Raw genomic sequence first — 57,671 nt, 5'->3', positions numbered from 1 at the left:
AGCCCCATATAGTCCTGGTTGTGGATGTGTAATAATCTTTACAGGCATCTCACTCATCATATTTTCAAACCGGCCTTTGGCGACAAAGCGCTCAGCAAAACCGGAATGCGGCAAAATGTCGGCCAAACGCTGGCCCAGACCACCAGCCACGACCACGCCCTTAGCGCCATGTGCCAAAGCCAAATCTCCGGCAACAGAGCCAAGGCTTAAACAGAAACGTTCGAGAGCTGCAGAAGCCATAGTATCAGTTCCCGCCATTGCCGTCGTCCAAAGCGCACGATTATCTTTCAATACGAGCGGACGGTTTTGCAATTCACCAATCACTTCGTAAAGATTGCTCAACCCAGGGCCGGACACAATACGCTCAACAGACACACGACGGAAACGTGAGCGCAGCGCACTTAAAATACGGTCTTCTACGCCGTCAAGCGGAGCAAAATCAACATGCCCGCCTTCTGTCTCCATAACGGCATATTGACCATTCCGGCGTAAGAGACTTGCAACACCCAAGCCCGTGCCCGGGCCAATGATGCTAATGACCCCTTCAGAAGGCAAATCAATCTCTGGTCCACAAAGGTGACGCATATAATCTGGACCAACCTGCGCCACAGCATGGCCCACAGCACCAAAATCATTCACCAACGCGAAATCATCCAAGCCCAGTCGCGCTTTCAACTGAGAGGGCTGGATGATCCAAGGATTATTGGTCATTTTCAAGATGTCGCCAGAAATCGGGCATGCTACAGCAATTCCTGCCTCGCGTGGCACAGGCCGATCAATCTCCCGCTCAAAAGCCTCCCACGCTAAAGCAAGGGAGGCATGCTCAGCGCATTTTAGAGTAACGTCTTTGCCCAGCTCAACAACATGCCCCTCATCAATAGTGGCAATTGCAAAACGAGCATGTGTCCCACCGATGTCAAGAGCGACGATCTCTTTCATGACAGTTTCTCCTTTGTCATTAGGTGTCTTACTTCGCGTTAACTCCCAGACACCTCACTGCACATTATACCTTATGATGAGGAAGGGTGTTGCATAATTTCGAGCCCACGTAAAATGCGATGAGCAAGCGGACGTGGTAAAATAATTTCTAACAAACGTGTAAGCTGAAAGACCCATGGGAAAACGAGAACCGCTTTTCCTGAGATGATGGCGCGCGCAATTTTACGGGCCGCTTTGTCAACGGGCACCAGAAATGCCTGATCACCTTCAAGACGTTGGCTCATCGGCGTATCAATAAAGCCAGGGGCAATCAGGGTTACCAAGACACCATAAGGGGACATCGCAGCATGCAATGCTGTTGCAAACCGGCCAATCCCTGCCTTAGAGCCACTGTAAACTGTTGCAAGTGGGAGATCATGGAAAGATGCAACCGATCCGAGCATGGCTATTCTGCCACGACGTCTTTTCGCCATCCGATTAGCCGCTTCTGTTGCAAGTGCCACAGGTGTTGCAAAATTAACCTGTGACATGGCTAAAGCAACATCGGCAGATTCAGCAAGAGCACCCTCTGGGCGGATATCAGCCATCCCAGCAGATAAAATTAAAATATCGACGGGCAGCGCATCATCAGCCTCTTTAAAAGCCTCTAATGCAGCCTGAGGATTGCTAATATCCAAGCTAAGGATGGAAGCCTCTCCCCCTTTTGCTCTTACAACTTCTGCTGTTTTTTCAAGGCGCTTAGGGTTACGTCCCCAGAGGGATAGATGCACACCAGGACGTGCGAAATAATCAGCCAAAGCAGCACCAATGCCACTAGAGGCCCCCGTTATAAGAATGTGTCTTGTTGCTGACGTAGCAGCATGGTCATGATTGGACATATATAACTCTCTTTCTCGTTCACCCTCTAGTCTGAATGATCCTGTACGCGTATAGCCTTACTCATGCAATGTGAAGCATCTAATGTCCTTATGACCGATATTGATATTCGTCCTGTTAGTACCCGGCAGGAACTGAACCAATTCATTACCTTGCCTAGCAAGCTTTACCAAGGGATGGAGGGGTTTGTTGAGCCATTTAACATGGAACAGACCCATCTGTTGCACCCGCGTCACTCTGCGGTGTTTCGGCATGCCGATATCCAATATTTTATGGCTTGGCGTCATGGTACCCCTATTGGTAGAATCGCGGCTATCTTGGATCACCGTGCTATAGAGCACTGGAATGAACGAATCGGTGGGTTCGGCGCTTTAGATGCACTGCCAGAACAAGCAATCGTGACAGCCCTCCTTAATGCCGCCGAAAAATGGCTTGCTCAACATAAGGTAACCAGTATCCGCGGGCCTGTAACCCTCAGCGGCAATGCCGAAACGGGGACATTGGTTGAAGGTCAGCGATCAGACCCAATGATCGCCATGCCATGGCACCCACCAGAACTTGATGCCCTCATCCGTTACGCAGGCTACGAAAAAGCGACCGACCTCCTCAGTTATCGTCTCGAAATCAACGCTGATACAGAAAAAAAATTCAAAGTTCCAAGCAATCTCAGACCTGAAAAAGGACGGCTTAACGGCTTCACAACGCGTTCATTATCAAAGAGAGAAATTCTTTCTCAGGGTGAGATCTTACGTAAGCTCTATAATGATGCATGGTCACATAAATATAATTTTGTGCCCATGGAAGATTACGAAATGACGGCAATGATCGCGCAGATCAAACCGTTACTAAGACCAGAAAATTACGTTCAGATTGACCAAAATGGCACCCCCGTCGCCATGGCTATGGTGCTTCCCAATTTGTATGATATCACCAAAGACATCGGCGGATCACCATCAGTTATAGGATGGTTGCGGTTTGGGTATCGCCTTTTATTCCATCGCTTTGAATCAGCACGCGTCATTCTTTTAGGGGTCAGCAGCCGAGTTCGTGGCACACTTATGGGGTCCCTACTGCCATCCCTCGCCATTGTAGAGCTTTTGAACCGTCGTCATACCCTCCCCTATAAATGGGTCGAGCTCGGGTGGATTTTAGAAGACGATACGAACATGCGGAATCTTGCGGAATCTCTCGTCCCCAGCCCGTACAAAACGCACCGCCTCTACGAGAAAACTATCAACCAAGACAAAAAAGACGAGACGCGTACCGCCTCTTCCTAAAAATGCTGCCATCCGGTGCGTGATAAGCGCATCGGATGATGTGCCGCATCCAAAAGTGTGACACCCTTACCCTCTGTAACCTCACCAATCTGTGTGATGGGAACATGGTGATCACGGCATCGTTGAAGAAGCTCATCACTCTTATCTGGCGGGCATGTAAGCAATAGCTCATAATCATCCCCTCCTATAAGGGCGACCTCATGCCATTTTTCACCCTGCTGACGTACCGCCTCGGAAAACGGAATACGGTTTACATAAAGTGTGATGGCAACTTTTGATTCCTCTGCGATATGGCCGGCATCTTGTATCAGACCATCAGAGATATCGAGTGCGGCGGTCGCTATCCCATATAGAGGAAGGCCGACCCGAGGTGTGGGCACACGGTAGGCTTGCACAAGCTCGCCTGTAGGGTCGAGTAACTGGCCTTTACGAGCTTGCAAACCCAAAGCGGCACGTCCCAAAGAGCCCGTTACCCACACCTGGTCCCCTGGTTTACTCTTATCACGCCGAAGCACCTGTCCTCTTTTTTGGAAACCAAAAATCGTTAGACTTAAAACCAATGGGCCAGGGCTACCGGTTGTATCTCCCCCCAACAATGAAAACTGATAGTAATCTTGATCGTGAGCGAGGCCCTGGGAAAAATCTCCAAACCAAGCGTCATTATAGCGACTACCAGATGGGACACTTACATTCAGCATATAGCCCGCTGGAAGCGCCCCCATCGCCGCGAGGTCAGAAAGATTACATCTCAAAAGTTTTTGAGCAATTGTATGGGCTGGATCATCCGGTAGAAAATGGAGATTCTCCACCATCGTGTCACTTGAAATGGCCAGATCATATCCTTCTGGCGCGGAGAGCACAGCTCCATCATTGCGAAGCTGGAAAGCTCCCTTCCCAGCAAGTGGACGAAAATGCTGCGCAATGAAGTCGAACTCTCCCATAGCGCTCTTCCTACTCTACATCCCGATTATTCTGAGCGAATTTATCCAAGATCCCATTCACCATCTTCGGCTCATCACCGCTAAAGAAACCATGTGCGACATCAAGATACTCATTAATCGCCACCTGCACGGGGACTTTGGCAATCATCTCACTTAAAGCGGCACGCAATAAGGCCCGTAATACCGGGTCAAGGCGCTCCATAGGCCAATTTTCGGGCAATAGATGAGACAATGTGTGGTCAATCTCATTTTGCTGCTGAACCGTCGCTGTTACAATCGTTGCAAAGAGGCTCAAATCAGCATCAGGGATATGACCATCTTCAAATTGAGCTTGTGGGGCAATACGGCGGAAATCAATAAATTCCTTTATAACAGCCTCAGCACTCTCTCCATTTTGCTCACATTGATAGAGAGCTTGCACAGCCGCCACACGGGCAATGGTCCGACTGCGCTTACGAGGAGGAACTGAAGGGCTGGAAGGCGTTGACGTCATGGGGTCTCCTGAGAAGTTCCATCTATCGGAACAGAACGATGATTCATGTCAGCCAAAATCTCCGAAAAAGCATCAATCTCCCGGAAATCGCGATACACACTGGCAAAACGGACGTAAGCTACCCCGTCTATTTCACGCAGTGCATCCATAGCGAGCTCTCCGATCGAGCGAGAAGAAATTTCTTGCTCTCCTGACGCCTCAAGCTGCCTGACAAGGCCATTTAATAAGCGCTCTTGCCTTACTTCATCAATGGGACGCTTGCGCAAGGCGATCCGTATAGAGCGCGCCAATTTATCGCGGTCAAAGGGAATACGCCGCCCGTCGGCCTTAATAACGGTTAACTCACGAAGTTGCACACGTTCAATCGTTGTAAAACGCTGTGTACACCCATTGCATGCGCGACGACGACGAATAGCCGTACCATCTTCACTTGGGCGGCTATCCTTCACTTGAGTCTCTTGGTGTCCACAAAAAGGGCAATGCATGGTCGATCCTGAAAACATCCCGTCTATAAGCCGCAGCTTGACCCGGCGGCCAGGGAAGTCTATCGAAAATGTGGCTAAGGAGAAACAGAAAGCTCTCTGTCCAAAAGTTTTATTTCACACTGAGATGAAACTTATTTTCGCATCTATGGAGGTGTTGTGATTCGTCCGATCCGCTCCCTTGCTGTTTTGGCAGGTGTTTTTTGTTCCCTCACGCTTCTAAGCCCCCTCTATTCCCTAGGGGCATCAGCGCAAGATGCGTCATCTTCCACATCTTCTTCCATAGCTGACATTGTCAAACACGACATTACGATCACAGGGGGCGTTTTGCGTCCCTATATGCGTCCACAAAATAGTGCAGCCGGCTATTTCACGATTCGGAATAACAGCGCGACGGATGTCCTCCTCCAAGGCGTTACATCGCCGGTGTGCCAAGCGGTTTCTTCCAACCATAATGGACAGGATCTCGTACAAATATCAGGAGCGGGTAACGATATTTTTCAACATTTCGCGATCCCCCATCAATCAACGCTCGTTTTCCCAGAGGATGGCTATCACCTCCTGTGCCGTGGCATAACCAAGATGCCTGCTCCAGGAGATAATGTTCCCTTCATATTCCACTTTATGGATGGTGGCACGGTAACGGCAACATTTAAAGCCCAGGATATTACGGCTCATAACAGCTCGTTACAGTAGGTTTTAAACCTTAGTAAGAGTATAGATAATTTATTGGAGCCTCTTAAGGACAGCTAAAACAGCCTCTCCATAACGCTCCAATTTACTCCGGCCTACGCCTTTCACTTCTGCCAACCCATCCATCGTGCTGGGGATATAACGAGCAATATCCCGCAAAACAGCGTCGTGAAAAATGACGTAAGGTGGAATTTCCTGCTCACGCGCTTCCATCAAACGCCATTCTTTAAGAGAAATGAACCGATCCTTTTCCTCTTCTGAGAGAAGAAGCTCTTCATGCTCCCCTGCTCTATTGAGGGCTGATTGCGTTTTTAAAGACGCATCTTCCATGAGTGGAACAGGGACATCTCCCCTCAGCAGCGGACGCACCGTCTCGCGATTAAGCCCCAACCCGCCATGCTCGCCCGTTAAAAGAATAACACCGCGCGCAATAAGTTGGCGAATGACCATACGCCACCAATTCTCGCTACGATCACGCCCAATACCGAACACGGAGAGATGATTCAACGCATGCCGTTCTACCGTTTCAGTCACACGCCCTCTTAGCACAGAGGTCAACACCACAGCCCCAAAACGCTCTCCTGTTTTATAGACTGTGGAAAGCACCTTTTGAGCTGCTTCTTTCCCATCAAATGTTGCCGGCGGATGCACGCAATTGTCACAATGCCCACATGGAGACGGAAACTCTTCACCAAAACATGATAAAATAGCCTGCGTACGACAGCCTGTTGTTTCTGTTATGGCGATCATACTCTCAAGCCGCCCTTGCATTGTACGCTTTTCCATAGCTGGCGCTTGAGATTGTTCAAGCCAATAACGCGCCTTTGCAATCGCTTCACCACCATAAAGCATCACTGTATGGGATGTTTCTCCATCGCGCCCTGCCCGCCCTATTTGTTGGTAATAGGCTTCTGGAGACGCAGGCATATCAAGATGGATAACAGTGCGTACATCGGGACGGTCAATCCCCATCCCAAAAGCAATTGTTGCCACGATAACGAGAGGTTCACCTGAGCGGAAACGAAGCAATGTTGCGCGTTTTTCTGTTGGCGATAGACCCGCATGGTAAGCGAGCGCCGTAAAATTTTTTTCTCGCAACATCATCGCTACGCGTTCTGTCCGGCGGCGGCTTCCACAATAAACAATAGCCGCACCTTGGCCTGCATGCCGCGTCAAAGCATCCACAAGTTGACGCGTTTCTGCAATTTTAGGCTGTGCCTGCAAAAACAAATTAGAGCGATGAAAACTTGCGATAAAAACATGGGCTTGCGGCATGTGCAAAGCCGCTAAAATATCGTCTCGCGTCCGTGTATCTGCAGTTGCTGTGAGAGCAATGCGTGGCACAGACGGAAAATAGTCCCTCAGCGTGGCAAGTTCTCGGTATTCTGGGCGAAATTCATGCCCCCAAGCCGACACACAATGTGCTTCATCAATCGCAATAAGAGAAAGAGTACGTCGTTTTAAAAAATCAAGCAGCGATGGCGTTAAAAGACGCTCAGGCGAAATATAAAGCAGATCTATTTGGCCGCTTCGCAGCTGTCCCCACAATGTTTCCCGTGTTATTGGCTCCAACTCAGAATGAAGGGCCGCAGCACGAACTCCTAGCTGTTGAAGCCCCGCAACTTGGTCATCCATCAAAGCGATAAGGGGGGAAACCACAAGCCCCATACCTGGGCGGCACAACGCCGGCACCTGATAACACAAGCTTTTCCCACCACCTGTCGGCATCAGAACAAGAGCATCTTGCCCCTGCATAACCGCTGAAACAGCGTCCTCTTGAAGACCGCGAAATTGATTAAATCCAAAGATTTTTCGCAATACATCAAGAGGGTCTGCCCCTCCTACGAATTCTGAAGATATGGCACCATCCATAGAAAATTATTTAGAAGGCTGCTCCCACACCTGAAGCAAAACACGCCGAAATGTTAAGAAAGACGTTTCCTTACCATCAAGCGGATAGGTTTTCTTAAGAATTTTTGTGGAATCTACACCATCCCTCTTCAAGGCTTCTACAACACTATCTGCCCGTCTGCTTGCCAGATTTTTCAACACGTCAGGGTCATTCCCATATCCAGCAGAACTCGAGACCGTAATTTGCGTGGCATTCTTGTTCTTCGCTTCCTGCGTGGCCGTGCTGATCATTTGTTCAGCAACACTATTGATCTGCGTGGAATCACGATCAAAAAGAATTGTATAATCTGTATGCGGCGGCGGCACATGACGAGCTGCACACCCCCCTAATGCACTCGAAAGAATAATACTTCCCATTAAAACCGGAGAATAACGACGCAATATCATAGATAATTTAGACATACAAAACGCCCCTCTTCCATGCATTTCCGTCATTATTACCCAACTTCGTACTGCTTTAATAGATCGATTTCCCTTAAAGCTTGAATACGTATAATAATACACTGCTATTCACGTGTATTCTCGCCTCGTGGCAGAAAGAACTTGCCACTAAAATGCGCAACTCCTTTCTTGAGGATGAAACCACTCCTCCATCCTCAAGAAACTCTCTTCCTTAAAAAGATCAGTTAGAACGTTTCTTCTATTCTGATTTTAAGTGTTATTATGGTTTCTCGATCCGGATGATAACACGCCGTAACGCGACACGCGCATCATCAAACTGACCAAGTGTGTAGGATGATTTACGAATTGTTTTGACATCAACGCCATCTTTTTCAAGCGTCTCAACCACAGCAACTGCACGCGCATCAGCAAGCTGCTTCAAGACCGCTGGGTCTCCCTCATGCCCTGCAGATGCTGCAACGTAAATATGTTTAACATGTTGAGCCCGTGCATCCTGCACAGCCTCCTTCACGATAGCTTCAGCTGTGCTATTCAAGCTAACAGAATCCCTATCAAAGAAGACGACATAGTTATCACGTGGCGTATGAGATACACATCCTCCCAAAGTGCTGGCGAGAACAGCACTCCCTAATAAGGCCGGAGCATAACGGCGCAACGCCAGCGATAACTTAAACATAAAGGGCACCCTTTCTTTCATAGATCTCTGCCTTTTTAACCTGTTCTCAATAATTTAACAGATCAATTTTTCTCAAAAACCTTAAGCTAAATCGGTTGAGCGACAATCTTCTTTTTTTCAAGACGCCATATATGATCCGGACGCTCAACACCTGTTAAGCGATGTGTAATCAACAAAACAGACCGGCGGCGGTCAATTCTATTAATCGTTTCAAGGAAAGCCTTCTCCGTTTCTAAATCCAAACCAGCGGCCGGTTCATCCAAGATCAACACAGGCGCTGATGACAGCAGCACGCGCGCTAAAGCAATACGCCGTCCTTGCCCACCGGAAAGATGAGAGCCATTTTCACCAATCCAATGATCTAAACCATCTGGAAGAGACCTTACAAAATCAGCAATCTGAGCCTTCTCTAATGCGTCCCATAGCGCATCATCAGCAATACCTTCTCGCCCGAGCAACAGATTATGGCGAATAGTATCATCAAACAGATGACTATTTTGAGACAACCACGCAACTTTGTTCCGCAGCGTCTCATCACGCACGTCCTCTATATTGATCCCATCGAGGGTAATATATCCACTTCGCGGCGACACAACCCGTAAGAGCAACGCCGCCAAGCTTGATTTACCCGAACCAGACGGACCAAGAAGAATAGCCTTCTCTCCCGATTTTAGGAAAAAAGACGCATCCTCTAGGATAAGCCCCTTACCGGGCCATCCAAATGAGAGTTGATGACATTGAATATCAAAATATTCCGGAAGTGTATTAATATACCCTCCTGGCAAGGGACGCTCCGTCACAACAGACGCCACACGTTCTGCAGCATGACATGCCTGCCCCGCGAGCAATCCTGCCCGTGGGAGGTCATTAATCATATCCAAAGCAGATGTGACGACGAAAAAGATCGTTACACCAGCAATGATGTCTGGCTTATGATAAAAAATACCAACACAAGCACATAAAACAGCGATGCCACCAAGCCGTGACAATAAAAGTGCACTCGCATGCAGCGCTGCCATCCGGCGTCCTTGCTGTTTTTGCAAGAGATATAACGTTTCTTGATCATCCTCTAACGCCTGGCACATACGCTCTTCAGCGCCAAAAATACGCATTTCTCTCAAGCCTGTTGCCATATCCAGCGCTTTAATTTGTAATCTTGCTTGTGCCTGCTGCAAATCCGGCCCCAAACGATATGTGCTTCTAGCCGTTAGATAAGGCAGCAAGAACGCAATCAACGCAAAAAGCAGAGCGATTGTCAGCGTTAAGGCCCCGCCCACGCCAGCATGAAGGCAAATAATCACCAATATCGGCAAACTAATAAAAGCAGCCGCCAAAGGGATGAGGATACGGAGGTAGAGATTATCTAAACTTTGAATATCTGATACAAGACGCGATAGAAGGTCCCCTGACCGGCGAAAACCTAGCCCCGCAGCAGCTCCCTCTGAGAGGCGACGATAAAACCAAACCCGCAGATCGGTTAAGGCTTTAAAGGTCGCATCATGCGCGACTAATCGCTCTAAATAACGCAGAACAATGCGGGCCACACCCGCGATACGTAAAAGACCAAATCCTAACGCGACACCAATAATCGCGCTGCTGAGACGTCCCCCCGTTTGACCCATCAATAGAAAGAGTGAACACACGGAAAGCTCTGCCAAAAGTAAACCAAAAAGCAGATATCCAAAGCGTGAACGCCAAACAAGGCTTAGCTTCACTAATGCTTTCATTGTTTCGGCTCCTGCGACACAATATGTCCAGCATCAAGAGTCATATGATACGTCGTTTCTAACGTTTTAAATTGGGAAGAATGCGTCGCAATAAGTGCCGTACGCCCCTGCAAAAGAAGCTTCAAAGCCTCCAAAATATCCTGCTCCGTCTCCGGGTCCAGATGCGCTGTAGGCTCGTCCATAACAAGAAGAGGACTATTCTTTAAAAAAGCACGGGCTATAGCAATTCTCTGCGCCTGTCCCCCCGAAAGGCCAAATCCACCTTCCCCAATAACCGTATTCAAACCATCTGGAAGATCAGCAAGATATTGAGACACACGCGATGCTTCCAAAGCGTGCTGAATCTCCTCTTCACGTGCGTTAGGATGCGCGAAAAGGATATTCTCACGCAATGTCCCTGCAAATAATACCGGGCGCTGACCAATCCAGCTTATATGGCGTGTGATGGCCTCAGCACTCATTGTATTCATGGCGACGCCACCCAGAAAAATCTGCCCTTTCTGCGGCTGGATAAAACCTAACAGCAACTCAATAAGGGTTGATTTCCCTGCTCCGGACACGCCCTCTAACAGAGCCGTCTGACCTGGCTCTAGAGCGAAATTAATATCCAATAATGTTGGTGGCCTGTCCTCTGACCAACGATAACTGACATCTTTGACAACCAGGGAAATACCACGCCCATCATAAAGCACCGCATGAGCACCCTCTTCCTTCTCCGCAGGATCATGTCCATGCGAAGAGGAAGGCTGAGGTAAAGTGTGCACTGCTTCCGCCGTCTCATTCACGTGAGATTTATCTTGGTAAGACGCCGAAAGAGCGCGGAATGTTGCAAAAGCCTCAGGCACCATAAAAACCGCGAATAATGCCGCTGAGGCATGATCCACTGAATGGTCATGCATTAAAGCATGACTTTGGCTAACCACAATCCATACCAAAGCAACGATCATCACGATATCTGTCGTCGCCGAAGCCATGAAAGCAACCCGCAACACTTTCATAGTCCGATGCCGGAACTCTTCTGCCGCTGTGCGCAAATCTTGCGCATCCCTTTCTGCATTACCAGAAAGAACAATAGTCGCAATCCCGCGAATACGATCTAAAAACCGTGTTTGGAGGCGGCTCATCGCCAGAAACTGGCGCCGAGAAGCCACAGCAGTCGCAATCCCAAAAATCGCCTGCAAGAAAGGAAGTGCTAAGCAGCATAGTCCTAAAACAAGACCTGCATGCCAATTTTGCCACGCAACAATCGCCACAATACTCCATTGTGCGACAACCCATAACATGGAGGCTGGCAACCAACGCGCAAAATAACCATCCAACATCTCTACGCGATCGACCAAGAGTGTCGCTAGTTTCGCACTATGATTCTGCCGTAGAAGCACAGGGCCGGCCACCATGATACGTTCTAAGATATGATGTCTTAACCGCCGGCGTGCACTCTGCCCTGCAGAAAGAGCCATCAATTCTTGTAGATAACTCAAAAGAACACGCACAACGCAGCATATAATGAAGATGACTAGAAGCATCTGAACGTCAGAGACATGCTGCATAAGAAGCTGAGCAAAAATATGGGCCAAACTCCACGCTTGAACCACACCCATCATAACATTTACAAAACCCAGAAGAGCAATGCTCATCGTTATGGATCGACTGGTACGATTCTGCTGTCGGACCCAGCTTTTTATGATCTTTTTGTCAGCCTTCATAACATCTCATAATAAGGGTGTATCTCAGCGAGTAAACAGAACTTTTCCGCTATTGGTGCCTTTAATGTCCTCATACTCACGACACGGCAACAGAACAATGTAAAATATAAACCAGTTTTTACAGCTCGCTCATGTCCGAACTATGACCCATAGGCCGATAAGTTACGTATTTACTCTTGCATTTCCCTACACATTTGCGCCACATGCTGACCATGGCTGCACCAATTTTAAACCTTCAAACGATTACCTATACTCTGGGTGGACGCCCACTTCTTGATGGGGCTGACCTTTCTCTTCTCCCAGGCGAACGGCTCTGTTTGGTCGGGCGCAATGGAAGCGGGAAATCAACACTTCTTCGCATTGCAGCTGGGGCCTTACAGCCCGATAGTGGCATCCGTTTTGTTCAGCCTGGCATAAAAGTCCATTACCTTCCTCAAGAGCCCGATCTCTCACAATGGGACACGACATTTGACTATGTCGCCTCCGTCCTTGATGAAACCGTCCATTACCGAGCACGTTCCATGCTGGCAGAGCTCGGTCTCACAGGCGATGAATCCTGCAAAAGCCTGTCGGGCGGTGAAGCACGTCGCTGTGCCCTCGCTCAGGCACTCGCTGCCGAGCCTGACTTAATCCTGTTAGATGAGCCCACAAACCATCTCGATCTCCCTTGTATTTCATGGCTCGAACGTGAACTCCAAGCCTCTCAGGCAGCTATGATCATCATCAGCCATGATCGTCGCTTTTTAGAAACGCTCTGCCGTGCCGTTATCTGGCTTGAACAAGGAAAAACACAGCGTTTAGACGCCAATTTTTCTCATTTCGAAACATGGCGTGATGAGCAGCTTGAGCTTGCTGAACGCGAAGCCCACAAGCTCAGCCGCCAAATTGCACGTGAAGAAGATTGGATGCGCTATGGCGTGACAGCACGCCGTAAGCGTAATGTACGCCGTGTCGCAGAGCTTGCTGCCCTCCGGACCGAACGACGTGATATTGCCTCACGTCAACGCGGCACCTTAAAAATGGCGGCCAGTGAAGCAGAAAACACGAGTAAAATTGTTATTGCAGCGGAAGACCTCTCTTGGTCCTTCCCGGACCGTCGCCTGATTGAAGACTTGACCCTTAAAATTACCAAAGGGGACCGGCTTGGCATTTGCGGTGCCAATGGGGCTGGAAAAACCACCTTATTGCGCCTTCTAACAGGACAGCTTACGCCGCAAAAAGGCGAGGTCCGTCTGAGCCCTTCCCTCAAAATGGTAACACTTGACCAGCAACGCACAGCACTCGAAGGCGACCGCACTGTGGTCGATGTTCTGACAGATGGTCACGGAGAGATGGTTCAAGTAGGGCATGAACGCCGGCATGTTATCGGGTATATGAAAGACTTCCTCTTCCGCCCTGAACAAGCCAAAACCCCTGTGAGCCATCTTTCAGGTGGAGAACGCGGGCGCTTAGCTCTCGCCCGCGCTTTGGCGCGCCCTTCGAACCTTCTCGTCTTGGACGAACCCACAAACGATCTTGATCTCGAAACACTTGATCTGCTCCAGGACATGCTCGCTGATTATACGGGGACAGTTATCCTCGTCAGCCATGATCGTGATTTTCTTGATCGCCTCACCAGCTCTATTCTTGTTTCTGAAGATAATGGGCAATGGATTGACTATGCTGGGGGCTATTCAGATATGCTTGCCCAGCGACGCGGCAAAGCGCCCCAAGAGCGCCGTGCCGTAAGCCGCAATGCAGATGCCCCTTCTGAGAAAAATTCTGCCCCATCTCCATCGGTTGAAAAGCCGAAAGAAAAGCTAAGCTATGCAGAACGTCAGGAGCTTAACAAACTCCCTGAGCTTATGGAAAAATTAGAAAAAGATGCTGACGTCTGCCGCAAAGCACTCAGCGACCCGGGATTATATGCTCGAGATCCGAAGCGCTTCGAAAAAATCACCGCTATCCTCGAAGAGGTCGATAAAAAAATTGCCAAAAGTGAAGAACGCTGGCTCGAACTAGAAGCCAAAAGAGAAGAACTCGAAGCCTAACATTTGAAGGTATTACCCTTAAGCTAAGAGCAATACCTTCATCTCACTGACAGTCTCACAGCATTACATTGTAACGAAGAAAATACCTGTTAGGGAATCAAATTTCGCAAGTTTTTCCAATGACCCTTCACGAGCAAGATCATGTTGGTACAAATTTCCGTTAATGTCAGATAAATAAACTCTTCCCTCATCATGATCGATGGATAAGGCAATCGCTTCTTTGAGCCCTCTTGCCAATATTTTATGATCGTGAAGACCATCCTCTGAGATCATTGCAGAGTTTAAGCTATTCCCCCCATGAGCATCATCCCCACGATCTGTCCAATAAAGACGATCCCCCGAAGGGTCTAATTCCAAATCAATGGGCTCCGGAAGGTGGTCTTTTAACACGACAATATCATCGCGGGTTTTAGCGGTCTTTCCCTGAGGCATCGCAAGGTTTGCCCGCATAATGCATCCCTTACCGCCTTTTGGCGGGCCTTTTTGTGTCCAGTATAAAAAGCCCCTTTTGGTATCAAGGGCTATCCCCACGCAATGGCGCGTATAATCGTGGCTTTCTAGAGGAAATAAGCCTCTCTGCACCAAGACTGTAACATTGCCACCATCATAATCTGAACGGAAAACCCTCATCCCTTCCCGATCACACCAATAAAGATGCTTCGAAGCGGGATCCGCAACAAGCTGCTTCCCCGTTACAAATAACCCGCCTCCAACAATTTCTCTACGATTTTCGCCCGTTAGTGAGCTGACTTCGATACTCCCATCACTTTGAAAAAACTCCTGAGACCCTTCATTCATCACAACACCCATATTGGACCAATAAAGATCTCTATTATCGAGATCGATATAAATCCCATCAGGATGACCTATCATATGATCAATGATGATTTTAGAAGTGCGTGTCTTTAAATCGAACTCTATGATACGTCCCACAGGAAAAGGCTGCAGCATATAAAGCTTCTTCGTCGCCATAACCGAACTCCATAGGTCGTCTCATATCATTTAATGAACTGAGTTAAATTGAACGAAGAATACGCGCCTTAGCCGCCTCAAACTCAGCTTCACTCAACAGACCATCCTGTTTCATACGCACAAGTTTCTCGAGCTTTTCAAATGGTTCAAGCGATGCATCACTACAAACAGACATAGAGGAGTCAGTGCCACGTCCAGACGGAAACGGTGGGGGTCTATTCCCTCCATAATTTCCTCCATTCAACGGTTCCTGACGCGGCCACACAGACCACGCTAAAAGGCCAAGCCAAACAAGCCCCGTCCACCCGCAAAAAATATTAACAATAGTAATCACGCCTTTATATTCATGCTTACGAATAACAGCGATGATGGTTGGCAGAAAATAAATAGGAATCCCCAAAAATCCACCAACAATCATCAGGACGATCAACCCCATTGTGGCTTTGGCATCCTGGTCTGACAGGCCCCTACCTATGTTGCCATCATCATCGTCATCATCTGATACAATGAGATCATGAAGAGATGCGGGTTTCGTCTGGGAAATAGTAACATCTTGTTGCAATGAACCATTAGGGCTCCCATCAGCCGAAAGGCTCACACCATCATGAGAGATGAGCTTCGCTTGAGCCGCCGGCATCCCACTAAGGGAAAGCAAGAATACTCCCAAGATCCCCCACAACCCTCGACATTTTAAATGGCGCCAGTACGTATTCATTTCTGAAATCCCTTTTATCGCTAACAGTTCCGCCAGGCTGATATTCTAGTGTGCCTAAGCAGACATAGTCTGTCTATTACTTGACCTACTATACAAGTTGAAAAACCGTTATGAGAATTTTCCCAGACCGTTTTTTCAACACATCAAGATGGCATAACTCCCTTAATAGAGGATAGGAAATTTTTTCAGAAAATTTTACTTTCCCCAACCTGAGAGGACAAAAATAACCATGACACATTATCGCGGTATTATTGCAAGCTTATCCCTTTTAGCTGGCTCTGTGCTCATCATGCCTAGCGCGTGGGGCCATGATACTCTACCGCCTCAACACACACTAAAACGTGATCTGACACAAGAAGAACACAATAGAAGGTTGGTCCTCTCATTCTATGACCGTTTCTTTAATAAGCATGACCTCAAAGCAGCAAGCATCGTCGCTGACACCTACAAGCAACACAACCCCGATGTCCCTAATGGGAAAAAACATTTCATCGCCTTTTTTACGGATTTCTTCCAAAAAAATCCGCAAGCCCATACAGATATTATCCGCAGTGCTACAGAAGATGACCTTGTTTATTTGCACGTCCACTCAAAAGACAAACCAACCGATTTAGGGCAAGCCATTGTCGATATTTTCCGTGTCAAAAACGGTCAAATCGTCGAGCATTGGGATGTTATCCAAGATGTCCCCGCTCACTCTCAAAATGATAATACGATGTTTTAACAACTAGTATCTTCTCTAATCCCACAAAGAACAACTCTCCCCTCCTTCAAGGATCGAGTTGTTCCCGTGTTCTTACGCTTTGGAAAAAACAACATCCGCACTTAAGCGTGATTTTGGCCGTGTTGCGTTGGAATCTCCCTCAGCATGATAACCAAGCGAGACGATGACCATAGGGGTTAGTCCCTGTTTTTCCAGATCAAATTCTTTTGCAGCAATAGCGGCATCGAATCCCTCGATCGGAGTGGCATCAACATTTAAAAGCCCAGCTGACAGCAGCAGGAAGCCTTGGGCAATATAAAGCTGGCGTTGGTTCCATTCTGCTACATCACCCGCCTGAACATGTTGCCCGACATAATGCTTCACTGTTTCCTTACGCACATTAAAGGCGTTGTCATCATTGAAACGACCGTCTTCTTTTTCCTTTGCTAAAAGCGCATCCACATAGGCATCAGATAAGTGAGTACGAGCGCAAAGAAGCACAACGTGAGATGCCTCAGTGATTTTCTTTTTATTATACGCAAAAGGTCCTGGATCGGGCGTTGCCTTCGCGATGCGTTGTCTCCCCGCATCGTCATCTGCCACAATAAAATGCCAGGGCTGGGCATTAATGGAAGACGGGCTTAGACGCAGCGCCTCTAAGAGCTGATGAATGGTCTCATCAGGAATACGGCGCGACGCATCATACGCTTTTGCGGTGTAGCGTTTCTGTAGAGTGTGGAGCAGAGACATGAATCTCATTCCTTCTTTCTAAAAGGCATTGTTCTATATATATCGAACAATAGACAAAATGCAATCCTTACCTTTCAGAACATCGCCAAACATAGAGTATTTAGCTCACCCTCTGCATAAATGTTTTTACATACATTGATACGATTTCAAAACTTTACAGCCCTTATAAAATCCCTAAGAATGATATTCCTAAAAAGGAATAAACATGAAAAACCTACCCCCAAAACATATCCTAGCGGCTCTTCTTGTTGTTTTGATCTGGGGGGTTAATTTTGTTGTTATCAAAATTGGTCTTCATGGCATTTCACCCCTACTCCTCTGTTTTTTAAGATTCTTTCTTGCTGGGTTCCCTGCCATCCTTTTTGTCAAACGCCCAGCCGTTCCTTTTTTAGGCCTTGCTGCGTATGGGCTTTTTAATTTTGTAGGTCAGTTTATTTTCCTATTCACAGGAATGTATTTGGGGGTCTCAGCAGGACTCGCCTCCGTTATCCTACAAGTCCAGGTTTTTATCACCTTGGGGCTGGCCGTATTTTTCCTCCACGAAAAACCCACTTTTTCTCGCCTCATCGGTGCACTCGTCTCATTATCAGGGATTGGTTTTCTTGCCCTTCATGTAGGGGGCGATATTACCTTGCGTGGGCTATTCTTTGTTCTTCTTGCCGCTTTCTCCTGGGCTTGTGGGAACATTGTTACCAAACGCTTTCACAATGTCGATGTTTTCGGGCTTGTCGTATGGGGAAGCGCTATTGCCTCCGTTCCCCTCTTTATTCTGTGCTTCTTTGTTGATGGTTGGGCCAGCATCACCAATACAGTGGTTCACCTTGACCGCTATTCACTCTTCGCATTGGCCTATCTCGTCTATCCCACAACCCTTCTAGGATATGCCCTATGGAATAATTTGCTAAAACATTACAACGCTGCTCAGGTCGTCCCTTTTACATTACTCGTCCCTATCTTTGGTCTCGCCTCCTCCGTCATCTTCCTCCACGAACCCATCGAGGGGTGGAAAATTATCGCGTCTTCCCTGGTATTTCTGGGGTTATTAATCAATCTCTTTGCGCCACGGCTTATAGCCGCATGGCGCAATAAAAAACGACCTGATTATCGGATCAAACCCGATTGCTCCATCAAACGCTGAGACGCGCGGATACTCTCCGTCACATTCAATGCTGCTTCCAACGCACGCAATCCCGCCCGTGCATCCACCAGCACGGCTTCTTTTCTTAAACATGAAGCGACGAAAGCCGTATGCTCTGCCGATAAATGATCAATCTCAGACCATGTTACCGCTTCCCGGCGGTATCCTCCTGTCCCAGGCAATGGGAAACCACGTTTCTTATTAATATAAGTCAGCTCACACTTCATAAAATTCGCTGACAAATACCCATCCTGGGAGAAAACACGCATACGGCGCTCGGTTTTCAATGAGATGCGGCTGGCTGTAATAGCCGCCACACATCCATTTTCAAACCGCACTCTGGCATTGGCGATATCCTCATGCTCGCTTGATACCGCAGCACCTAACGCATCAATACTGTGGATGGGACTATCAACGATGGACAGAACCAAATCCAAATCATGAATCATGAGGTCCAATACAACGGAAACATCTGTACCACGTGGTTTAAAGGGCGCTATCCGTGTGGCCTCAATATACAGCGGCGATTGGATCCTTTCCGTAATCGCCTTATGCTCAGCAGAATAACGCAGCAAATGCCCTACTTGCAGCACGGCTTGGTGTTCTTCTGCCAAAAGAGCCATTTCTCGCCCTTCTGAGATCGTTGAGGCAATCGGCTTCTCAACGAGAACATGCCGCCCAGCCTTTAAGGCCTGACACCCTAGAGCATAATGAGCTTCAGCAGGAGCAGCGATGATCACTGCATCCACATCAGGGAGCAGGGCTTCATAATGCTCATAGGGACGGCACCCTGTCTCACGCGCCACCTGCTCAGCTCTCTTAAAATCAGGATCATACACGCCCACAAGCCGCTCTTCAGCATGCTTGGCTGCTTTGAGGGCATGTAAGCGGCCAAAATGCCCTACCCCCACAACGCCTACATTAAGATGCATATGATCCTTCATAAGAATGAGCTTATCACCCCTTTTCAGAAGAGCAAACCTACGCCAACACCTCTGACCAATCACATAATCATTTCGTAGTGGTTGCATCTGCGCGCAGGAAGAGGCATGTTCCCACTCCTATTCGTGAAGATCGTTTGGTCTAACCTCTTCTTACTCCATGCTGCTTTGAGGTTACTCAGCCCCCTATGATGTATTACAGCCGCCTCAGAATGCTGGGTGTTGTGGGCATCTTGCTGATCAGTGCTCTGCTCTGTCTGCCCAATTTCATCAAGTCGCCTTCTCCCTCTCTCCCTTGGCACCAGGTGCATCTCGGGTTGGATCTACGGGGTGGGTCTTATCTTCTTCTCCAGCTTGATACGAAATCACTTCAACATGATCGTCTTCAAGCGCTGGAAGCAGAAACACGCCGTGATCTGTTAAACGCCCATTTGGGCTTTTTGGACATGACGCGTGATGATGACAACGCCTCTCTCAGCTTCCAGCCTCGTGCTGAAAGTGAGCACCTCGCTGACCGCCACGTTCTCGACAACATTGCCTCTGCCACCCCGGGCGAGCTTACTGTTACAGAACAAGATGGCCGTCTTATCCTAACCCTTCAGCATGACGCCATGAAGGCGCGCGCGCGCGAGGCCGTCTCACGCTCTATTGAGATCGTCCGCCGCCGTATTGATAGCACAGGCGCACTTGACCCGACGATCGCCCGTGAAGGTGATGACCGCATCATTCTTGAGCTTCCTGGCATTAGTGATCCAGAGCGTATTAAAAATCTGCTCGGCACCACAGCACGGATGACCTTCCATCTTGTCGGGCCAAACCCAACGCAGCAGACCCCCGGCACAACCTTACTTCCCATGCAGGATGGAAAAACAAGCCTAGCCGTTCAGGATCAGGTCGAAGTGGATGGGGCAAATCTTTCTGACGCCGCCGCGACACGTTCTGAAGGGCGTTGGGCTGTTAGCTTGAAGTTTGACAGCAAAGGCGCTGAGGATTTCGCCCGCATTACCACAGCCAATGTCGGTAAGCTGTTCGCGATTGTTCTAGATAATCGCATCCTCACCGCACCGGTTATTAATTCTCCCATTACCGCTGGTTCTGGTGAAATTACGGGGAATTTCACCGCTCGCTCTGCATCTGACCTGGCTTTGCTACTCCGTGCAGGTGCCCTTCCAGCGCCCCTTGCTGTTATTGAGCAGCGCAGCATCGGCCCAAGTCTTGGGGCTGCCTCTATTCGCGCAGGAATGATCAGCTTGGCTGTCGGTTTCGTGCTGGTCGTAGTCTTCATGTTCCTCTTCTATGCCCGCTTCGGCTGGTATGCTGATATTGCTCTGTTTGCGAACCTTGTTCTCATTCTCGCTATACTTTCCCTCTTTGGGGCAACACTGACCCTGCCAGGAATGGCTGGTATTTTGCTCACTCTAGGAATGGCCGTTGATGCGAACATCCTCATTAATGAGCGTATCCGTGAAGAAGTAAAACGTGGACGCAAACCCCTCCAAGCTCTCCAGAGCGGCTTTGAACGTGCCACAGGGACGATTATTGACAGTAACGCAACCGCCTTCCTGGCCCATGTGATGCTCTTTGTGTTTGGTACAGGGGCTGTCAGGAACTTTGCCCTGACGATTACCATCGGTATCGTCACAACGCTCTTTACGACCCTGATCTTCTCACGTCTGTTGATTGTGCGTTGGTATGCCCATACCCGCCCTAAAGAACTTCCGGTCTGAACGCTATGCTCTCTCGTCCTTTACTTCGTTTTGTACGTGATGACCGGCAGATCCGCTTTATGCGCGGTCGCTATGCTGGTCTCATCGTCTCTGCTGTTCTCTCCATCGCGTCAGTCTTATTATTTTTCACGCCCGGACTTAATCTCGGGTTGGACTTTCGCGGTGGTATCATTGTAGAGACCCACTCTCCTTCACCTGAGGACCCCGCCCATATGCGAGCCCTCCTCGAGAAGGCACAGATTGACACAGCCTCTGTTCAATCTTTCGGGTCTCCCAATGATATCCGCATCGCGATTAACCTCCCACATGGTCCGAATGCTGAACATCAAACCCAACAGCTTGTTGATCATGTCAAACAAGCCATCACAGCGTCAGAACCTGGCACACAAATTCAACGCGCTGATGCCGTTGGAGGCTCTGTCTCATCAGAGCTCTTTCGTGATGGTATCCTTGCACTCGTGTGCAGCTTGGGGATGATCCTCGTTTATATCTGGTTCCGTTTTGAACGTGAATTTGCCCTTAGTGCGGTGATCACATTGGTTCTGGATTTAACCAAGACCATTGGCTTCCTTGTTATCACGCGCTTTGAGTTCGATCTTGTGATGGTCGCCGCTCTGCTAACGATCCTGGGCTACTCTACGAATGATAAAGTAGTGGTATATGATCGTGTCAGAGAGAATCTGAAGAAATACCGCACCATGCCACTCCAAGAGCTTCTCGATCTTTCCATCAATGAGACACTCAACCGAACTCTTGGCACATCCATGACTGTTTTCCTGGCCGCCCTTCCCCTCGCCCTCTTTGGTGGAAGTACTCTTACAGGCTTTGCAACGGTTATGTTGTTCGGAATTGTAGTTGGCACATCGTCGTCAATCTTTATCGCCGCCCCATTGCTTTTGCTGATGGGAAAGAAAAGATTACGTCGCGCCAACTAAAAAAAGCCCTGCATCTATGATCGATGCAGGGCTTTTTTCATTCGTGTCTATTTATTGCGGGATAGCCGCTAAAAGATCTTCTAAAGCACGATCCGTCTGAGCATCGTTGCGCATTCCGGGTGACTTTAAGCCTTTTGCCAAAAGAACGCGGGCTTTCTCATCAACCCCCATCAATGCCACTCCCTTTCGTTCAGGAAGTTTTCCCAACATTGCCGCCCCTCGGGCCATCCCATTGAGAATGAGATAGGTATAGACGCGTGCATTAGGGGAAATCTCGACAGAATATGACGGCGTGCTGCCTGCTGTTGTACAACCAATAGCCATGACAGCTAATAAGAGAGCCCCGCCTCTTTTGAACCACGCCATCATTTTGATGACCGTGCCGCAAGAATGTCACGGATTTCAGACAAAAGAACTTCTTCACGACTCGGAGGTGGTGGAGGTGCTGCTTCTTCTGCTTTCTTCTCACTACGATACAACTTCGACGCAATACGCAGGACCCAAAAGATGAAGAGCGAAATGATCAAAAACTGAATGACAGCGTTAAGGAACACGCCAACATTAATCGTAACAGACCCCGCCTTTTGAGCTTCCTCCAACGTCGCCTTAACAGGACCTTTCAGCGTGATGAAGATATTGGAGAAATCAACCCCACCGGTGAGCAACCCGATGATGGGGGTGATGATGTCCTTAACCGCGCTATTGACGATGGCACTAAAGGCAGCCCCAACGACAACAGCGATCGCAAGACCGACGACATTTCCTCGCGAGATAAACTTGCGAAAATCAGCAACCCATTCTGGGGTTTTGAGAGCTTTCATTATGAGTATTACCCTGCACTATGATGGAAAGACGCGCTCAGTAAGACACAATTCATACCAGCTCATAATACACTAAAATACAATCTAGTGACTACTGCACGCTACGAAGTGTGCCTAATCGCTACGCCGTTTCAGAAAATAAATCGTGATAAACGAGACACGCCTTTATCAGAGGACATTCCTATATGCCAACAAAAAACTCTGTTCGGCACTCGATTTAAACACAAGATCCTTCCTTTATAAGTAATAAAGTATGGAAAAATCATTAATACCTAGACACTCTGTCTGCCCTCACCCCAGAGATAATGCAAAATAACCGCGTATTTATCCTTTTATAGCGCCAAAAAATTCGTTATAGGGCAACGGCCTGCTCCGGTCGGTATCGGAGCTTCTTCTACAAAGGTTCAGGAAAAACGTTATGAAACCCGGCATCCATCCAGATTATCACGAGATCACTGTCATCATGGCCGACGGCTCTGAATATAAGACGAAGTCCTGCTATGGTGAGCCAGGCTCAACCATCCGGCTTGATATTGACCCAAAAACACATCCCGCTTGGACTGGTGTACAACGTATTCTCGATACTGGGGGCCAGGTCGCTAAATTTAACAAGCGCTTTTCTGGAATTGGTAACATCAAGAAGTAATATACCTCTTCATTGATTATGACCATTTAACGAATGGGCCCTCTTATCGCTCTTGAAAGCAGTAAGAGGGCTTCCCATTTGATGGGTGTGGGCACCACAACGCCTTGATGGGTTGTGGCTGTGCCGCACTAGCAGCTCGTTTTCGCCAATTGGGGAGGCGTGCTGTCATCCTGCCGTATCTTAAGGAGGATCATCACATGGAGTACGATTTTACCCCCCTTTTCCGTAGCGCAATAGGATTTGATCGCGTCGCTCGCCTGGCCGGAAGTAATGCCAGCGCTCAAGGGACAGCAAGCTATCCCCCTTATAATATTGAGAAGACGAGCGATACAGAATACGCGCTGACCATGGCACTCGCGGGCTTTAGCCCTGATGATGTCAGCTTAACGCAAGATGGAATGACACTTATTGTTCGCGGACGTGTTCGCAACAATGACCAACCGCGCAAATGGTTGCATCGCGGCATTGCGACGCGTGCCTTTGAACGCCGCTTTATGCTGGCAGACCATATTGAAATCCATAGTGCTCGCTTAGAAAATGGGTTACTCCATATTTCTATGCAATGCTTATCTCCAACCTCAGCGGCCCCGCGCCCTATCCCCATTCACATCGGACCCAATAGCGCTTCTTCAAGAAATGTCGTGCCCCAACCGGTTGGATAAGAATATGGGGAAGGCGTGAGCGTGCGTGTGTCTGTCATTCTTACATTCACACGTCATCACTGGATGTAATTCTGGAAATGAATTCGTTCACATTGGTTTAGTCTCTTGACCACCTCCTCAGTCTAGCGCATCTTGCCCAACAACCGCCGTGCATTATGCAGGTGCCACCCTGGCCATTTGTGACAGGGAGGTCGTTCTTTCAGAGTAGCCCTTGGTGCCTGCGCTCTGCCGGCCCCGTTCGTACCGCTATGAAGGAATGAGCCGTCATGACCCTGCCTTTGATGCCCAAGGCTACTGCTGTCTGGCTGATCGACAAAACCGCCCTTACCTTTACCCAAATCGCTGAATTTTGCGGTATGCATCCGCTTGAAATTCAGGCCATTGCCGATGGTGAGGTAAGCGCTGGGATTAATGGTTATGACCCCGTTAAGAACAATCAGCTGACTGAGAATGAAATAAAACGCTGCGAGGCTGACCCTAACGCACGATTAAAGCTCATTCCTACGTCCAACCCCGTTACACGCCGCGCTAAGGGAGCTCGTTACACACCAGTTGCGAAGCGTCATGACCGTCCAGACGCTATTGCTTTTGTCCTCCGCCAATTCCCTCAATTGTCGGATACGCAAATCGTCCGTCTTTTGGGAACAACGAAGGACACTATTGCGAAAATTCGTGATCGCCAGCACTGGAATAGCAGCAATATTAAACCCCGTGACCCTGTCATTTTGGGCCTCTGCACGCAAACGGATCTGAACGCCGCTGTCCAAGCCGCTAATGAGCGCCTTGTCCGGGAAGGCCATTCAATCCCTGAAGAAACCCCAGCTGAGGCTTCTTTTAATCCATCTCAGGACACTTTTTTCGAGCGTTAAGTTAAGAGGATGCCCTCATTATGACATCATCACCTGCTCCCACTGTCGGCGTGATTATGGGTAGCCAGTCTGACTGGGAAACGATGCGCCATAGCTGTGAACAGCTGGACAAGCTGGGCATTGCATATGAAGCCTGCATCGTTTCAGCACATCGCACGCCTGATCGGCTCGCGACCTATGCGAAAACAGCTCAAGAACGTGGCTTACATGTTATTATCGCTGGAGCAGGCGGTGCTGCCCATCTCCCGGGAATGTGTGCCGCATGGACAACGCTACCTGTCTTTGGCGTCCCTGTTGAAAGCCGCACCCTAAAGGGACAAGACAGCTTGCTCTCCATCGTCCAGATGCCCGCAGGTGTGCCTGTAGGAACCTTAGCGATTGGACGGGCTGGAGCGGTCAATGCAGCCCTCCTTGCAGCGTCTGTTCTTGCGCTCTCAAATAAAGAACTCGCCACACGCCTCGCCTCATTCCGTGCTGAGCAAACACGACAGGTTGGAGAAACCCCCGTATCATGACGCAGACCCTTGCTCCTGGCTCAACCATAGGAATCATTGGCGGTGGGCAGCTCGGGCGCATGTCCGCCGTGGCGGCTGCACAGTTGGGGTACCGTGTCCATATTCTCAGCGCTGCCTCTCCAGCTCCAGCAGCGGATACCGCGGCTTCCGTTACCGTCGGTGCGTATGATGACCCTCACATTCTCGAAGCCTTTGCGCGTGATTGTGATGTCATTACCTTTGAATTTGAAAATATTAGCGCTGACGGTCTAAAAAAACTGGCCGAGTTTTGCCCCGTATACCCCGCAGGATCCATTTTAGAAATCAGCCAAGACAGAGTTGCTGAAAAAACAGCACTCGAGCGTATGGGATTAGCGGTTGCTCCTTGGACAACACTGCACTCTGCCGATGACTTTCCTACATTACAGTCGTTCGGTTTCCCTCTTATTCTAAAAACAACGCGTTTTGGTTATGATGGAAAGGGACAGTTTCGAATCCCTCATGAAGAGGCTTTCCAGCAGCTAAGCCAACGCGCTCAAGACCTTCCCTACCCTCTTATTGTGGAACGTCAGATTGATTTTGCCCGTGAATTAAGCGTCATGGTCGCCCGCACCCCACAAGGGGCTGTCCGGGCGTTTGATCCCAGTGAAAACAGACATCGTGATGGCATTCTAAGAGTTTCAATGGTGCCTGCGCCTATTATGCCTGGGCTCGCAGAAAAAGCCCAACAGATGGCAATCCATTTGGCAAAGAAGATCGGGCTTATCGGTATTTTAGGGGTAGAATTTTTCCAAGATCATCATGGTGATCTCTTAATCAACGAAATCGCTCCTCGACCTCATAATTCTGGCCATTGGACGATGGATGCGTGCGTTATTGATCAATTTGAGATGCATATTCGCGCTGTAGCAGGACTTCCTCTGCCGGAACCTCGCCGTCATTCAGACGCTTTTATGCATAATCTGATTGGCCCAGACGACATCGCCCTTCTGCCTGAACTTTTTGCCGAAGAAAATTGTGCCATTCATCTTTATGGAAAGGCCGAGGCACGCCCAGGGCGTAAAATGGGGCATGTCAACCGCCTCTTCCCTCGCGGAGGACTGCCCGGCGAGCAAGCCTTGGCCAACTTCCGCCCCACCTGATCGCATCACAGCGCCACCTAAACCGCTTTTAGGACAACAGCCCAAGCCGACGAAAACTCACTTGGGCTGAGCGCGTGATGATGTAATGGTCCGCGACACGGATCCTGAACAAATTCAGCGCAAGCTGGACATGTTGTGTCATGACAATATCATCCTCAGAGGGATTTTCATGCCCGCTGGGATGATTATGCACCATAATGATCGACGCCGCCTTGAGCTCCAAACACCGTTTAACAATTTCTCGTGGATAAACTGGCGTATGGTTCACCGTCCCTTTAGCCTGTAGTTCGTCCAAAATCAGTTGGTTCTTCTGATCCAAAAATAAAACACGAAATTGTTCAACTGGCTCTCGTGCCATTTGCACCACCAAATAGTCGAGAAGATCTTGCTCATTTTCCAAGAGATCTATCCCGGGCAAGCACTCGCGATTGTACCGTAAAGCCAGTTCCTTCAAAATCTGGATAAGAACTAAGAAAGATGGCTCTTTATACGGGAAAGAATGCCTATCACTCTGAGATAAACTCAAAAGCTCTGCCAATGAGCCAAAATGATCTATCAGATACTCTCTCACATACTGGCGGTCCTCTTCCCCACGCACCGACACAGAGACAAGAAAAGAAAATAGTGGCTCACGCTCGAGAGCCTCTTTTTCATCAAGCCAGGGGGTCCACCTTTTTTGAGATGGATGGTTATCTAAATTGATCACAATAACCCTTCCTGCTTCAAACTAGACATCCATCCATGCCCACAGAGTATGGTATCATGCAAAACAATGGAAAGTGGCATCAAAGCCAAAGAGAGGCTACGCGCACCTTGTGCAAGAACCACAGCCGAATAATCTGGCGCGACATGAACCACCAGCAAAGCCGTTGCATGATATTCTAACGCCCGAGATGCAATATGCTGGTGCCGATCCGGCGATGAAAGAGGATGGCCCGATAAACACTCATCTTTCAAAAGATGATTGCGTCCATCAAGATAGAGAATATGGATCTCATGATGAGGCGGCGTCATAGAGTAACGTTCTACATACGTCTTTAACGCGTCCATATCTTTCAAACGGATGGAGACATTCTGTGGCGTTTCCAAAAGAAACGAATAAGCCGCTAAAAAAGGGAGGCGCAGCACATCCACCGTTTGATCACTCAACCCTACTTCTTTTAACGCCTCACGCGGGGCCTGCAATAAAGCCGTTAAGGACCCAAATGTCTTGAGCAAATCCTTCGCAAGCGGCTTCGTATCACGCCGCGGAATAGCGTAAAATAGAAGCATCTCCAAAAGCTCATAATCCGCCAAAGTTTCAGCACCATGCTCCATAACACGCTGGCGCATCCGTTGACGGTGTCCTGAAAAATGTGACTTTGGCGACGAACTCACCAGATCTTCTCCTAGCCATAAGAAACAGAGCGCATTATACCAGAGGGGTGTCTGATGATCTTCTTTCCCCTCGCCCGTCTACCCCTGCTCACGACCATCTCGCTGGCCTCAATGAGGAGCAGCGCCTTGCTGTTGAAACGACAGAAGGCCCTCTCTTGATCCTCGCTGGTGCCGGCACAGGCAAAACACGCGTTCTCACCACGCGCTTTGCCCATATTTTGTTAGAAGGCCTTGCTTGGCCCGAGCAGATACTCGCCGTAACCTTTACGAATAAAGCCGCGCGAGAAATGCGCGAGCGTGTCAGCGCCATTTTAGAAAAACCTGTTGAAGGATTGTGGCTCGGCACGTTCCACTCCCTCTGCGCACGCATGCTCCGCCAGCATGCTCCCCGCCTTGGGTTGGACCGCCAATTCACCATTCTGGATGCTGATGACCAACTGCGTCTTCTCAAGCAAATTATGGTTGCTGAGAAGATTGACCTTAAAAGTGCCCCCCCACCTCAGTTGCTTCACCACATCCAGCTGTGGAAAGATCGTGCTCTTCTTCCTGAAGATATTACAGCCGCACATGATGTCGATTTTATGAACGGGCGTGCACGTCATTTCTACGCCCTTTATCAGACACGCCTCAAAGAACTCAGTGCCTGCGATTTTGGTGACCTTATGCTCCATATGGTCACAATCTTCCGCCGTTATCCTGAAGTGCTTACCCAATATCATCGGCGTTTTCGCTATATCCTCGTCGATGAGTATCAGGATACGAATACAATCCAATATTTGTGGCTGCGCCTTCTCGCAAAACGCGACACACAACAGCCTGCCAACATTGCATGTGTCGGCGATGATGACCAGTCAATTTACTCATGGCGAGGCGCAGAAATTGCGAATATTCTACGCTTTGAGAAAGATTTCCCAGGCGCAAAAGTTATTCGCTTGGAAAGAAATTACCGTTCTACACCCCGCATCCTCAGCGCCGCTTCGGGAGTGATCGCCCATAATGAAGGCCGTATGGGGAAAACTCTACGCCCAGGGCTCGAAGGTGAGGAAGGGGAACGCATTAGCGTCATCAATACCCCAGATTCCGATGATGAAGCGCGCGTTGTGGCCGAAACCATTCGCTCTCTTCATGGAAAAAATCAGTCATATGGTGACATGGCGATCCTCATCCGCGCCGGTTTCCAGACACGCCCCTTCGAAGAATCCCTCATGCGCTCTGGTATCCCCTATCAGGTGATCGGCGGGATGCGCTTCTATGAACGTGCTGAAATCCGCGATGGCACCGCCTATATGCGTGCCCTTGCCCACCCGGCGGATGATCTCGCCTTTGAGCGTATCATTAACGTGCCCAAACGCGGCGTGGGGAATATCGCGCTCTCGAAATTACGGCAAAATGCCCGCGATCGCCAACTCCCTCTCCAAGCTACTTTGCAAGAACAACTCGCTCAAGGGATGATCAAAGGAAAAGCGGCCGCAACCCTTTCAGAATTTATGGCATGCTTTGACCGCGCTCGTGAAACGCTTGCTAAGCAAGGGCACGTCGTTGCCGTTGAACAACTTCTCGAAGAAAGCGGTTATTTGACCATGTGGCGTGAAGATCAACGATCCGTCGAAGCAGCAGGTCGTCTTGATAACCTTCGCGAAATGCTCCGCGCTATTGGTGAATTTGCTACTCTTGAAGAGTTCTTAGAACATATTGCCTTGGTGATGGATTCTGACCAGCTGCAAAATGACACTAATCGCGTGAGCCTTATGACCTTACATGCCGCTAAGGGGCTCGAATTTAAAACGGTTTTTCTCCCAGGGTGGGAAGAAGGTCTTTTCCCCTCACAGCGCTCTCTTGATGAAGGCGGGCAAGCGGCCCTTGAGGAGGAACGCCGACTTGCGTATGTCGGCCTCACCCGTGCGCGTGAACGTGCCTTCATTCTCCATGCAACAAGCCGGCGCATCTACGCTAATTGGCAAGATTCCATCCCAAGCCGTTTTATTGATGAACTCCCTGACGAACATGTTCATGTCAGTGAGCCCACCAGAAAACAGAACGCTGCCTTCGGCAAAAGCTTTTGGCGTCGTTCCCAATCATCCCCCGCATCAACCACCTCTTTCTCTCGTCCATTATCTGTGAAAAAACAGATAATTGTCCCTCTTGGAGCAACGGTAAAGCATAGTCGCTTTGGAGAAGGTGTTGTTCTAAAAGCGGACGGCGAACGTCTTACTGTTAATTTTGAGGAAGCCGGCATGAAAACCATTATGGCCAATTTTGTGGAGGTTGTTTCGTGAAAGCCACCCAAAGCTCCATCGCCCCAAGCCATATTGGCTCTCGTCATGCCCGGTCCCTCGAAACGCTGACAATCATTGTCGAGGAGGCTTTTGTCCCCCTCTTCGAACAAGCCTTTATGACCGCTTGTGAAACAGTCGGTATGTTTGAGGAAGATGACGAACAAAAATATTGGCGTCTTGAAGGCGTCAAAGAATGTGGCCGTCATGATGACGTTCTGGAATCCGCTTTAACGGTTGCCCGCGCCATTACAGGCGTCGAGGCTGAATTGACACGCCGCAAAACAGAAGCTGAAGGATGGTTGGCCCGCACACAAGAGGCCTTTCCACCCCAAAATGTCGGACGGCGCTTCTGTATTCGCGGCACTCATTTAAAAGAGAAACCTCACTCTAACCGCCTCAATATCACGCTGGATGCTGGCATTGCCTTTGGATCAGGCGAGCATGGGTCAACACGTGGCTGTCTCAGAGCACTGGAATTGATGGCCCATCGCCGCCCACGCCGTATTCTTGATATGGGGTGTGGCTCGGGTATTCTCGCCATGGCGGCTGCACGACTGCTACACCGCCCCGTTCTGGCAGTCGATATTGAGCCGTGGTCTGTACGTGTTGCCGCCTCGAACGCCAAGCTTAACAAAATAGGCCCGCTTCTGGATTGCCGCTTTGGGAATGGATGGCACACAGAAGCCGTGCGTCGTCATGCCCCTTATGACCTCGTCTTTGCCAATATTTTGGCCCGCCCCCTTTGCCGTATGGCTTCTTCCTTAGCCACAGCTCTTGCTCCTGGCGGAACGGCTATTCTGGCTGGGCTTTTGAACAGCCAAGCCCGCATGGTCTTAGTCGCTCATCAACGCCAAGGACTGGTGCTAGAGCGTCAGCTCAAAGAAGGAGCTTGGAGTACGCTTGTTCTCCGTAAACCGTTTTCAGCCTGACAATCCGCATTTTAACGACATGGTTTTACAATGACTTCTCTTTCAACCATTCCTCTTCAAGAGCGCCCTGCACGTGTTCGGGCATTGTTTTCTGACCTTTCCATCGATGGGATAATCGTCACACGGGGGGATCAATATTTGGGGGAATATGTTGCCCCTAATGCTGAGCGCCTCGCATGGATTAGCGGTTTTACGGGCAGTGCAGGGTTGGCCATTTTATTACGTGACACAGGATGTGTCTTCTCGGATGGTCGCTACACCGTACAGCTGGAAGAACAAGTTTCTCACGACATCTGGGAACGCCAGCATATTCTCCATTCTCCTCCCCGTGACTGGCTGAAGAAACATGCTCAAGGGCTCCGTGTTGGGTATGATCCACATCTCATCAGCGACTATGAGCTCACTTCATGGAAAGCCAATGGCGTTACTCTCGTTCCTGTCACTGAAAACCCTGTAGACCCGGCCTGGACAGACCGCCCAGCATCCCCTGCAGAACCTATTTCCCCTCATCCCCTTTCCTATGCTGGCGAAACCAGCCTTGAGAAGCGCACACGGCTCGCACAACAATTACGCGACAACCATGAAGAGGCGATGATCATCGCCGATTGCACTTCCCTCGCCTGGCTGCTGAATATACGAAGCCATGACATCGCGATGACGCCCATCGCGCATGGCTATGGCATTTTATACGCTGATGGCACGGTTGATTTCTTCGTTGATAAAACCCGTCTTACGGCACCATTAGAGGATGGTATTAGGCTCGTTCCGCCAGCACAGTTGGAGTCACATCTCCATAATTTTAAAGGCATAACCATCCGACTAGACCCATCTTCGACGCCTGTATGGTTCCGTATGATACTTGAAAAGGCCCAAGCAACTGTCATTAGTGGAACAGATCTTTGCAGCCTGCCAAAAGCCATTAAAAATACTGCAGAGCAAGCAGGCAGCCGCCGCGCTCATGAGCTTGATAGCCTTGCCTTAGCACGCTTTCTTTTTTGGATAGAGGCCAATGGCATTGGCAAGCATGAAACAGACCTTGCCGCAAAGCTTGAATCTTATCGGGCACAATCCGCCGACTATCGTGGCCCCAGCTTTGAAACCATTTCAGCCGCAGGCCCTAATGGCGCTTACCCTCATTATCGCGCCCAAGTCGGCCAAGATCGTGTTTTAGACGAAAATAGCGTTTATCTTGTTGATAGTGGTGCACAATATCCCTTTGGCACGACAGATCTAACACGCACTCTATGGGTTGGCCCGGCGGAACCACCTGCTGCGTTAAAAGAGGCTTTTACACGCGTTTTGAAAGGGAATATTACCCTCTCTTTGCAGCGTTTCCCCCAAGGTCTCCCCGGTTATCGGCTCGATACCCTTGCTCGTGCCTCATTATGGAACGCAGGGTTGGACTTTGACCACGGGACGGGTCACGGTATTGGAAGCTATCTTTCCGTGCATGAAGGACCTCAATCCATCTCATCTGGCGTGCGCCCCACCGGCCTTCAAGCCGGTATGATCGTCTCGAACGAACCAGGTTATTATGCACCCGGCCATTACGGTATTCGGATTGAAAATCTTCTTCTGATCAAAGAAAGTGCCTTGCAAAGCCCGCGCGGCCCTTTCTTAGAATTTGAAGTCCTCAGCTACACACCTATTGATCGTCGCCTCATTACACCGTCTCTTTTGACGGATGATGAACGCACCTGGCTCAACCATTATCACACAGAAGTCGAAAAACGGCTTCTGCCTCATCTCGAGCCTGACGTGCAAAATTGGCTGAAAAAGGCCTGCGCCCCGCTCTAAAACTCATAAAGCGAGAATGGGATGATCCTCTACTTCTGTAAGAAAACGGATCATCCCACCGCTTCTTACCCCCTCCACAAGCTCTTGTGGCGTTAGGCCAGCCATTTTCATCCCTGTTTCACAAGCAATCGCTCGCCCATCCAGGGCAAAGAAGGCTTCTCGCAAATCGTGAAGCGAAGGTACATTTTTGCGTAAAAGCTCTTCAGTCGCTAAGGCACCTTCGAGCCCTTGCATCGTATGAGAAAACACATGCACGGAATATCCTCCCGCAAAAAGAAGGGTCGGCCGCCCTAACGACAAAGCACTCGTCGCCAGCACAAAACCATAATGAGCTCGCTGCCATGAAGCATCTGCTAATGTCAGAAACAGAGGTGATGACGCCATCATGACGATGAATGCATAGGACACGCAGCGTCCCGCGCAACGGGATAAAAACGTTGCCCCATTGTCAGCGCATCCCACAGCATCAAACGTGTTTCTGAGAGATCATCCACTAAGTGCAGACATTCTTTCACGACCTTTATGGCCATGAATCCCGCCATAACAGAAACTGCAGGGCCTAAAACTCCCGCCTGAGCACAGCCGAGTGAGGGTGTTTCCAAAGCCTCAGGAAAGAGGCACCGATAGCACGGGCCTCCGTGATGAGGGCGAAACACAGCCAATTGTCCTGAAACCCCCTGCACCGACCCTGAAATAAGCGTTTTCTTCAAAGCGACACAAGAATCCGACACGCACATACGCGTGGCTGCATTATCCGTACCATCACACACAATATCATAATGCGGGAGAATATCGCCCAGAAGCGTTTCATGAACAGGAACAGGCCAGATCAAAACCTCACAATGAGAATTAAGCTGCTGCAGGCGTTCCCGCGCGACGTCAACTTTAAGACGCCCCACATCATCCGTATGGTAAAGAACTTGCCGCTGAAGGTTACTAAGCGACACCCTGTCGGGATCGATAAGGCCAATATGCCCTATCCCAGAACAGGCAAGTTGCTGGAGTAAAGAAGTTCCCAATCCGCCAGCACCGATAACCAGAATGCGTGCTTGCCGTAACTGATCCTGCCCCAAAGCACCAATCTGAGGAAGTAAAATATGGCGCGAATAACGCTCAAGTTCTTCATCAGAAAAATGCATTATTAGAGAACACTCATTTTGGAGGAAGATCTTCTTCTAAAACGGTTAAATTGACCGCATAGGACACTTCACCTTCATCTTCATCACGGTAAACCGTTCCGATAACTTCGCCTGCAACAGCAATCTCAACACTCATACCTTTGCGCGCTGGCGGAACTACCGTCAGTTTAGGGGACCCTAAAAGACGTTGAAGCGTTTGTTGCAAACGGGGAATTTCAGCTGCAGAAATATCAGCCATATAGTCACTCTCCTTAACATTTCACAGTCAATCAGACCCGCCCTTGATAGCTTATTGAGCACAAAACTGAAAGTCATCTCTCCACAAAGAGACATAAGCGTGATAGAGGAGCGAAATTACTCACTTAAAATATTTAGCGTTTTTACTTTGCCGCTACGCCGCCACTAATCCCCTGCCATGTGGAGAGAGAATGAAGCCCCTTACTCTGCTTAGAACCCTTGTACTCGCAACACCTGTTGCTCTAGGGGGATGCGGTTATTGGGACGCTCGCGAGGCGCACCGTGCTCAGTTCGAGATGGTCGGTATGACAACCTATGACCTCCAAGCATGCGCAGGTATGCCGAACAAGACTCAAAAGCTCAATGATTCGACCTCCATCTGGCAGTATGACGTAACGCGCAGCGTGCCGGCCATGCAGGATAATGGATTCTTCCCTGTGGGAAGTGTTGTCAAAATGTATCAATCATTTGTTGGTGGCCCTGGCTCAAACTGCCATATGTTCTTGCGGATTAATCATGACCGTATCGCCGAAATTCATTATTCTGGCGATAATGACGAATATATTGGCGTTGATGGTATTTGCTCACTCATCACGCGTGGATGCGCACGGCAACGTGAATCAACGATGCATAGAGCTCCAGGGATATTCCCATTCGGGCCAATTTCGGCCTTCCATTCAGCCAAGACACCACCACAAAGTGCCGATGCCACTTACTCGACTGAATCCGGGCAGTACATCCCTCAATTTACAGATATCAACAAACCCGTTATTCAAAAAACGGAACCACCACCTGCCAATAAAAAATAAGAGCCATCCCCTCATCATCTAAAGAGGGGAAAATCCCACATGACGAACCATCCTAGGTCGACAGCAGCTCTTTCATACGGCGGACGCTAGCGCCTAATCCGACAAAAACAGCCTCTGCAATGAGGAAATGACCGATATTGAGCTCCGCCAAGTTAGGAAGAGCCGTTACAGGCGCGACATTCTCATAGGTTAAGCCATGTCCTGCATGCAGCTCAATGCCATGTTTGTTGACGCACTGAGCAGCCCGCTGTAAGCGCTCAAGCTCCCCTTTTCTACCAGAGGCATAGGCCCCTGTATGCAGCTCCACCACCGGAGCGCCTAACCGATGAGCCGCCTCAATTGAGGCCTCTTCTGGATCAATAAAAAGAGAAACGCGGATACCTGCCTCCTTTAAACGCGCGATCCGTGGCGCAAGAGAGGCTTCTTGCCCAACAACATCCAACCCTCCTTCTGTTGTCACTTCCTGCCGGCGTTCTGGCACGAGACAACAAGCATGAGGCTTTAAACGACAGGCAATCTCGACCATTTCATCGGTCACGGCCATTTCAAAATTCAATGGCGCGGGAAGAGCGCGCAGCCGCTCGACGTCCTCATCACGAATATGGCGGCGGTCCTCACGCAAATGCGCTGTAATCCCGTCAGCACCATGCTCTAAAGCGAGACGTGCCGCGGCCACTGGATCAGGATACGACTCACCCCGTGCATTCCTCAACGTCGCTACATGATCAACATTAAGCCCTAGGCGGATCATAACGTTCCCCTTTCCTATCCCATTCGGTGCGCTGTCGGCTCATTTCTTCAGCCATAGCAAGAGCGGCGACTAAACTAGACGCGTCTGCACGTCCCTCTTGCGAGACTCCACACGCAATATCAAAGGCCGTTCCATGATCAGGCGATGTGCGGATGATAGGCAACCCTAAAGTCACGTTTACCCCACCTGCCATGTCTAACGTCTTGAGCGGGATCAACCCTTGATCATGATATAAACAAATCGCGGCATCATAGTGAGGGCGTGCTGCCGCACTAAACATCGTATCAGGCGGCATAGGGCCCGTAACGTGAAAGCCTGCATCCTGTAATTTAGCAACGGCAGGTTTGATGATGGTGCGCTCTTCTTCCCCCATCATCCCATTTTCCCCCGCATGAGGGTTTAACCCTGCAATCGCAAGGCGCGGCTTTTTACTGCCGAAATCACGCTGCAAAGCGCGATGCGCCAGCGTTGTCACCTCAATAATGCGTTCTTCTGACAGTTGGTCGATCGCCCGCCTTAACGAAACATGAATGCTGGTCAACACCACCTTTAATTCAGGGCAAGCCAGCATCATCACTTCTTGCCCTGTTACACCACACAGCTCAGCCAAAAACTCTGTGTGGCCTGGATGTGGAAAGCCTGCGGCCGCAAGCACATGCTTCGCAATCGGGTTTGTCACAACCCCACCCGCCTCGCCTCTTTGTGTTAAAGAAACGGCGCGTTCAATGCTTTTGATCACAGCTCCAGCATTGCGGCTATCTGGCTGCCCTGGAGTAACAGGCTCTGCACAAGGCACATGCATGATGGGCAAAACGGAGGGGAAAAGAGCCGGCACCTCTTCCACTGAAGAGATTTTCTGAAGAGGAAGCGCACCTTCCACAAGGGAAGCATCCCCAATCCAGAAAAACGGTGTGCCTTGATGTCGCAAGCGCTTCCACGCCTTAACCGTTAATTCCGGACCAATCCCCGCAGGATCTCCCATTGTCAACGCCAATGGACGGCTCATACGCTCCCCTTTCATCCCTTATTTTTCCGATAAAGCGGCTAAGATACGCACCCAAGAACGTATGCCTTTATGAAAGGAATCAAGCCCATAACGCTCATTAGGCGAGTGGATACGGTCATCTGCCTGAGCAAACCCGACCATCAAGGCATCCATGCTCAATGCTTCTCTGACCTCTCCGGCAACAGGGATAGACCCACCTGAGCCAACCGTCACCGCTTCGTTACTCCATTCTTCACTTAAGGCCTTCAGCGTTGCAGGCAAGAACTGGCTGCTTTTCGCAACCGCAAAACCTTCTGAACGCCCATGCGAAATAAACTCCGCTTTTACATCCTTGGGTAACGCTTGGCGAATATGCTGGCGAAATGCTTCCTGAATACGGTCAGGATTTTGTCCCGGCACAAGACGGAAGGAAACCTTCGCCCGTGCTGTTGCTGGTAAGACAGTTTTAAACCCTTCATCCTCATAACCGCCTGAAATACCATTTATTTCACAGCTTGGCCGGCACCAGGTTTGCTCAACCGCACTAAAGCCTTTTTCTCCCGCTGCGATTGAAAGCCCCGTCCCTTCGAGAAAAATTTCATCACTTGGGAACAAACGCCGCCATTGCGCACGCGTAGCATCATCAGGAACTGTTACGCCCTCATAAAAACCTGGCAACGTTACCCTTCCATCACGATCTCGCAGAGTTGCAAGGGCTTGGCATAAAAGAGCAATAGGATTAGCTGCAGCGTTTCCATACATTCCAGAATGAAGGTCATGCGTTGCAGCAGAAAGGATCACCTCTTCTGCAACCGTCCCGCGTAGTGATGTTGTAATCGCCGGTGTCCGTCGATCCGCCATCGTTGTATCGCAAATCAACGCGACGTCGGCTTTAAGTTCTTCTGCATTTTCTTTTAGAAACGGCAGAAGATTTTCGCCTCCAGACTCTTCTTCCCCTTCAAGCAATACACTAACTTTGACGGGCAATTCCCCATGCACCTCTTTCCAGGCACGGCACGCCTCAAGAAATGTCATGACCTGGCCTTTATCATCACTCGCCCCACGCGCGATGATCACTTTGCGCCCTGACGCATCCTCAGCCATTTGAGGATCAAATGGGGCTGTCTTCCATTCATGCTCGGGGTCGGTCGGTTGCACATCATAATGCCCGTAGAACAGCACATGGGGCTTCCCATCACGATGGTTCGTACTATGGGCAACCACCATCGGATTCCCAGGCTTAGCCCAGCGCACATCCCGCACCTCCGCTATCATAGCACAAGATTTTAGGTCATCCCGCAGCCATTCTGCAGCCCGACGGCAATCCGCCGCGTGCTGGCTTTGTGTCGAGATACTGGGAATACGCAACAAAGTGAAAAGCCGTTCCTGAGCTTTGTCCAGCGTCTTATCGACATGAGATAAAACCGCTTCTACCGATGCATAATCAACCATACTATAATTCTATCCTTTTCAGCCTCGCCTATTGGCTCAATTGAACCCCAAGACGGGTTGGTAATTCTTGCTTTTCTGACTCTTCCTCCTCTTCAGAGGAAACCAGCCCACTCTTTTTTTCCTCATGCGCACGCCCACCAATCGGACGACACTGCAACGGAGCAGGCGCAAAACGCCTTTCTAACGGCTGCTCATGCCCTAGGCTCTGATCAAAGGACATCGGTGCTGCTCCCGATGCCAGAGAAAGTATGTCTGCAAAAACCTCTCTGAACCGCGCAAGCGTATTCTCTTTTTCAACACGCTCGCGTGCTTTGGTCTGCACATGTTTCCAAAACTCTTCGTTCTGATACAGTTCAGCAATAGCCTGCGCAAAACGACGTGCATCATTAAATCCACCATTGAAGCATTCTTCACGGTCCGTCCAATGAAGGGATTCCATCAACGGAGCACTGACAACCGAAGGAAGCCCATACGCCGCCCCTTCTACAACCTCCAACGGCTGCGTCGCGAAAGCTCGTGTTGGCGCCACCATCACCCGACATTGTTGCATCAGCGCTTCACGTGATTGCTTGGGAGACGATAACCCTTCAAGCACCACAAACCGCTCATAAAAGCTCAAATTAATCGCTGGGTTATGATACGTCCCAACCCAAACAGGGACATCTGCTGGCAAAAAGTCATTCAGATGCGGCACAACCTGCAAGCAGAACCAATCAAATCCATCATGTACAGCATCCCCAGAACGATAAATGGGCAATGGGAAGAAAAGGCCATGACGTTCTGAAAACTCTCTATCCCCTTCCCAAGCGGGCTTCACCGCTACAGGAGGCAGGAGTTTAACAGCATCATAGCCTAGCTCATTCAGTAACTGAACCTCAGCCTCATCCCCGGCAATAATGCATTGACATATCCATGCGGCGGAGAGTTCTTCTGCCGCTTCTTGCCGCAAACGCGCTCGATCATCCTGGTTGCCCACAAGACGGCGCAGATGATTCTCCATTGCCCGCAAGCTCCCTCCTTCGGGAGAAACAAGATCGAGAATGATCCCACGCGCAGGTAAAGAAGCCGCTTCAGCCTGTAAAATCGGGGCAAGCTCTGAAAGAACAGAAGTGCCTCCTATCCATAGTGCCTGAAATTTCCCCCGCCTGGACTGGAAAAACTCCGCCATATCCACAGTACCAACCACACATTCGATATCTGGCGGGTAATCCACTGGAATGGACAAGCGATCTTCTTTCGTAGGACGTAGCCCCACGACAATGATATCCCATCCCTGCTGCTGTAAGGCGTCAATCTGATAGAAAATGCGTTTTGCCGCCTCTCCTTCCTCTTTATGCGGCACGTGAGAGAACACCATGACCATAACCGGACGCGCACGCGGGGCTTGCCATTCTCCACTTCCAGGAAGGGCGTGTTGTGACAACAGACGTGAAAAAAAACGCTTCAAACGTACCGGCTGCTGGGAAAGAGCATCAGGCGATACCGGGGCTGTTCCTAAATCTCTGATCAAGATATCCGGGATATAACGCAACTTATGCCCTTGAGCCCGAAGTGCAAGTGCTAGAGGCGCAAAACCACTGGCGAGACCACAACGCTCTATAACGGGTAAAATGTGGCGTAAACTGTCTCGGCGCGCGAAGATAAATCCTTGCTGCACGGCTTCAACATCCCGCTCATGACCAATATCCACATCATAAGCGCTTTTACCGTGGCCACATGGCGTAATGTGGCCATCACGCCAAAGACGACACCCCGCTTCGACAACATAGCCATCGACACCAATAATCTGCCCCGTCCCACCGTGGATCGACGCATCCGCCATCGCATGCTGAACTGCCTGGATGGCGCCTAATAAAGGCTGCATTCCTGCCTGCATGATAACGATAGTCTCTGATGTTACGTGTTGAACACCATAAGCGAGCAGCTTCTCGCGTGGTTGCCATTGATCTGGATATAAAAGTGTCACCCCTTCTGTACATTGCTTAATTCTGCGATGCTCTTCCGCAGAACCACTACTAACGACAATGATCTCACACGCTGTGTAGCCCTGCTCATGAAGCGCCAAGAGCGATGCAATGACTGAAAAATAATCCCCATCTGAGAGGATAATAATACTCAGCTCCGGGGCTGTAACGACGGGAAAACGTAATGGAGAGCGAAATATTGCTGGTAAAGCAGACGCCACACGGCTGACAGCGACACGCTGATAAGACTCTTTTTCAGGCGCTTCAGGCAATAAATGAAGACGCCCTTCCTCTTTTTTAATCCATAAAACAAACGCATTATCCCGCTGTAACGTCGGGGTCATTTGATATGAATCACGTGTTTGCGCAAAAGCTGCGAGGTCTAGGGCCTCACAGGGCTGACGCTTTTCATGCACGCCTGATGCTAAGAAATGTGCATATCCGTTACGAAAAACTCCTTGAGCGATAGCGTCTCGTACATCTGGATAGCGATTAAGATAATAGGCCTCACTAAAAAATGGATTAGGGTCAAAATCCTGCGCATTTTCACATGATAAATAATGGTGTAGCGGATTGATATATTGGCCATTATCAATCTGTTCTTTGACATCAGGATAACGTTTTACATACCATTTTGGGTCAAAATACCATGTCGTTCTGACGAGCCCTAATTGAGGGTTTTCTAACGAAAGATACTGCTCAAACCCACCGCGTTCGAGATCAAACCCCACATCTTCTTTAAGACATTCATCCATAAAGAGATCTTGTTGGAAAAACATATTAGGGCTTTGACGTGCTTTATCGCCTATACGCAAAAAATAATCATAGCCGTTAGCAAACCCCATTTTCAGGACTTTGCGGTAACTGATGTCCGTATTGCTTCGAAAATATTCTATAGAATCAAACAACCAATGCGGCGCACTGTGCCGGTACCCAACATCCATATAATGTTGGAAGCCACTCTCAAAAATACCGCTTAGTTTCACACTACGCATAACAGTATCGTTACGCCGCAAATACCATGCTTCATCAAAATAACGGTTAGGAGAACGTTCACGATGAACACCCTCCTTTTCCCACAACTCTTCTAAGCGATAGTCATCCGCTTTCTGTTCTTCCTCAGACATAACGTGCCGATACCGACGGCGATACCAACTCGCATCGAATAAGCTCCATAATGGCTTCTCTAGCTCATCATGACGGAACCGAGGCACTAGTATACCGCCAATATTTTCTTCCGGCACGTTATATCATCCCTGTCAATTAGTTGCTTTTTTTGTAGCTGTGCCAAAACTCACGGAAATCAACAGGTTGTGGATTGACGGTTGAGAAACCACTCTCTCTGATGAGGTTGAGCAAAACCGCACGCGCGGCTGGCATTAAATACCCTGACGCGTTTTGCACCAAATAAGCCTCTTTCTCTTCTGAAGACGCCTCACCTGTCAGCCCAAAAATACCGGCATAGACAACATTAGCACGATAAACGGTTGGCAAGTCCTCATTCTCTTCAGCCTTGCGTGGCAGGCCTGTTCCCTCAAGCACCAGGCGTAGCTCATAGAGAGATTCATCATTGGATGCTTTACGCAAGCTCAGATTCACGACAAGATTAAGATGTGGCGGGGCCTGAAGAGTGAGAAAAACTTGTGGAGATTCCGGCACATCTATCTCTGCATGACAAAGATATTGAGCCCCGAGCTGTAGCTCAAGTGCTGCACGCACGGCATTCTCGCCAGATTTTTTTGTCATGATCCTGACTCTGTCCTAATTATCTGATACGCAAACGTATCTGTTCTCGACAATTGTGATTAACGGGACGCATTGTCGAAAGAAACAGGCATAAGCGTCAAGTGTTCATACACATGTTTCTTGTCGCGTTCCTTCAAGCAGGATAAGAATACCCCATGCTCAGACTACTCATTATTGTCCTTGTTGTTTTGTTCCTGGCCACAGTCGCCCTCAGTAACACTGATCCTATGACCATTTGGTTAGGTCCGTGGCAATGGGAAATTAAGCCAGACGGGATTTTTATTTTTGCTGTCCCTCTTGCTGGGTTGGTTATCGGCTTTTTGCTTGGCTGGATGGGCGAATTACGTCAACGCCGCCGTGCGCGCCGTGCGGAAAATCAAGTGCGTTCTCTAGAGAAGCAAATTGTTGAGCTTCATCAACGCCTCGACCAAGCGCAAGCCTCTGCCGCACCGTCAAAGCCAGCAGCACCTGCTCAAACAGAGACCGTTCAACCTATGGCTGAGAAATAACCCATGGCCAATCGCCGTTCTACACGCCTCATTGCCGCTCTAGACACATCAGACCACGCAACCGCACAGCGTTGGGCGAATGATCTTCGTGGATGTGTTGATGCTGTTAAACTCGGCCTCGAATTCACCTACGCATGCGGCCTAGAGGCTGTGAAAGCGATTGGGGCACAGCAGGATCTTTTCCTCGACCTCAAATTGCATGACATCCCCAATACAGTAGCATCCGGCCTAAAAGCCCTCACACCGCTCAAACCCCGCCTCACCACCATTCATGCCTGTGGCGGGGCGGAGATGATCCGTCGTTCCAGAGAGGTGCTGGATGAAGCATTCCCGGGGGACCCAGAACGGCCTAAACTCATTGCTGTGACCGTCTTAACCAGCATGAACACCCAAACCCTCTCCGAGATTGGGGTGAATGCCACGCCGTTGCAACAAGTGGTGAAGCTCGGCCGGTTGGCCATGCAGGCCGGAGCGGATGGGCTTGTCTGCTCCGCTCATGAAATTACAGCCTTGCGTGATGCGCTCGGTGAGGTGCCAGAACTGATTGTGCCCGGCATACGCCCCGAGGGTAGTGAAGCCCATGACCAGAAGCGCGTCATGACCCCGCGCCAAGCTGCTGAGGCCGGAGCGGACTGGATTGTGGTTGGTCGCCCCATCACACGGGCCGCGGACCCCGCACAGGCAGCACAGACCATTCAAGCTGAGCTCAAGGCTTCATGACAGAGATCAAAATCTGTGGGTTAACGCGGCCTCAAGATGTGCAACTTTGTGCCGAGCTAGAGGTGACATGGGTGGGGTTTGTGTTTTACCCCCCCTCTCCGCGCTCCATCTCGGCTGAGCAGGCGGCCCTCTTGCACCAAACCATCCCTACAGCCCAACAAGGCGGGCCATCACGTGTCGGGTTATTTGTTAAACCGACCCTTGAGATGATCAACGATGTTCTCGCGCATGTTCCGCTTGATGTCTTGCAACTCTACACCACGCCAGACATAGCTCAGCAGATTAAACAACAAACGGGCCTTCCCGTTTGGCTCGCACGTGGGATCAAAACAGCGTCTGACCTCCCCACGCAGGCGAGCACGCTAGACCGTTTCATTATTGAGGCCCCGGCTGATGAGCATGACACGCGCCCTGGCGGGCTTGGGAAACGCTTTGATTGGTCCTTAACACAAGGATGGAACGCCCCTCTCCCTTGGCTATTAGCCGGAGGGCTTAACGCCCATAATGTTCAACAAGCGATAGCCACCAGCAAGGCGACAGCGGTTGATGTCTCCTCTGGTGTGGAATCCCACCCTGGACATAAATCCCCAGAACTTTTGAAGAATTTTGTCAAAAATGCACATGCAGGGGGTTGTCTTTCCACGGGAGAATGATATGTTCCCCGCACGCTCAGCGGAGAGATGGCCGAGCGGCTTAAGGCGCACGCTTGGAAAGCGTGTGTACGTTAATAGCGTACCGTGGGTTCGAATCCCACTCTCTCCGCCATCTATGCCGAGTAGTGCTTCCCTATAAAATTCTGACGATTGGTCCATGTTTAGAGCACAGCATATCAACATTTTCCGCGTCAGACGATGATCCCCGCAAGGTATATCAAGATATCATCCCATATGAGGCGTGACGGCCATCATGCCCTCTCTCACTGGTCATCACCTCATAGCTGATCATGGAAGATAACGCCTGTAAGCAGCATCTTCATTGCCCCAATAGTAAAATTTTTGTTTAGAAGACGATAAACCTCTTCTCCCCGTACAGACGCTTCACGGGATTCAAAAATGACTCAATGCACCTTACAGGCAACCCGCCACGGCCTCAAGAAGGGCCACGCGAAGGCTATAGGCGCTGCATCAATAGCAGCGTGGCACCGCATACGGCACAAGAAATACCAAAAAGCAGGATCATATTAATCAAGCATTACTTATTTGCCTAAGGTAAGATGCGGTTGAGTGTGTGAACTGTCATGCCAACGCCGTGGTTTACCTACCGATTTGCCTAAGGTAAGATCTCATCCTGCATACCGAGAACAACAACTGTGCCGTGGTTTACCTACCGATTTGCCTAAGGTAAGATATAGATCCGGAATAACTTCTTGTTATCATGATGTTTTTTGCCTTTTTTCGGGATAAAAACCATCGCCGTACCGTCTCTTTCACGCCAATTCTGTCCGTTTTTTCTCTCAACTGGACCGACACTCCCCCATTATTCACGTTAATAGCGCCATAAGATAATAAATGCGCAGGAGAACAGCATTCCTCATTTCGGAATGACATGCACGAAAAACGTTATGACAATATAACGATATATTTTATGAAGACACCATGATGAGCGACTATGACATTAGTTTCTACGGCGTCATGCCACCAGGATGTTCTTATTACACGTTAAAAGAACACGCCATATTCTAAAAAGAGAGGAATCCCTCTCGCCAGTCTCCTGACGAGAGGTAATCCTTCACATGGAAAACCATGTTACCGTGGTTTCCCTACCGATTTGCCTTTTATGGAGAGTATGGAGCATACTTTCTCCTGTCAATACTGGGGCAGAAAAATCATGACGGCAGTCACAGAGTCTTTTTTATTTGGCATTGATCTTGGCATCGGTTCTTGTGGCTGGGCGGTCCTGCGCAACACGGATACTGATAACGCCATTGAGGCTCTAGGCAGCTGGTGTTTTGATGTTCCAGAGACGAACAAAGAGCGCACCCCAACCAATCAAATTCGGCGGGCTCACCGCCTTCTTCGTCGCGTTATTCGCCGGCGTCGCAAACGTATGACCGATATCCGCCATCTCTTTGAAACCTATGGGCTGCTCTCCTCCTCTAAGCCTGATGCTCTCCATCAACCCGGCCTAGACCCGTGGGAAATGCGCGCCAAAGGGCTTGACCGCCCCCTTTCCCCACACGAATTTGCAATTGCGCTTGGCCATATCGCCAAAAGACGCGGTTTTAAATCCTCAGCAAAACGCGCTGCGACCAACTCCTCTGCCGAAGAAGGCAAGATGCTTGGCGCTGTCGAAAAGACAAAAGAACGATTGGCACAATATCGCACGGTTGGCGAGATATTCGCCCGTGATCCCCTCTATGGGAACAGGCGCCGAAATCGGGATGGTCTTTTTGACCGTACCATGAGCCGGGATGATGTGCTGGCAGAAACACGCACGCTCTTTTCCGCCCAACGCCGCCTCGGAAACACTGCCACAACGAAGGAGCTGGAACATTCTTTCATTGCAATCGCTTTTCGGCAAAAACCTTTGCAAGATAGCGCCGCCCGTGTTGGGGAGTGTCCTTTTGAAAAGGGTGAAAAACGTGCCGCCCGCTTCGCCCCCTCTTTCGAGCGCTTTCGTCTCCTTTGTCGTCTCGTCAATTTGCGTGTGACAGACGGCCCTATAGAGCGCCCTCTCACGCCTGAGGAACTCCGCCTCTCCTATGAGCAAGCCGGGAAAACCCGTAAGCTCACGGTGAAAAAAGTCCGCACCCTGATCGGCTTACGTGATGACCAGCGTTTTACCACCATCCCACCAGAGCAAGAAAACCACGATATCGCCGCCAGAACAGGAGAATCTTTTCCTGGAACAGCGACATTTCGGTCAATTTTGGGCGAGACACTCTGGCAGTGTATGCTCCCCCACCCAGAGCCTCTTGATGAAGCCGCTTGGGTGATCAGCTTTCATGAACTGACCGATACAATCCATGAAAAGCTCAAAACCATTGGCCTTCCGCTCGAGGTGCTTACCCTCATTATACAAGCCGTTGATGAAGGTAAATTTGCAAAATTTAAAGGCGCGGCCTCCCTTTCTGACAAAGCCGCACGGCGTCTCATTCCCTTTCTGGAAGAAGGCTTAACATATGACAAAGCCTGCCAAAAAGCTGGATATAATCACGCAGCCTCACAATTGAGCCATTACGATACGATTGATACGAAAGAAAAATTTAACGCATTATTAGACGATGTACGCGAGAGCATTGGCAGCCCTATTGCTCGCAAAGCCCTAAGTGAAGGTATGAAACAACTCTGGGCTATGCGAAATCGCTGGGGATTGCCCGACGCTATTTATATTGAACTGGCGCGCGATGTCAGCAATAGCGCGGAAAAAAGACGAGACATTGAAAAAGGCATCCAGAAAAACACGGCACAACGCGCGCGTGAGCGTGCAGAAGCTTGTGAGCTACTTGGCCAGGACGTTATTTCATCCGAGACACTCTTGCGCTTCCGTCTCTGGAAAGAGCAAGGCGGTCGATGCTGCTATACTGACCAACCTATAGCACCCGAGACACTGATCGCCAGTGATAATAGTGTTCAGGTCGACCATATCCTTCCTTGGTCTCGTTTTGGCGATGATAGCTACCTCAATAAGGGGCTCTGCACCGCCAAGGCAAATCAGGAAAAGAAAAATCAAACCCCGTATGAATGGATCCACCAAAAGAAAGGCCCAGAGGACTGGGAGCGTTTTAAAGCATCTGTTGAAGGGCGCAAAGAAACACGCGGGTTAAAAAAACGCAATTTTCTTCTCAAAAGCAGTGCCGAAATCGAAGAACGTTTTCGTAGCCGCAACCTTAATGATACACGCTATGCAACACGCCTTATGGCAGAGGCTGCCCGCCTTCTCTACCCGCCTGGCCAACGTGCAGAGAAAGGGGGCATACGGCGTGTTTTTACACGCCCTGGTGGCCTCACTGCAGCGCTTCGTCATGCATGGGGCGTTGAATCCCTCAAGAAAATTGACGGTAAACGTATCAGAGATGACCGCCACCATGCACTTGATGCCGTTGTGGTGGCCGCGGTGAATGAACGTGAAATCCAGAAACTGACACGTTCTTTTCAAGAATGTGAGCAAAAAGGGCTTGCACGCCCCATGCGAGACGTTGCCCCTCCATGGGATAATTTCCGGCACGATCTTGAAGCCGCCTTCAAAACCATCACCGTTGTGCGGCCAGAACGCCGCCGCGCCAGAGGGGAAGGACATGCGGCCACGATTTACCAAGTGCGACAAGAAGGCACAAAACCCGTTATTTATGAACGCCGCGCTATTGATAAGTTGAAAGAAACTGACCTCACTCATATTAAAGACCCCGAGCGTAATGCCGGGCTTATTTCTGTTCTACGCACCTGGGTTGAGGCAGGTCGCCCTGCCGATAAACCACCCCGTGCCCCAACCGCTGAGGGGAAATTAGGCCCTGAGATCCGTAAAGTGCGGGTTGCTTCTACCGATAAGCCTGCTGTGCTCGTCCGAGAAGGAACGGCCAACCGGGGCGATATGACACGTGTGGATGTGTTCAAAAAATATGGGAAAACAGGCAAGGTAGAATGGTATCTTGTGCCAATTTACCCTCATCAAATCATGAACCCTACCCGTTGGCCTCATCCACCCGATAGAGCTTCAGCTCAAAACAAACCAGAAGAAAAATGGCCACAGATGGGGCCGGACCATCATTTCTGCTTTAGCCTTTATCGCCGCAGTTATGTCCGGGTGATCAAACGCGATGGCACAATTGTTGAAGGATATTTCTCCGGGCTTGATCGATATAGTGCGTCCTTCGCGCTATCTCGCACCGAAAACCCAACCTCAGTGACCCGAAGTATAGGCGCAAAAACGCTTACATCCATCCAAAAATACAGCATCAACCGCTTTGGAGAGCTCTCTCCCATTCAACAGGAGGCACGAACATGGCATGGCGCAGTGTGCACCTCTCCCGCCCCTCCAAACTCCGTCTGAAGGACCATCAACTCGCAATCTTTCAAGGCTCAGACACTACGCCAACCATCATTCCCCTTGAAGATCTCGCTTGCTTGGTGTTTGACACACCACAAATCAATCTTTCCGGCGCACTCCTTTCCGCCTGCGTAACCAGGGGGATTACCCTCATCATCCCAGATGAAAAACATCATCCTGCTGGGCTTCTCCTCCCTTTTCATCAACATCATGCGCAAGCCGAAATTCTTTCCACCCAGATCGATGCCTCCCAACCTCTGCGCAAACGCCTCTGGCAACAGCTCGTTATGGCAAAAATTAAAAACCAAGCCACCGTTCTGGCAGAATGTAACCCTCCTGACGCTATAATACTTCGCCAAATGACCCGTCGCGTGATGTCAGGAGACCCAGAAAATATTGAAGCCCAAGCTGCCCGCTTTTATTGGTCACGTCTTTTTTCAAAATTCACACGGGCAGACCCTGACGATAAACGAAACGGACTTCTTAATTACGGCTATGCTATTCTTCGGTCTGCCATTGCCCGGAGCTGTGTTGCCTCAGGCCTTGTCCCAGCCCTTGGCGTGCACCATTCATCCCGTACTAATGCCTTTAATCTTGTCGATGACCTTATAGAACCTTTCCGCCCGGCTGTTGATCGCATGATTTACCGTTACGACCCAGAACCAAACACGGCGCCTATTACTCTTGAAGAGCGCCGTTTGATGGCCAACATCCTCACGGAAGAGGTTTTTAATTGGCACAGAATGTATGACCGTCCTTGCGGCTAGTGAGGCTATGACAACAAGCCTCGTGAAGGCCCTTTCACAAGGTAAAGCCGAAGGGCTGAAATCCCCCCAACTGGCAGACAGAAGCACGCCATGAAAGCCGAGGAGGCCCGATTTTTGTGGCTCATGATTTTCTTTGACCTCCCCGTACGCACAAAAACACAGCGGCGTCAGGCAACGCGCTTTCGCAACTTCCTCCGCCATGACGGGTTTATTATGGTGCAATACTCCGTTTACGCCCGTATCGGGCGGGGGAAAGACAGCATAGAGAAGCATCTCCGGCGCGTCCGCACAGCCCTCCCACGGGAAGGGAGTGTCCGCGCTCTTCATATCACAGACAAACAATATGGACGAATGGAGATTATGCTTGGATTTGCTAAAAAAACGGAAAAAACCGGGGAAAAACAAATGATATTGCTGTGATTTTTAATCCAGAAAATGAAAGAAATAACAGCAATATCAATAAGTTATATCATAGCTAAGCCTACCATGGGCAAATCGGTAGGTAAACCACGGCAGGAACTTGAGGCCACGACAACAGATCGCAAGCCTACCATGGGCAAATCCGGTAGGTAAATCACGGCAAACGGCTCAATAAGGCTTTATATGCATATGCTCTTACGCTCATATTTCCATCACTATGGGCAACCTGCACGCACGAACAATCACAGAGCATCAACCCGCTGGAAAGCCACTCCTTTTGCGACCAACCTCCAAAAATCATTCCCACCACTCTTTAATCCGTGCCCATAAATTTTCAACAAGATGCCGGTGTCTGGAAGCCCATTTGGGGCAAGTAACTTTAGGATCGTTCTGGCGTGGCGAGAAACGGGACGAGACCCGTGGGTCCAAAGAGAGTCACGGAATTTATGTGAGGCATAGCCACGGTCGCAGACCACATAAATTAGGCGGAGCGGACAGATGAGAACGTAGAGCATAGGCACATGACCATTCGTAGCCTGTCCGGGTGACAGCGTGAAAGACAGAGCCTGGCCACGTCCGCCAGCGGCTACACAGACCTTGATGCCCCCCCCCCACGTGATCGACCACGAGCTTCACGATCTCTGTGGCCGTCTTTGTACCCCCTTTTTTAGCCGCCCCAGCCGCCTTATGGTGGGCACGTATGACAGTTCCATCAAGAAAAACCGCACCCAATGCTTGATCCTTGCTGCTAACCCGTTCAAAGAGACGCTGCCAGACACCAAGCTTCGACCATCGAATGAACAACTGGGCGGCAATCCACCAGGGACTAAACTCAGAAGGTAGAAAACACCATTTCGCACCATTTTAATGCCGACAGAAAATCGCAGAGATGGTCCGTCGAAGGTTGTTTGTTATTCAAGTCCTAACAAGACCTAAAAGATTTTTATTCACATAATGCAGTTTCATTATGCTGTAGAACATAAAAAATCACGCTACAGCATAACGTACCAATATAGTTATAAAACCATTACAATAATAATATTTAACGAAGCAAACCAATAGCTGCTATACTTTCCAATAAAAGACTCCCTCCAAAATCAGTATTTACATCAAAAGAGTAAGCTATATTTTCCAATTTGAAATCTGTTGTATAATTTTTATTAATCCTTTTAAATTTTTCATATGTCATCACAAATGAATAAGTATTTTTCTCCTTTGGATTTCCGTAATCATCAAGTTCAATATAATCAATTATAAACTTACATGATCTTGGTGGACTTTCAACATTAAAAACATTTTCCAATATCTTATAATATTCAATTTTTATCAATTGAGCAAGTAATACATGTGGAATAATTTTTGCATTATTAGAATCTAATTTTTTATTAAATATATTTGTGCTTACGAAATAAGGTACATTTTTTATCATTTTTATTTCATCATTTGTGACTTTTGATACACAGGGATTAAACGTTACACTCTGATGAAATCCAGAATTTATTTCAAATAAATCGGTATCGTTACTTTTATTTTTTTCAATTTTTGCTTCGAGATTTTTTAGACTATTCTTAATATCCGATGCATAAAGTGTCATATATCTATCAACGTCATTCCATTTATTGTAACAAAATGCAGAACCGGCACATAAAAATATTAATAAGACGTAAATGTATGCTTTCATAGAAAAATCCACGCAAGAATGCCATGTTGTAACGATATAAGAACAACCTTCTCCTTATTTGCATAGTAAGGTCAAGATTTTCTCATCGTTAAATATGATTATATTAGATATGTTCATCAGAAAATATACTTGTTCTAAATATGTTTTTTATATTCTTTCCAACTTTCCTCTCCTAAACTTCAATATATGATGGCACTCTGTAATGAGGTATCATGCTCAGACCACGAGGATTATAATGGAAAAACCACCTAAAAACGATATTCCAGATGACCACAGTAATCATACAAAATCACACAATTTTCTCAAAAAACTATATGATAAGAGCTCGATACTAAAAGTCAGAAAAAAGAAAATCTATCTAAACCACGATGATATCGTCAGTATTAATATAAAAAACAATATTAAGAATGACCTTTATCATTATTTTATTCAAATATCTTGGTGGAAATTTTCATTTTTATCCTTTCTGGTTTATTGCGTTATCTGCCTTTTTTTCGCGACCCTTCTTTACCCTGAATGGGCAGAAATATCGTCCATCAAAAACCCCAGCCTTCTTACCTTATTTTTCTTTAGTATCGAAACCCTATCCACAGTTGGCTTTGGCTTTATGGCACCAACCCAAGCCATCTCTCATACCATTGTTTCAATCGAACTCTTTACAGGTATTTTGGTCAACGCTGTCGTCACAGGTCTTATTTTTGCTCGTTTCACGCGTATCCCAGCACGTGTTAATATCAGTGATGATATCGTCGTTTATGAGGAAGGCGGGATAAAATATCTATCCGTCCAAATTATTAATGAACGCAAAAACTCTGTTATCTCGTTAAATTCAGAAATGACCCTTTTACGGATCGTCCAATGTGAAGACAAAAGTGCAAAACCTATTTTTGAACAAATAACTCTCAAAGAAAACTTTATTCCTATTCTGCAATATTACCATGAATTATGTCATGCAATTAATGAAGAAAGTCCATTTTATCAGATGAGTAGTGACGATTTTCAAAAAGAGAGTTTCCGTATCTTTCTCTATATTAACGGAATTGATGATGTTACGCGGCAAAATATTTTTGCACGCAAAACATACAAAATAAAAAATATCAAAGAAAGTTACCGGTTCGAAAATATTATGAATATTGAAGATAATGGAACAATCATTTTTGATGCCGCCAAAGCAGGCAAAATTGTTCCATCATCCCCTCAAGTTGACGCTCCACCTCACGACCCAACGCCGACATAAGCTTATCCTGCTTCCCTATTACCTGATCTTTGTCTCCCTCACACATTCTGCCGAGTCGGGCGGTACTAACTCCCGACGATGGGTAGCTAAATCCACTTTTGCTGCCTTTAATAATGCCTGAAAGTGAGGGTCTGTTTGCTCATGCTTTATATAAGCGCGCGCCACCTCCTCCCCTGCCAAAATGTCTGAATTCCAATGAACCCCACAAATGACGCGGCTTTCCCCAAAAAGATGGCCGCGTTTCAGTAAGGCTTCTCGTCGCTCTGGTAAAAGTGAGGCAAGCGTGAGCGCTGTGGCATAACCAGCTGCCGCATGACCTGATGGATAAGACCATCCTAATAAGGCACGTTCCGTCTCTGGAAGGCAGATAGGCCCCGGATGATTTACATAAGGGCGCTCTCTTTTCCATAAATGCTTCTCATAAGAGACCCCTTTGCGCACGCCGTGCTTAACATAGTGAATCAATGCCACAACGGACTGCGTTGATGCTGTGTTAATCTTAAATCCAGCCGCGCATGAAAAATCATCCGCTAACGCGTCAGATCCCTTCTGGGCGTCATGAAGGGCAAGTTTCCAACGTGGTGTGCCTCGAAAGATGCGCGTGGCATAGAATAACGAGACATCACGCTGCCCCTCCTTAGACATTTCTGTTGGCGGCGGTGGTAATGACGGCCTCCATTTCACGTCATTAACTGTATGTGAAGCCCCTGTACAGCCACATAACAATAAGAAAAACGTAAACCTATATGGCACTCTTTTAAAAACCATCATGCCCCCTAATTATGCGATTTTCATATTATGATAAAAAATTAAAAAGACAATATTATCATTAAATTTTTACTATATTTTATTATTTTACAGTAAAAAATAAAGAAATTTTATGTGTGAATATTTTTTGTATTTGTAATTTTTACATATTTACTGTTTTTATTTTTGTTGATACTTATTTGCAATTAAAAAATACTAGATTTTTGAAATATCTTCATGTTAAAAGCCTAACCATAGAGAGATGGCGACTTAACATTCTGAGTCGTCACATTCAACATGACGAGGCTATCATGGCAGTAAAAGACCCCAAGGTTATCGAGTTTTTAAACATCCAGTTGGCCAATGAGCTGACAGCGATTAACCAATATTTCCTTCATTCCCGCACGCTGAACCACTGGGGCGTTACAAAGCTCGGTAAGAAAGAATATGAGGAATCCATCGAAGAAATGCGCCATGCCGATTGGCTGATTGAGCGCATCCTCTTCTTAGGTGGGCTTCCTAACCTTCAGAAGCTGAACCCACTTCAGATCGGCCAGAATGTTCAGGAAATCCTGGAGTGCGACCTTAAAGCAGAGGCTCTTGCGCTTGAGAACCTTCGTGAAGGCATCGCCTATTGCGAGAGCGTTCGTGACTTCGTATCACGTGACCTTCTCTTCCGCATTCTCTCTGATGAAGAAGAGCATGAAGACTTCATCGACACCCAGCTTGATCTCATCAAGCAGGTTGGCTTGGAGCGTTACATCACGCTGAACTCAACATCAGCAGACAGCAAAGAATAATCGAACTCTTTGTTGCCCATAAAAAATGCCCGCATTGTCGGGCATTTTTTATGTCTGCTAAAAGCCTGGCTGCCCATGAGCCAGTGCAGAAACCACCCGCTCACGCCCTTGCTCACTTTCAAGAGCCCGTGCTTCCAACTCAAGGGAAGCCAATGCCGCATCACATGATGAGACACAAGGGGCCGGCTCTGCGCTTTCTACCACGCATTCTCTTTGTCTCTTTAGAGCCTCCTTAAGACGGCACACGATCCCTGGTACACATTGACCACATTGCACGCGACATTTCTTCACCGCATAGACTTCTGCCGTCCGACATACACCACTTTGAATCGCAGCATCGACATCTTTATCCGATAGAGCATTACATGAGCAGACGATCATGAAAGCATCCCCAACGTCCCTGGTGTAATTTCGTCTTTTGGACGTTAGTGAAATTGCGAGTAGTTCGCAAACAAAATCGTGTATAAATTTCTTTTCTGCGTCATTTTAATACGTCATCACAGCGGCACAGCCACGTATTCCCTCATCATTGCGGGCAGATCATCCCTCTTGTATGACAGGCCCTGCCCGCCCATTTTTGCCGCAACACACAGGATTCCGGATGAAAATCCATTATATCGTTACAAGCTTAGAGACCGGAGGGGCTGAATTCGCCATTCCACAAGTCGTTAAAACTATTGAGCAATTCGGGCATTCGGTTGACGTAACAGCCTGTGAACCACGCGATATGGGCGCAGCCCCTCATTTAGAAAAAGCGGGCATTCCTTACAGAATTCTCTTCCAAAAACGTCCAAGCTTCCTACAGACTGTCCTCACCTTCATCAATATCCTCCGCCAATCACGCCCTGATGTCATTTGGACCTCACTCAGCCGTGCAACCATCGTCGGGCAGCTTGCCGGAAAGATACTGGGTATTCCCGTCGTAAGTTGGAAAAACAGCGCCAATCTTCGCTTTTCAACGAGCGTTGGGAAGAAAATTACCAAATTATGGGTTCCGGATTCCTTTTACGTCGGGAAGTTCTTGCATGAGCGCATGCATATCCGCGAGAGCGATATCATCCCCTGGCCGCTTTATATCTGTCAGGCCAAGGAGACCGTAGCCTCTTACTGGGATGGGCAGACAACCCTTCAGATAGGCAGCACAGGACGGCTTCATGAGGTTAAAAACTACCCTCGCCTCCTCAAAGGGCTCGCCCTCTTCTGTGAACGCAATCCAGATAAGGCGGACCGCGTTCATCTTTCCATTGCAGGAGATGGCCCACAACAACAGGAACTAGAGCAACTCATTAAAGACTATCACCTAGAGCAACGTGTCTCATTGCTCGGTTTTGTTTCCGATGTCCCACATTTTCTCCGCCATCTTCATCTCTATACCCAACCTTCCCGTTATGAAGGAATGTGCCTCGCAGCGCATGAAGCGATGGGAATGGGGCTTCCCCTGATGGCAACGCCTGTTGGTGAAATGACCTATAGCGTCCAGAATGATAAAACAGGCTTTGTCCTCCAAAGAGATGACGGCATTCCCGAAAGTGTCTGCAAAACATTGGAATATATTTTTCAAAATCCACTCTCCCTACAACATTTAGGGAAGAATGCACGCGAGCATGTGGCCGATATCTTTAGTCTAGAAAACTATCAAAAAAGATGTAAAACGATACTCGATAGAATTGAGAAATTTATGTAGCATTTACTTTAAAATAAAACGCTTAACTCAATAAATTTATTACAGATAAAACCATTATTTTTTGAATGCTGCTTTACCCCTTAACCAAGGGGAAAGCATATTGTTTGCTTTAAATAATGATTTATGCTACCTTCCCAGACACTATAACTGGAGATTCTCATTTTTAACGTCTGATCGTTATTGGTTTCACACCATCAATGAGAATGAGTCTCCACGATAATCTATGAAGTAGGGCCGAGCACTCTCGTAGGGCCTAGAAATGCTGTGTCCCATACGCGCTTTCAGCAATGAGGCTGGAAACAGGTTCGTGACACGCCGATGCACAAAGGGAGAGACAACATTTATGCTCGAAACAGCACCTGAGAAACGCAGTTTCGCCGAGAAGATTGGTATTCCCAAAGCTCTCTTCTGGGCGTTTGTCGGTCAACTTTTATTCATGGTGGGTGATGGTGTCGAGGCTGGATATCTCGACACATTCGAGACACATCACGGCCATTCACAAGATTTCGTCAACTATCTTTTCCTCTTCTACGGCATCACTGTGATGATCGCCGCTTGGCTGTCTGGGCCGCTCTCTGATCTTTTTGGCCCTAAAAAGGTCATGTGGTGGGGGTTGATCCTATGGTCCGTGCTTGAGGCCTGTTTTCTTATTTTTGGATTAGGGCCCAATAATGCAGCAATGACCTTGCTTTTTTACACATTGCGCGGCTTTGCCTACCCCCTCTTTGCCTATGGTTTCCTTGTTTGGATTGCCGCAGCCACACCCAGCTCAATGCTTGGCTCTGCCGCCGGGTGGTTCTGGTTCTCCTTCTCTGCCGGTCTGCCAACGCTTGGGTCTCAGTTTGCACGCTACGCCATCCCCCAAATTGGTGAGCTTAATACCTTTTGGTGCTCTTTGGGGTTGGTCATTATTGGCGGGTTGATTGCGTTGCTCTTCACCCATGAACCAACAGGAACAAAACGCCTCCTTCCAGAGCATGTGTCAGTAAAGAGCGCCTTCTTTGATTCTTTCAGCATCGTCTGGCGTGAACCAAAGACGTTGATTGCAGGTATTGTCCGCACGATTGATACATCCTCTGAATATGCTTTTCTGGCCATCATGCCGTCCTTCTTTGTGGACCATCTCGGCTTTTCACTTGGGCAGTGGCTCAACCTCTTATCGCTCATCTTCTTGAGCAACATTATCGTCAACCTTCTCTCGGGGATGCTGGCAGACCGTCTCGGGGCTCGCTTTGTTGTAGCGGTCTTTGGCGGTATTGGTGGGTTTATCTCTATCCCGCTTTTCTATTACGTGCCTCTTTACTTCCCTGGAAGTTTCTTGGCTGCGGCTCTTGTTGGTGTGCTCTACGGGGCAGCGATTGCGGCCTTCGTGCCACTTTCCGGCCTTATGCCGCAAATTTGCCCGAAGGAAAAAGCCGCCGCTCTTTCCATTCTTGGCCTTGGGGCTGGCGCCTCCACCTGGGTTGGTCCAGCGCTCGTCTCCGCCTGTAGCGCGATCTTTGGTCAGGGAATGGTCTATGTGATCTGGACATTCGCCATCGTTTACTTGCTCTCCGCCTTTATGACGATGTCTCTGACTATTTCACCCGAGGCACGCCGTTATACGCAGGAAATGGAAGCGCAACAGAAATCAGAATCATAACCCGCTTCCTCTCTTTTTATAGCTAAAGAACACCCTCGCTTTTATCATAGCGGGGGTGTCCTTGATTCTGAGTAGAAAGTTCCTACCCTAACGTGGTGACGACACATAAAGGGCTATACGCATGAGATATGTACGCATCAACGATCATCTGATTGTCGCGGACCAACCTGACCTCAAAACCCTCGCTTCATTAAAAGAAGAAGGATTTAACCAGGTTGTTAATCTCCGCCCTGATGGCGAAAACACATCGTACCCTTCTCATGAACAAGCCGCCCATACTGTAGCGGAAATGGGCTTACGCTATCACTATATCCCAGTCACCATTAATACCCTCACACGCGCCGATAT

The 57,671-nt window shown here is 48.8% G+C and carries 57 protein-coding genes and 1 tRNA gene (2 of these 58 running past the window's edge); 28 read left to right on the top strand and 30 right to left on the bottom strand.

Annotated elements, in window-relative coordinates; translation table 11 throughout:
- Together glk and GS501_RS00605 are read right to left on the bottom strand one after the other, a co-directional pair.
- Positions 1 to 939, bottom strand: the 5' portion of a protein-coding gene (gene glk / locus GS501_RS00610) for a glucokinase (RefSeq protein ID WP_160829961.1). The gene continues 45 nt to the left of window position 1, outside the view; 939 of the gene's 984 nt are visible here — the first part of the coding sequence; its start codon is at positions 937 to 939; its stop codon lies off the left edge, out of view.
- 71 nt (positions 940 to 1,010) lie between these two features.
- Positions 1,011 to 1,817: an SDR family oxidoreductase gene (locus tag GS501_RS00605; RefSeq protein WP_160829960.1), complete on the bottom strand. Its 807-nt coding sequence runs from the start codon at positions 1,815 to 1,817 to the stop codon at positions 1,011 to 1,013.
- Between the two features lie 90 nt (positions 1,818 to 1,907).
- Here GS501_RS00605 and GS501_RS00600 point away from each other — a divergent pair, with 90 nt between their 5' ends.
- Positions 1,908 to 3,092: a hypothetical protein gene (locus tag GS501_RS00600; RefSeq protein ID WP_237442338.1), complete on the top strand. Its 1,185-nt coding sequence runs from the start codon at positions 1,908 to 1,910 to the stop codon at positions 3,090 to 3,092.
- Here the strand turns inward: GS501_RS00600 and thiL are convergent.
- The 3 genes from thiL to nrdR are packed head-to-tail and all read right to left on the bottom strand — an operon-like array spanning position 3,089 to position 5,011.
- Positions 3,089 to 4,033 carry a thiamine-phosphate kinase gene (thiL, locus tag GS501_RS00595; RefSeq protein WP_160829958.1) on the bottom strand — a complete coding sequence of 315 codons (945 nt, stop codon included), beginning with the start codon at positions 4,031 to 4,033 and terminating at the stop codon, positions 3,089 to 3,091. The genes GS501_RS00600 and thiL overlap by 4 nt on opposite strands.
- Positions 4,034 to 4,043: 10 nt before the next feature.
- A complete protein-coding gene (nusB, locus tag GS501_RS00590; RefSeq protein ID WP_160829957.1) occupies positions 4,044 to 4,526 on the bottom strand; it encodes a transcription antitermination factor NusB in 483 nt (160 codons plus the stop codon).
- Complete coding sequence (gene nrdR, locus GS501_RS00585; RefSeq protein WP_160829956.1) at positions 4,523 to 5,011, bottom strand: transcriptional regulator NrdR; 489 nt, start codon at positions 5,009 to 5,011, stop codon at positions 4,523 to 4,525. Before nrdR ends, nusB begins: the two co-directional genes overlap by 4 nt.
- A gap of 156 nt (positions 5,012 to 5,167) precedes the next feature.
- Between nrdR and GS501_RS00580 the strand changes: the two genes are divergently transcribed.
- Positions 5,168 to 5,704, top strand: coding sequence for a copper chaperone PCu(A)C (locus GS501_RS00580; RefSeq protein ID WP_160829955.1), 537 nt, complete (start codon positions 5,168 to 5,170; stop codon positions 5,702 to 5,704).
- A 30-nt stretch (positions 5,705 to 5,734) separates the two neighbouring features.
- Here GS501_RS00580 and recQ read toward each other — a convergent pair whose 3' ends face one another.
- The 5 genes from recQ to cydD all read right to left on the bottom strand — a co-directional run bounded on the left by recQ (position 5,735) and on the right by cydD (position 12,123).
- Positions 5,735 to 7,573 (bottom strand): DNA helicase RecQ, encoded by a 1,839-nt coding sequence (recQ, locus tag GS501_RS00575; RefSeq protein ID WP_160829954.1) that lies wholly within the window; start codon positions 7,571 to 7,573, stop codon positions 5,735 to 5,737.
- Between the two features lie 6 nt (positions 7,574 to 7,579).
- Entirely contained in the window at positions 7,580 to 8,014 is a 435-nt protein-coding gene (locus GS501_RS00570) for an OmpA family protein (protein WP_160829953.1), read from the bottom strand.
- A gap of 259 nt (positions 8,015 to 8,273) precedes the next feature.
- Positions 8,274 to 8,690 carry an OmpA family protein gene (locus GS501_RS00565; RefSeq protein WP_160829952.1) on the bottom strand — a complete coding sequence of 139 codons (417 nt, stop codon included), beginning with the start codon at positions 8,688 to 8,690 and terminating at the stop codon, positions 8,274 to 8,276.
- A gap of 86 nt (positions 8,691 to 8,776) precedes the next feature.
- The gene (gene cydC, locus GS501_RS00560; protein ID WP_160829951.1) at positions 8,777 to 10,417 is read right to left on the bottom strand and encodes a thiol reductant ABC exporter subunit CydC; all 1,641 of its coding nucleotides are present in this window, start codon (positions 10,415 to 10,417) and stop codon (positions 8,777 to 8,779) included.
- Positions 10,414 to 12,123, bottom strand: coding sequence for a thiol reductant ABC exporter subunit CydD (gene cydD, locus GS501_RS00555; protein ID WP_160829950.1), 1,710 nt, complete (start codon positions 12,121 to 12,123; stop codon positions 10,414 to 10,416). The genes cydC and cydD overlap by 4 nt, the downstream gene beginning before the upstream one ends.
- 212 nt (positions 12,124 to 12,335) lie before the next feature.
- Here cydD and GS501_RS00550 point away from each other — a divergent pair, with 212 nt between their 5' ends.
- The gene (locus tag GS501_RS00550) at positions 12,336 to 14,153 is read left to right on the top strand and encodes an ABC-F family ATP-binding cassette domain-containing protein (RefSeq protein ID WP_160829949.1); all 1,818 of its coding nucleotides are present in this window, start codon (positions 12,336 to 12,338) and stop codon (positions 14,151 to 14,153) included.
- Positions 14,154 to 14,216: 63 nt separating this feature from the next.
- Here GS501_RS00550 and GS501_RS00545 read toward each other — a convergent pair whose 3' ends face one another.
- Positions 14,217 to 15,125 (bottom strand): hypothetical protein, encoded by a 909-nt coding sequence (locus tag GS501_RS00545; RefSeq protein WP_160829948.1) that lies wholly within the window; start codon positions 15,123 to 15,125, stop codon positions 14,217 to 14,219.
- A gap of 43 nt (positions 15,126 to 15,168) precedes the next feature.
- On the bottom strand, positions 15,169 to 15,840 hold the full coding sequence (locus tag GS501_RS00540) for a superinfection immunity protein (RefSeq protein WP_160829976.1): 672 nt from the start codon (positions 15,838 to 15,840) through the stop codon (positions 15,169 to 15,171).
- A 229-nt stretch (positions 15,841 to 16,069) separates the two neighbouring features.
- Between GS501_RS00540 and GS501_RS00535 the strand changes: the two genes are divergently transcribed.
- On the top strand, positions 16,070 to 16,564 hold the full coding sequence (locus GS501_RS00535) for an ester cyclase (protein WP_160829947.1): 495 nt from the start codon (positions 16,070 to 16,072) through the stop codon (positions 16,562 to 16,564).
- Between the two features lie 72 nt (positions 16,565 to 16,636).
- Here the strand turns inward: GS501_RS00535 and nfsB are convergent, their stop codons facing one another.
- Positions 16,637 to 17,293, bottom strand: a complete 657-nt coding sequence (nfsB, locus tag GS501_RS00530; protein ID WP_160829946.1) for an oxygen-insensitive NAD(P)H nitroreductase — start codon at positions 17,291 to 17,293, stop codon at positions 16,637 to 16,639.
- Positions 17,294 to 17,498: 205 nt separating this feature from the next.
- On the opposite strand from nfsB, the gene GS501_RS00525 reads away from it, so the two are divergent.
- Positions 17,499 to 18,431 carry an EamA family transporter gene (locus GS501_RS00525; RefSeq protein ID WP_160829945.1) on the top strand — a complete coding sequence of 311 codons (933 nt, stop codon included), beginning with the start codon at positions 17,499 to 17,501 and terminating at the stop codon, positions 18,429 to 18,431.
- Here the strand turns inward: GS501_RS00525 and GS501_RS00520 are convergent.
- A complete protein-coding gene (locus GS501_RS00520) occupies positions 18,395 to 19,375 on the bottom strand; it encodes a Gfo/Idh/MocA family protein (RefSeq protein ID WP_160829944.1) in 981 nt (326 codons plus the stop codon). The two genes, GS501_RS00525 and GS501_RS00520, sit on opposite strands and share 37 nt — an antisense overlap.
- Before the next feature lie 188 nt (positions 19,376 to 19,563).
- On the opposite strand from GS501_RS00520, the gene secD reads away from it, so the two are divergent.
- Both secD and secF read left to right on the top strand, forming a co-directional pair.
- Entirely contained in the window at positions 19,564 to 21,099 is a 1,536-nt protein-coding gene (gene secD, locus GS501_RS00515; RefSeq protein WP_160829975.1) for a protein translocase subunit SecD, read from the top strand.
- 5 nt (positions 21,100 to 21,104) lie between these two features.
- A complete protein-coding gene (gene secF, locus GS501_RS00510) occupies positions 21,105 to 22,034 on the top strand; it encodes a protein translocase subunit SecF (protein WP_160829943.1) in 930 nt (309 codons plus the stop codon).
- Positions 22,035 to 22,085: 51 nt separating this feature from the next.
- Here the strand turns inward: secF and GS501_RS00505 are convergent, their stop codons facing one another.
- Together GS501_RS00505 and mscL are read right to left on the bottom strand one after the other, a co-directional pair.
- Positions 22,086 to 22,403: a hypothetical protein gene (locus GS501_RS00505; RefSeq protein WP_237442337.1), complete on the bottom strand. Its 318-nt coding sequence runs from the start codon at positions 22,401 to 22,403 to the stop codon at positions 22,086 to 22,088.
- Positions 22,400 to 22,855 (bottom strand): large conductance mechanosensitive channel protein MscL, encoded by a 456-nt coding sequence (gene mscL / locus GS501_RS00500; protein WP_160829941.1) that lies wholly within the window; start codon positions 22,853 to 22,855, stop codon positions 22,400 to 22,402. The genes GS501_RS00505 and mscL overlap by 4 nt, the downstream gene beginning before the upstream one ends.
- Positions 22,856 to 23,273: 418 nt before the next feature.
- Between mscL and rpmE the strand changes: the two genes are divergently transcribed.
- From rpmE to GS501_RS00475, 5 genes are all read left to right on the top strand, one after another.
- On the top strand, positions 23,274 to 23,501 hold the full coding sequence (gene rpmE / locus GS501_RS00495) for a 50S ribosomal protein L31 (RefSeq protein WP_160829940.1): 228 nt from the start codon (positions 23,274 to 23,276) through the stop codon (positions 23,499 to 23,501).
- Between the two features lie 197 nt (positions 23,502 to 23,698).
- Positions 23,699 to 24,163, top strand: coding sequence for an Hsp20 family protein (locus GS501_RS00490; RefSeq protein WP_160829939.1), 465 nt, complete (start codon positions 23,699 to 23,701; stop codon positions 24,161 to 24,163).
- Between the two features lie 266 nt (positions 24,164 to 24,429).
- Positions 24,430 to 25,032: a DUF1013 domain-containing protein gene (locus GS501_RS00485; RefSeq protein ID WP_160829938.1), complete on the top strand. Its 603-nt coding sequence runs from the start codon at positions 24,430 to 24,432 to the stop codon at positions 25,030 to 25,032.
- A 20-nt stretch (positions 25,033 to 25,052) separates the two neighbouring features.
- Positions 25,053 to 25,547 (top strand): 5-(carboxyamino)imidazole ribonucleotide mutase, encoded by a 495-nt coding sequence (gene purE / locus GS501_RS00480; protein ID WP_160829937.1) that lies wholly within the window; start codon positions 25,053 to 25,055, stop codon positions 25,545 to 25,547.
- Positions 25,544 to 26,668 (top strand): 5-(carboxyamino)imidazole ribonucleotide synthase, encoded by a 1,125-nt coding sequence (locus tag GS501_RS00475; RefSeq protein WP_160829936.1) that lies wholly within the window; start codon positions 25,544 to 25,546, stop codon positions 26,666 to 26,668. Before purE ends, GS501_RS00475 begins: the two co-directional genes overlap by 4 nt.
- A gap of 28 nt (positions 26,669 to 26,696) precedes the next feature.
- Here the strand turns inward: GS501_RS00475 and GS501_RS00470 are convergent, their stop codons facing one another.
- Together GS501_RS00470 and GS501_RS00465 are read right to left on the bottom strand one after the other, a co-directional pair.
- A complete protein-coding gene (locus GS501_RS00470) occupies positions 26,697 to 27,374 on the bottom strand; it encodes a RadC family protein (protein ID WP_160829935.1) in 678 nt (225 codons plus the stop codon).
- Positions 27,371 to 28,045, bottom strand: coding sequence for a JAB domain-containing protein (locus GS501_RS00465; RefSeq protein WP_370517888.1), 675 nt, complete (start codon positions 28,043 to 28,045; stop codon positions 27,371 to 27,373). The genes GS501_RS00470 and GS501_RS00465 overlap by 4 nt, the downstream gene beginning before the upstream one ends.
- Positions 28,046 to 28,092: 47 nt before the next feature.
- Between GS501_RS00465 and GS501_RS00460 the strand changes: the two genes are divergently transcribed.
- The 3 genes from GS501_RS00460 to GS501_RS00450 are packed head-to-tail and all read left to right on the top strand — an operon-like array spanning position 28,093 to position 33,047.
- A complete protein-coding gene (locus GS501_RS00460; RefSeq protein WP_160829934.1) occupies positions 28,093 to 30,321 on the top strand; it encodes a UvrD-helicase domain-containing protein in 2,229 nt (742 codons plus the stop codon).
- Positions 30,322 to 30,338: 17 nt separating this feature from the next.
- Entirely contained in the window at positions 30,339 to 31,250 is a 912-nt protein-coding gene (locus GS501_RS00455; protein ID WP_160829973.1) for a 50S ribosomal protein L11 methyltransferase, read from the top strand.
- A 30-nt stretch (positions 31,251 to 31,280) separates the two neighbouring features.
- Entirely contained in the window at positions 31,281 to 33,047 is a 1,767-nt protein-coding gene (locus GS501_RS00450; protein WP_160829933.1) for an aminopeptidase P family protein, read from the top strand.
- Between the two features lie 3 nt (positions 33,048 to 33,050).
- Here GS501_RS00450 and GS501_RS00445 read toward each other — a convergent pair whose 3' ends face one another.
- The 3 genes from GS501_RS00445 to GS501_RS00435 are packed head-to-tail and all read right to left on the bottom strand — an operon-like array spanning position 33,051 to position 34,424.
- Positions 33,051 to 33,455: a DsrE/DsrF/DrsH-like family protein gene (locus tag GS501_RS00445; protein ID WP_370517887.1), complete on the bottom strand. Its 405-nt coding sequence runs from the start codon at positions 33,453 to 33,455 to the stop codon at positions 33,051 to 33,053.
- A complete protein-coding gene (locus GS501_RS00440; RefSeq protein WP_160829932.1) occupies positions 33,431 to 34,186 on the bottom strand; it encodes a HesA/MoeB/ThiF family protein in 756 nt (251 codons plus the stop codon). Before GS501_RS00440 ends, GS501_RS00445 begins: the two co-directional genes overlap by 25 nt.
- 13 nt (positions 34,187 to 34,199) lie before the next feature.
- The gene (locus tag GS501_RS00435) at positions 34,200 to 34,424 is read right to left on the bottom strand and encodes a DUF3126 family protein (protein WP_160829931.1); all 225 of its coding nucleotides are present in this window, start codon (positions 34,422 to 34,424) and stop codon (positions 34,200 to 34,202) included.
- Between the two features lie 190 nt (positions 34,425 to 34,614).
- On the opposite strand from GS501_RS00435, the gene GS501_RS00430 reads away from it, so the two are divergent.
- The gene (locus GS501_RS00430; RefSeq protein WP_160829930.1) at positions 34,615 to 35,232 is read left to right on the top strand and encodes a hypothetical protein; all 618 of its coding nucleotides are present in this window, start codon (positions 34,615 to 34,617) and stop codon (positions 35,230 to 35,232) included.
- Between the two features lie 52 nt (positions 35,233 to 35,284).
- On the opposite strand, the gene GS501_RS00425 is transcribed toward GS501_RS00430, so the two are convergent.
- The 5 genes from GS501_RS00425 to GS501_RS00405 are packed head-to-tail and all read right to left on the bottom strand — an operon-like array spanning position 35,285 to position 42,130.
- Positions 35,285 to 35,983, bottom strand: a complete 699-nt coding sequence (locus GS501_RS00425) for a pyridoxine 5'-phosphate synthase (protein WP_160829929.1) — start codon at positions 35,981 to 35,983, stop codon at positions 35,285 to 35,287.
- Complete coding sequence (gene pdxA / locus GS501_RS00420) at positions 35,964 to 36,989, bottom strand: 4-hydroxythreonine-4-phosphate dehydrogenase PdxA (protein WP_160829928.1); 1,026 nt, start codon at positions 36,987 to 36,989, stop codon at positions 35,964 to 35,966. The genes GS501_RS00425 and pdxA overlap by 20 nt, the downstream gene beginning before the upstream one ends.
- An 18-nt stretch (positions 36,990 to 37,007) precedes the next feature.
- Positions 37,008 to 38,420 (bottom strand): M20/M25/M40 family metallo-hydrolase, encoded by a 1,413-nt coding sequence (locus GS501_RS00415; RefSeq protein ID WP_160829927.1) that lies wholly within the window; start codon positions 38,418 to 38,420, stop codon positions 37,008 to 37,010.
- Positions 38,421 to 38,448: 28 nt separating this feature from the next.
- Positions 38,449 to 41,628, bottom strand: coding sequence for a glycosyltransferase (locus GS501_RS10095; protein WP_160829926.1), 3,180 nt, complete (start codon positions 41,626 to 41,628; stop codon positions 38,449 to 38,451).
- Positions 41,629 to 41,647: 19 nt separating this feature from the next.
- Entirely contained in the window at positions 41,648 to 42,130 is a 483-nt protein-coding gene (locus tag GS501_RS00405; RefSeq protein ID WP_160829925.1) for a protein-export chaperone SecB, read from the bottom strand.
- A gap of 155 nt (positions 42,131 to 42,285) precedes the next feature.
- Between GS501_RS00405 and GS501_RS00400 the strand changes: the two genes are divergently transcribed.
- The 7 genes from GS501_RS00400 to cas2 all read left to right on the top strand — a co-directional run bounded on the left by GS501_RS00400 (position 42,286) and on the right by cas2 (position 49,532).
- The gene (locus GS501_RS00400; RefSeq protein WP_160829924.1) at positions 42,286 to 42,639 is read left to right on the top strand and encodes a lipopolysaccharide assembly protein LapA domain-containing protein; all 354 of its coding nucleotides are present in this window, start codon (positions 42,286 to 42,288) and stop codon (positions 42,637 to 42,639) included.
- 3 nt (positions 42,640 to 42,642) lie between these two features.
- On the top strand, positions 42,643 to 43,359 hold the full coding sequence (gene pyrF / locus GS501_RS00395) for an orotidine-5'-phosphate decarboxylase (RefSeq protein WP_160829923.1): 717 nt from the start codon (positions 42,643 to 42,645) through the stop codon (positions 43,357 to 43,359).
- Positions 43,356 to 44,012 (top strand): phosphoribosylanthranilate isomerase, encoded by a 657-nt coding sequence (locus GS501_RS00390; RefSeq protein WP_160829922.1) that lies wholly within the window; start codon positions 43,356 to 43,358, stop codon positions 44,010 to 44,012. The genes pyrF and GS501_RS00390 overlap by 4 nt, the downstream gene beginning before the upstream one ends.
- 21 nt (positions 44,013 to 44,033) lie before the next feature.
- Positions 44,034 to 44,124 (top strand) — tRNA-Ser (locus GS501_RS00385).
- 1,062 nt (positions 44,125 to 45,186) lie between these two features.
- Positions 45,187 to 48,348, top strand: coding sequence for a type II CRISPR RNA-guided endonuclease Cas9 (cas9, locus tag GS501_RS00380; RefSeq protein ID WP_160829921.1), 3,162 nt, complete (start codon positions 45,187 to 45,189; stop codon positions 48,346 to 48,348).
- Positions 48,300 to 49,112, top strand: coding sequence for a type II CRISPR-associated endonuclease Cas1 (gene cas1 / locus GS501_RS00375; RefSeq protein ID WP_237442336.1), 813 nt, complete (start codon positions 48,300 to 48,302; stop codon positions 49,110 to 49,112). Before cas9 ends, cas1 begins: the two co-directional genes overlap by 49 nt.
- A gap of 90 nt (positions 49,113 to 49,202) precedes the next feature.
- Positions 49,203 to 49,532, top strand: coding sequence for a CRISPR-associated endonuclease Cas2 (gene cas2 / locus GS501_RS00370; RefSeq protein WP_160829920.1), 330 nt, complete (start codon positions 49,203 to 49,205; stop codon positions 49,530 to 49,532).
- A gap of 444 nt (positions 49,533 to 49,976) precedes the next feature.
- Here the strand turns inward: cas2 and GS501_RS00365 are convergent, their stop codons facing one another.
- Entirely contained in the window at positions 49,977 to 50,336 is a 360-nt protein-coding gene (locus GS501_RS00365; protein ID WP_160829919.1) for a hypothetical protein, read from the bottom strand.
- 238 nt (positions 50,337 to 50,574) lie between these two features.
- Positions 50,575 to 51,213, bottom strand: coding sequence for a hypothetical protein (locus GS501_RS00360; protein ID WP_160829918.1), 639 nt, complete (start codon positions 51,211 to 51,213; stop codon positions 50,575 to 50,577).
- A 235-nt stretch (positions 51,214 to 51,448) separates the two neighbouring features.
- Here GS501_RS00360 and GS501_RS00355 point away from each other — a divergent pair, with 235 nt between their 5' ends.
- Complete coding sequence (locus GS501_RS00355; RefSeq protein ID WP_160829917.1) at positions 51,449 to 52,450, top strand: ion channel; 1,002 nt, start codon at positions 51,449 to 51,451, stop codon at positions 52,448 to 52,450.
- 18 nt (positions 52,451 to 52,468) lie between these two features.
- On the opposite strand, the gene GS501_RS00350 is transcribed toward GS501_RS00355, so the two are convergent.
- Complete coding sequence (locus tag GS501_RS00350; RefSeq protein ID WP_160829916.1) at positions 52,469 to 53,095, bottom strand: phosphatase PAP2 family protein; 627 nt, start codon at positions 53,093 to 53,095, stop codon at positions 52,469 to 52,471.
- Positions 53,096 to 53,508: 413 nt separating this feature from the next.
- Between GS501_RS00350 and bfr the strand changes: the two genes are divergently transcribed.
- Positions 53,509 to 53,997, top strand: a complete 489-nt coding sequence (gene bfr, locus GS501_RS00345; RefSeq protein ID WP_160829915.1) for a bacterioferritin — start codon at positions 53,509 to 53,511, stop codon at positions 53,995 to 53,997.
- 57 nt (positions 53,998 to 54,054) lie between these two features.
- Here the strand turns inward: bfr and GS501_RS09915 are convergent, their stop codons facing one another.
- Positions 54,055 to 54,378: a bacterioferritin-associated ferredoxin gene (locus tag GS501_RS09915; protein WP_237442335.1), complete on the bottom strand. Its 324-nt coding sequence runs from the start codon at positions 54,376 to 54,378 to the stop codon at positions 54,055 to 54,057.
- A gap of 220 nt (positions 54,379 to 54,598) precedes the next feature.
- Here GS501_RS09915 and GS501_RS00335 point away from each other — a divergent pair, with 220 nt between their 5' ends.
- The 3 genes from GS501_RS00335 to blh all read left to right on the top strand — a co-directional run.
- Positions 54,599 to 55,681: a glycosyltransferase gene (locus tag GS501_RS00335; RefSeq protein WP_160829914.1), complete on the top strand. Its 1,083-nt coding sequence runs from the start codon at positions 54,599 to 54,601 to the stop codon at positions 55,679 to 55,681.
- A gap of 343 nt (positions 55,682 to 56,024) precedes the next feature.
- Positions 56,025 to 57,323 (top strand): MFS transporter, encoded by a 1,299-nt coding sequence (locus tag GS501_RS00330; protein WP_160829971.1) that lies wholly within the window; start codon positions 56,025 to 56,027, stop codon positions 57,321 to 57,323.
- Between the two features lie 121 nt (positions 57,324 to 57,444).
- Positions 57,445 to 57,671: the start of a bifunctional sulfur transferase/dioxygenase Blh gene (gene blh, locus GS501_RS00325; protein WP_160829913.1), read on the top strand. Its footprint extends 1,069 nt past the window's final position; 227 of the gene's 1,296 nt are visible here — the first part of the coding sequence; the start codon lies at positions 57,445 to 57,447; its stop codon lies off the right edge, out of view.

The organism is Saccharibacter sp. 17.LH.SD (assembly GCF_009834805.1).
Classification (GTDB): Bacteria; Pseudomonadota; Alphaproteobacteria; order Acetobacterales; family Acetobacteraceae; genus Saccharibacter.
Note: the sequence above shows the minus strand (reverse complement) of the source record. Positions and strands in the feature narration are given on the sequence as shown.

Coding starts and splice junctions, on each gene's coding strand:
- GS501_RS00605 (WP_160829960.1), bottom strand. CDS start 1,817: ATGTCCAATCATGACCATGCTGCTACGTCAGCAACAAGACACATTCTT.
- GS501_RS00600 (WP_237442338.1), top strand. CDS start 1,908: ATGACCGATATTGATATTCGTCCTGTTAGTACCCGGCAGGAACTGAAC.
- thiL (WP_160829958.1), bottom strand. CDS start 4,033: ATGGGAGAGTTCGACTTCATTGCGCAGCATTTTCGTCCACTTGCTGGG.
- nusB (WP_160829957.1), bottom strand. CDS start 4,526: ATGACGTCAACGCCTTCCAGCCCTTCAGTTCCTCCTCGTAAGCGCAGT.
- nrdR (WP_160829956.1), bottom strand. CDS start 5,011: ATGCATTGCCCTTTTTGTGGACACCAAGAGACTCAAGTGAAGGATAGC.
- recQ (WP_160829954.1), bottom strand. CDS start 7,573: ATGGATGGTGCCATATCTTCAGAATTCGTAGGAGGGGCAGACCCTCTT.
- GS501_RS00570 (WP_160829953.1), bottom strand. CDS start 8,014: ATGTCTAAATTATCTATGATATTGCGTCGTTATTCTCCGGTTTTAATG.
- GS501_RS00565 (WP_160829952.1), bottom strand. CDS start 8,690: ATGTTTAAGTTATCGCTGGCGTTGCGCCGTTATGCTCCGGCCTTATTA.
- cydC (WP_160829951.1), bottom strand. CDS start 10,417: ATGAAAGCATTAGTGAAGCTAAGCCTTGTTTGGCGTTCACGCTTTGGA.
- cydD (WP_160829950.1), bottom strand. CDS start 12,123: ATGAAGGCTGACAAAAAGATCATAAAAAGCTGGGTCCGACAGCAGAAT.
- GS501_RS00550 (WP_160829949.1), top strand. CDS start 12,336: ATGGCTGCACCAATTTTAAACCTTCAAACGATTACCTATACTCTGGGT.
- GS501_RS00545 (WP_160829948.1), bottom strand. CDS start 15,125: ATGGCGACGAAGAAGCTTTATATGCTGCAGCCTTTTCCTGTGGGACGT.
- GS501_RS00540 (WP_160829976.1), bottom strand. CDS start 15,840: ATGAATACGTACTGGCGCCATTTAAAATGTCGAGGGTTGTGGGGGATC.
- GS501_RS00535 (WP_160829947.1), top strand. CDS start 16,070: ATGACACATTATCGCGGTATTATTGCAAGCTTATCCCTTTTAGCTGGC.
- nfsB (WP_160829946.1), bottom strand. CDS start 17,293: ATGTCTCTGCTCCACACTCTACAGAAACGCTACACCGCAAAAGCGTAT.
- GS501_RS00525 (WP_160829945.1), top strand. CDS start 17,499: ATGAAAAACCTACCCCCAAAACATATCCTAGCGGCTCTTCTTGTTGTT.
- GS501_RS00520 (WP_160829944.1), bottom strand. CDS start 19,375: ATGAAGGATCATATGCATCTTAATGTAGGCGTTGTGGGGGTAGGGCAT.
- secD (WP_160829975.1), top strand. CDS start 19,564: ATGTATTACAGCCGCCTCAGAATGCTGGGTGTTGTGGGCATCTTGCTG.
- secF (WP_160829943.1), top strand. CDS start 21,105: ATGCTCTCTCGTCCTTTACTTCGTTTTGTACGTGATGACCGGCAGATC.
- GS501_RS00505 (WP_237442337.1), bottom strand. CDS start 22,403: ATGATGGCGTGGTTCAAAAGAGGCGGGGCTCTCTTATTAGCTGTCATG.
- mscL (WP_160829941.1), bottom strand. CDS start 22,855: ATGAAAGCTCTCAAAACCCCAGAATGGGTTGCTGATTTTCGCAAGTTT.
- rpmE (WP_160829940.1), top strand. CDS start 23,274: ATGAAACCCGGCATCCATCCAGATTATCACGAGATCACTGTCATCATG.
- GS501_RS00490 (WP_160829939.1), top strand. CDS start 23,699: ATGGAGTACGATTTTACCCCCCTTTTCCGTAGCGCAATAGGATTTGAT.
- GS501_RS00485 (WP_160829938.1), top strand. CDS start 24,430: ATGACCCTGCCTTTGATGCCCAAGGCTACTGCTGTCTGGCTGATCGAC.
- purE (WP_160829937.1), top strand. CDS start 25,053: ATGACATCATCACCTGCTCCCACTGTCGGCGTGATTATGGGTAGCCAG.
- GS501_RS00475 (WP_160829936.1), top strand. CDS start 25,544: ATGACGCAGACCCTTGCTCCTGGCTCAACCATAGGAATCATTGGCGGT.
- GS501_RS00450 (WP_160829933.1), top strand. CDS start 31,281: ATGACTTCTCTTTCAACCATTCCTCTTCAAGAGCGCCCTGCACGTGTT.
- GS501_RS00440 (WP_160829932.1), bottom strand. CDS start 34,186: ATGCATTTTTCTGATGAAGAACTTGAGCGTTATTCGCGCCATATTTTA.
- GS501_RS00435 (WP_160829931.1), bottom strand. CDS start 34,424: ATGGCTGATATTTCTGCAGCTGAAATTCCCCGTTTGCAACAAACGCTT.
- GS501_RS00430 (WP_160829930.1), top strand. CDS start 34,615: ATGAAGCCCCTTACTCTGCTTAGAACCCTTGTACTCGCAACACCTGTT.
- GS501_RS00425 (WP_160829929.1), bottom strand. CDS start 35,983: ATGATCCGCCTAGGGCTTAATGTTGATCATGTAGCGACGTTGAGGAAT.
- pdxA (WP_160829928.1), bottom strand. CDS start 36,989: ATGAGCCGTCCATTGGCGTTGACAATGGGAGATCCTGCGGGGATTGGT.
- GS501_RS00415 (WP_160829927.1), bottom strand. CDS start 38,420: ATGGTTGATTATGCATCGGTAGAAGCGGTTTTATCTCATGTCGATAAG.
- GS501_RS00405 (WP_160829925.1), bottom strand. CDS start 42,130: ATGACAAAAAAATCTGGCGAGAATGCCGTGCGTGCAGCACTTGAGCTA.
- GS501_RS00400 (WP_160829924.1), top strand. CDS start 42,286: ATGCTCAGACTACTCATTATTGTCCTTGTTGTTTTGTTCCTGGCCACA.
- pyrF (WP_160829923.1), top strand. CDS start 42,643: ATGGCCAATCGCCGTTCTACACGCCTCATTGCCGCTCTAGACACATCA.
- GS501_RS00390 (WP_160829922.1), top strand. CDS start 43,356: ATGACAGAGATCAAAATCTGTGGGTTAACGCGGCCTCAAGATGTGCAA.
- cas9 (WP_160829921.1), top strand. CDS start 45,187: ATGACGGCAGTCACAGAGTCTTTTTTATTTGGCATTGATCTTGGCATC.
- cas1 (WP_237442336.1), top strand. CDS start 48,300: ATGGCATGGCGCAGTGTGCACCTCTCCCGCCCCTCCAAACTCCGTCTG.
- cas2 (WP_160829920.1), top strand. CDS start 49,203: ATGAAAGCCGAGGAGGCCCGATTTTTGTGGCTCATGATTTTCTTTGAC.
- GS501_RS00360 (WP_160829918.1), bottom strand. CDS start 51,213: ATGAAAGCATACATTTACGTCTTATTAATATTTTTATGTGCCGGTTCT.
- GS501_RS00355 (WP_160829917.1), top strand. CDS start 51,449: ATGGAAAAACCACCTAAAAACGATATTCCAGATGACCACAGTAATCAT.
- GS501_RS00350 (WP_160829916.1), bottom strand. CDS start 53,095: ATGTCTAAGGAGGGGCAGCGTGATGTCTCGTTATTCTATGCCACGCGC.
- bfr (WP_160829915.1), top strand. CDS start 53,509: ATGGCAGTAAAAGACCCCAAGGTTATCGAGTTTTTAAACATCCAGTTG.
- GS501_RS09915 (WP_237442335.1), bottom strand. CDS start 54,378: ATGATCGTCTGCTCATGTAATGCTCTATCGGATAAAGATGTCGATGCT.
- GS501_RS00335 (WP_160829914.1), top strand. CDS start 54,599: ATGAAAATCCATTATATCGTTACAAGCTTAGAGACCGGAGGGGCTGAA.
- GS501_RS00330 (WP_160829971.1), top strand. CDS start 56,025: ATGCTCGAAACAGCACCTGAGAAACGCAGTTTCGCCGAGAAGATTGGT.